Origin of the sequence: Rhodanobacter sp. K2T2 (assembly GCF_013408815.1) — a bacterium.
Classification (GTDB): domain Bacteria; phylum Pseudomonadota; class Gammaproteobacteria; order Xanthomonadales; family Rhodanobacteraceae; genus Rhodanobacter.
Genome location: NZ_JACCCA010000016.1, coordinates 1 through 56,917 on the forward strand (window position 1 = coordinate 1; position 56,917 = coordinate 56,917).

Consider the following 56,917-nt stretch of genomic DNA (forward strand, 5'->3'; position numbering starts at 1 on the left):
CCAATGACCGTACATTCCCCTGAGATCAATTAAATCTTTTTGACCGTCCGTTTCTGGCCGCGCAATTGGATCAGCCGACCGGCCGTTGTTGGCCGGACAGAGACAGTTCCTCGTGTCGCTATTCGACTCATTTGAGCCGGTCGCGAGCGGCAGCATTCAGGAAGGTACAAGCGCCCTTCGACAACCAAGTTTGCGATTTTGCTTCGATGCTCTTCAGCCAACCTCAGCAATTGAGTTTCGGTAATATCCGCGAAGGCTAGCCGCGACTGGTAAACGTCCTATCAAGTTCGCTTAATGCTGCCATCAGTTCGCTTCGCACGAAGGGCTTGGTGAGGCGCGGTAGGGCAGGGTCAAGCCCTTCGGCCTCGGCGAACCCAGACACGATCAGAACCTTGGTCGCTGGCAGCCGGATTCGCACTGCGTGCGCCAGCTCGACCCCGGTCATGCCGGGCATCAGATGGTCTGTAATGAGAAGATCAGGTTTCCAACCTTCATCTAGCGTGCGCAGAGCCGCCGTCGCCGAATCGACTTCACGCACGACGAAGCCGAGTTCAGTCAGCATATCCGCCGCAATGACGCGGATATGCTCCTCGTCATCCACGAGCAACACGTTGCCGCTCTGGCGTGAGGGTGTTTGTTCAACGGGCGATACTTCGCCGCACTCAGCGGGATAGCTGCTTTCGGGTAGCCAGATCGTAATCGTGGTGCCGGCTCCGGGCACGCTGTCGATGGTTAGACCACCACCGAGTTGCACAGCAAGTCCATGGGCCATCGATAGACCTAGGCCCGTGCCTTGGCCAATCCCTTTGGTCGAGAAAAAAGGTTCGATGGCGTGCCGCTTTGTCTCTTCATCCATGCCTTGACCGGTATCGGAGATACTAAGTCGCACGTAGACACCGGGCTGTAAGCTCTCTATCTCGCCGGGTCCTACTACGGCGCAGTCTGCCATTACTGTGATCTGCCCGATACCGTCCATTGCATCGCGCGCATTCACGCCGAGGTTCAGAATCGCCATTTCCAACTGATGCGGATCAGCTTTGGCGCAAGGCAGGTCGGCGGCGACCTCCACCACAACGGTGACCCGCGGACCCACGGTGCTGCTTATCAGATCCGCCACACCTTCCAGCAACTTGCCGGCATCAATCGTTGATGCCTGTAGCGGTTGCCGACGGGCAAAGGCGAGTAGTCGGTGAACCAGCGTTTTCGCCCGTTCGGCTGATTGAATGGCCCCGCCAATGAGCTTCTGCTCGCGGGGCCCGCCGACATCGCGTCGCTGGAGCAAGTCCAGCGTCCCTAGGATGGGCGTAAGCAGATTGTTGAAATCGTGCGCCACCCCGCCGGTCAACTTGCCCATGGCTTCCAGTTTCTGCGATTGCACCAGCGCCTCTTGCGCCTGCGCTAGCAGGGCTTGTTGATGCAGGCGCTGTGTTACATCCGTCGCAACGTGGAAAGCGCCGATGGTCTCGCCCGCCGCGTTAAACAACCGTCGGAATTTAATTTCGTACTGACCACTGACGAGTTCTGGGGTGCCATGCGTCTCGATAAAGGCATCTTCCTCGCCGGCAAAAGCACGACTCCAAGAAGCCGCGATGGCGGCTTGCTGTGCGGGCTGCCCAGCGAACAGATCGAGTAGATTGTCACCCACGCGTCCGATAACACCGTTGATGCGTTGCATCTCGTCAACGGTCGCCCGGTTGATCGCGAGGATGTTGAAATTCAGGTCGATCGCCATGATTAACATGTCGGTGGTTTCGACGAGGGTTGCCAACATGTTGCGCTCGCCTGTTCTAGTGGCGATCTCGGCCTCAAGCTCATTCTGGGACTTTTGCAGAATTCGCCTAGCCTGAAATATCTCCTCGATATCCGTGCAGGCGCCGTACCATTTGCTCACAGCACCACTGGCATCGCGATCCGGATTGACCCGTGTCATATGCCAGCGATAAGTGCCATCACGCCGCCGCAGTCGGCATTCAAACTGGAACGGCGAGCCGGATGCGAGAGCGGCAAGCCAGGCAGCGGTGATGTGATTTAACTCATCAGGGTGTATTGCGGCAGCGGTCATACTGCTGTCGACTGATCCGATGGGTATGCCGGTGTACTCGTACCAGCGCGCGTTGAAATAATCCTGTGTGCCGTCTGCTGTGGCAGACCAAACAATCTGCGGCATCGTATCGGACAGAACGCGGAATTTGGCTTCGCTTTTCGCGAATGCAGCCTCCGCATCGATCTGGCGCGAAATGTCCGTATTGACGCCGTACCAGTTCGCCAGTGCTCCATTTTGGTCAAAGGCTGGCGTGATTCTCGTTAAAAACGGTCGAAAATTCCCGTCCCTACCCTTGATTGGGAAAACCATTTCAAAAGGCTCCGCTGACGATATGGCCTCTTTCCAGCGGTCGAGCAGTTCGGGAAGGGTTTTGGGATCTTGCACGTTCTGCCATCCCCAGCCCTGCATGTCCTCTGGGGTAGTGCCGGTGTATTCATACCACTGAGGGTTGTACCAGAAGATGTATCCCTCAGCGTCAGCCATCCAGCATAGGGTAGGGATATGCTCCGCGAGCTTGCGAAATTCGTGATCCTCTAGCGCTGAGCGAAGAGGATTTCGATTGGCTCTGACCTCCGCTTCCATATTTCCCCTCTCTCAAAGCGCGAACGCTGCGGGATGACAATTCTCGTGGATCGCGGGCGTGCGGCCACGTGCGGCCCTGCAAAAAAGTGCCCCGATGTTACCCGCCTTTACGATAACGGGAAATTATCACGCAAGTACGTGTGGGCTCTTGCCCCGGCATGTCCTGTTTCAGTTCAACGCCTGAGAAAGTCATCCCCAGAACAATTTGCTTGTCATCTAGAACCATTCCGATCGACCTTCAACAGCGGTACCTTCGTGGGGGGCTGTGCCGCATTCGGCGTCAGGCATGCATTATTAGTGCGACTCAGAGCCGGTCCACGTGCGAAATGGGCGGGCCCGGTAACCGATCGAAAATGCAATAGCGCTTGACTATTCCTGCAAATCCCCTAGTTTCCAGGTCCTCACGTGCTTGCAAATCCGGCGCGTGGACGCCTGGTCGACACGTCCATTTAAGCCACAGTTTTACTTTTTTTTACGATCGAATTCACATGCTTTTTTGCACCCCGCCCGTAACGTTTTAGTAGAGGCATTTTTGTCAACCATATCGGTCTGGACCCCTTATGTGTGACGGGCAGGAAAGTGGGGACCTATATTTGATCGCCCAAAAGTTGCGAGCCTGGATCAGGGCGGAATATGCTCGAGCGGAGTCCACAGAGCGCAGAGAGCAACTGCTAGACGTGCGCATTGGGCTTAGTCGACATCTGGAAAATCAAGCTCGCACTTTCGAAGAGCTCCGTCGGCTGAAAATTCTTCACGAGACCCAGTTCAGATGCCTCCTCGTAAGCGAAGCATCAACCTTGTCTGGACAAGTTAATAAACTTGCGATTCGGGAAATCGCCGAGCGAGAAGTGCGCAAAGGCCGTATGAAGCCGACTGACGAACTCTACGTACGCGCGAAGGCAATGCTGGATGTCCTATGCTTGGTGCAGCCCATCTCGCCACATGAAGTGGAGGAAGCTATTTCGAAGGGGGCCGAAGAGCTGCCGCCTTCAGGATACTTACCGCAAATTTCCATCGGCTGATCTAGCATCACCGCTGCCGTTCCTGGCGAAACCAGTTACAGCCTTTCGCGGTGAGTGTTCGGTGCGCTCATCAGAACGCAGGCCCGCGCCGCAGCCGGACAGGGCCTCGATATGCCTCATGGGGATCAATGTGCTGATCGCCTTGCGTGATGACGATGCGGCCTGAGCGAGCCAAGGCGGCTGCCGCCTCGCGCACGGCTGGCATCTTTGCCCGCCATGCCATTTCATCATCAATCAGGGCGCTCGCAACATCTGACGGGCAGATTGAAGCTTCTGGCCCACGTTTCGAAAGCAGGTCGATAATTTTGGCGGCAGTATGCATAGGCTAAAAATATTTACGACGCGGTGATGATCTCGTCGTCTCCAATGGATCCGCTGGTGCTTAACTCGATCGTCGCACCTCCATTCTCAGCCAGTGGCGTAGTCAGGGCCGAGAGATTAGCCGCTGTTATCGGGGGTAGGGCGAAGGCAGCTCCCGACTCTGCGAATTCCGGTGAAGCTGATCGTTGATTTCGGTTGTCCCTGATTGGCGCGCTGGTACTGGTCAAGATGTCGTTCGGCCGCTGGCTTTTGTATCTACGGATCCTCCTTCAGTACGAACGCTGCAAGCACACTCCGGATTCGAGCACGCTAGGTAAACTCGGCCAAGTACTGAATGTGCCAATCGCCTACTTCTATGCGGAAGATGAAGAACTCGCTCTTCTCATCAAGGCTTTTTATCGATCATCATCAGGGACTCGGCCACGCCTTATGACGGCCTTATCGCACTTATGTCGTCTCACCCAGCTTAATCGCGAGCTCGAGATCGTTGAATCTCGTCGAAAGATATTTTCGGCTGTTATGGATATGTCTTAGATAGTCGGGACTTCCATCTGCATTATCGGCAATTACCAACGCTCCCGCCCGAAGATAGGGTTCAGTAAGCGATAGCACTGGCAGATAGAGAGGCTTGGCGCCGTCTAGAAACAAGAGATCGATTTGCGAAGGGAGGTCGCGCGCAAAAGTGTGCAGCGCATCCCCCACCCTTAGATCAACGAGATCGAGGAGCCCCGCACAGGACAGATTTTCGCGCGCATGTGCCACCTTTGAGGGCTCGAACTCGGAGCTGATCAGTCGGCCACCGCCAAGGTCCCGAAGCGCAGCAGCCAGATGCAAGGTCGAAACGCCAAAGGAGGCGCCAAACTCGACAATCGCTCGTGCACCACTGCTACGTGCCAGGATGTAGAGCAAATTTGCGGTTTCACGAGAAACAGCGAGGTGAACGTCCTTGGCTCTAGCGTAGAGTTCCAGCGGATCGGTGTTGGCCATCAACGCCGCGCGATCTTCCGGCGACAGGTTTCCCATTCGCTCTTTGAACTCTCGCTTCGTTCGTTCGGAGTCGGCGAAAAGCTGCTCTAGGAGAGGGACAAACGGAGCGGACGTGATCGTATTCATACGACTAACCTTCAGGCGGGATAATGGCGCCGGAGAATCTCGGCGATTCGGCCTCATCCAGCATGGACGCAGCCATCGTTCACGCAGTTATGCGCTTGCAAATCACTTGGGGCCCGGGGAGCATGACATTGCTTTTATGGGAGTCGACGAGCCATCGAGAACATCGTTCTCGCGTGGCGTTCCATACCTTCGGTGGGCTCGCTCAAAACTCCATTTACCGGTCCAGCGGTACTGCAATTTGGCCCACGAACGTCGGTGACTCGGCTTCATCCAGCATCGCTGCGGCGACCGTCGCTCGGCTGACCGGGGCAGGGAAGAAGCGATGCGGTGCATTCGTGAGACCGACGGTTCGCCGGTGAGGTGACCGTGGCCGATTCGACAACGGCCCCGCGTGGAAGACCGTGCCGCCGGCCTGCAGAACCACCGTGTCAGCGGCTATCTTATCGGCGAGCTTCTCACCCATGAAGGACAGTAGTGTTCGCGTTGCCCATCCCGCGGCGCGAGCCGACGCACCGCTGCCATAAGCGCCGAGCGTCACAAGTCGCTGCGGGCGCGCCGCGAGCAATGCACGCACACCGGCCTCAAGCAGGCCGTACTTGTCGTGACCCACCGTACCGAGCGCGGACAGCACTGTCGCACCGTGACCCAATGCCTGAGCGACCGATGCCGGATCGCGCACATTGGCCGCGGCGCGTTGAAGATTCGGGTGATCGCCCAGCTCGATGCGTGCCGGGTCGCGCGCAACAGCGACAACCTCGTGGCCGCGCGCAAGCGCCTGCCGTACCAATTCGCGTCCGGTGGCGCCCGAGGCGGCAAAAATCACTAGTTTCATTTCTGCGTGCTCCAGCTCAATGCGTGGTTCGCAGCGCGTCGACCGCCGCTGAGTGCAACGCTGGCGCAGCGACCAGGACATCGCGCTTGCCGGGGTACCAGGGTGAGCCATCGATACATGTCACCGTGCCGCCTGCCTCTTCCACCAGCAAAATGCCGGCGGCGATACCCGACAACACCGTCTCGACCTGCCAGAACACATCGTTTTGCCCCGCCGCGATGAGCAACATCGGAAAGGTCGACGGCACCGTAGTACGCACGAGTAGTGCATGTTGAAGCATGTGCTCAACCGAGTTGGCAATGCGGCGGTTCGCTTCTTGCTGACCGGCCTCCGCCTGACCCGTGACGACGATGGCGGCATCGAGCATGGTTTTGTCCGAGACCTTTAGCCGGCGACCATTGATGTCGGCGCCAGCGCCACGCACCGCTGTCCATGTGAAGTTGCCCATCGGCTGGTGGAACACGGCCAGCGCGGGCATACCATCTCGCATCAGCGTCACGCTGACACCCCAATCAGACATGCCATGGACGTGGTTGACGTTGCCTTCGACGGCGTCGACTACCCACCACTCGCCTGGAGGCAGTGGCGCCGTCTCTTGTTCCTCTTCGACCCAGCCGATCCCCGGTCGCAGGGTTTCCAGCGCCTCGCGTAGGCCGACCAGCGAAGCCTGTTCGTTGCGTCGAATGGCATCGAGCATCTCGGCGCGATCATGCGGCCGTGCATGCGGCGAGAAAAGGGTAAGCAGGCGGGCGCCCGCCGCTTGGGCCGCATCGGTGACGCCAGGCAGGAGTTCTATGTCGTGCGGAGGGGCGCTTTCGGTCACGCGTTGCATCGTGGTGGTGTTCATGGCGAGTCTTTCTGAATGTGCATGGGAAACGACGATATCCGTATCAAGTCATGATTTCCAGTGCAATTTAGGCAATCGATAAGTTACCCTGATGCAATGGATCTAAACCTGCTCATCGCGCTGGACACCCTGCTGGAGACGAACAGCGTGATCGCCGCAGCCGAACGTTTGCACCTCACGCCACCGGCCGTTAGTCGCACGCTCTCGCGCATCCGCCATGTCACGGGCGACGACATCCTCGTACGCAGCGGCCGCACCATGACACCTACGCCCTATGCGCTTGCGATCCGCGACGAAGTACATGCGTTGGTGGACCAAGCTCAGACATTGCTGAAGCCGAGACGCCGGCTCGACCTAGCCACACTTGATCGCGTTTTTACGATCCGTGGTCACGACGTGCTCGTCGGCGCACTCGCGCCAGCGCTCACGGCGACGCTCGCGCACACCACGCCGAATCTCCGCGTGCGCTGGCTCGCCGAGGCTCCCGGTGGTGACCAGGATCTCATTCGGGGCCAGGTCGATCTCGAGATCGGTGCTACCGAACCCAGCGTCCCTGAGATCGTGTTTGAAAAGCTCGCCACGGATCGTCTCGTTGCCGTTTTTCGCCATGGGCATCCGCTTGCGCGTGATGCTCTCACGACCAAGCGCTTGGCACGTGTCGACCACGTGACCATATCGCGCCGCGGCCGTTTTCACGATGCGGTTGACGACGCACTGGCCGCGCAAGGACTGGAACGCAGGGTCTTGGCGTCGCTGCCAACAGCATCGTTGGCATTGGCAGTCGTTGCACAGACGGATGTCATCGCTATCGTCGCCGAGACCTTATGTAAACCGCTTTGCGATGCACTCGGCCTGGAAACACGACGTGTGCCCATCGAGTTGATGGCAACGCCGGTAATTTTGGCTTGGCATCGCAGGCATGACAGCGACCCCGCTCATGCGTGGCTACGCACACAAGTGGTGAAAGCTCTCAGTGAAGCTATGACGCAAACCAAGGCGATACGCTGATTACAGCCGGGGCGTGGGCGTACGTCCAACAATAAGTAGACCAGCCTCCTCTTCAGCTGTTAGCGACAACACGCCTGTTATTCGATCTATTAAGGCGATTTCGTAACGCTCTGCAGCGCGCCTGCATACCATCTTGATCATATCCGCATGTGGCGATTAGCTCCTCGATTCGCATTCATATCTCCTCACGATATCGGCTCGATTTGTTCGACAAGAACATTTCGTCAAACGGCGTGAGCGTCTACGTCTAGGTTAGGGATATCGCCTGAGCATGAACGCACTAGCCGCTGTTTCAGGCCGGCCACCACGAGTTGGCTATCCAGCGCCATAGCAGTTCCCGTATTAAATCGGCTCTGAAGCGCCGCGCCACGTGATCCACGATGAATTCGGCGGGATCCGAAACCAGCAATGTGATGGGCGTGGCGATGAGACGCGTGGTCGCTTCCGCAGCAGCAAGTACGGGCGCAACCTCTATGACCTTCGTCCCGCGCATACCAAGTGCCGCTCTGGACTGGCGCTGGATCGTAAGCACTTCTCGCCTATGATTGAATTGATTTATGCAGGCGTTGCAGGATCAGTTCGGCCAGGCGAGTCACGGTTGCTGACGGTTCCGCTTCACTGCGATACAGCGCGAGGCCAAGGGTTGGCAACGAGGGGAGACGTGCGTCACGCGCATCTAGCGCACGCAGCTCCGATGGCAAACCTAGTGGCGTGCGCACGCTGATTCCCAGGCCAGCTTTCACCGCAGCCCAGGTTCCCGCCAGACTCGCGCTGGTGAACGCGATACGCCAGGAAATACCCGCGCGATCCAGCGCATCAATCGCTGTTGTTCGCATCAGGCAAGGTGCATCGAGTACTACCAGCGGCAACGGTTCGCCACTTTCGCGCAGTGTGGTAATTTGTTCGCTATCACCGATGATCCATCGCATCGGCAACGTGCATATGTGCTCGGCATGCGCCGTGCCCGGCTCGGTTTCCCAAGCCAGAGCTAAGTCGAGCTGGTCCGCGCCCAGCGACTGCAGCAATACCGCATTGCGCGCTATGTGCACTTCCACGCGCAATTTCGGATGCACACGCCTGAAGTGACCCAGTATTTCCGGCAGCACGTTCTCGCCGAAATCCTCCTGCATGCCGAGGCGCACGGCGCCATCGAGTTGAGTGCCACGCATAGCGCTAACCGCTTCATCGTTGAGTTCCAGCAGACGTCGCGCATAAGCCAGCATGGTTTCGCCGGCTTCGGTCAGCGCCATACCACGGCCTGCTTTGCGCAACAGTGGCGTGCCGGCCTGATCTTCCAGCTTTTTCAGCTGCGCACTTACGGCGGAGGTTGACCGGGCCAGCCGCTCCGCAGCCCTGGCAAAGCTGCCCAGTTCGATGCCGGCAACGAAGCTGCGCATGACGTCCAGATCAAAGGTGATGCGTTGCATATAACCATCCTATTTTACGGGATTATTAGTTCATTAATTCCCGATTTTCAGCATCATGTTGGATCGCTAAGGTAGGTCCCGTCAAACCACTCGGAGCCACCCATGTCCCTCGATCCTCACTATGGCCAACAATCCTTGGGCGATCTCGCTCCCAAGCTGGCCGAACTCACCGACCAGACGCTGTTCGGCGACATCTGGCTGCGCCCCGGCTTGACGCCACGCGAGCGCAGCCTCGCCACGGTGTCGGCGCTGATCGCCCTCAACCGGGTCGAACAACTCCCGTTTCATTTGCGGCGCGCTCAGGACAATGGCATCGGTCGCGACGCGCTGGTCGAGTTGATCACCCATCTCGCCTTCTACGCGGGATGGCCTAACGCGGCGTCGGCAGTATCGGCACTGCGCACCGTGATGAATGAAGCGAAGACGCCATGATCACGATGCAGTACCGCATAGTTCTGCCCGCCGACTACAACATGGACATCATTCGGCGGCGCATCGCAGAGCGGGGGCATCTCACGGACGATTTTCCGCAGTTGTCGTTCAAGGCTTATCTCTACGCTGATCGCAGCGCGGGCCATCGAGAAAACCTGTATGCACCCTTTTATCTGTGGGATGACATGCAAGGAATGAATACATTTCTCGGTGGCACGGGGTTCGCCGGTGTTATCGAATCGTTTGGTCGTCCCATCGTGCATACCTGGTCGGTGTGGTGTGCGGAAACGGCTCCCGATCTGTCCATCGCAACCCATGCGACGCGTGAAATACTGCCCATCGCCGCGCATGCCTCATTAGGCGAGCTACGCGATTCAGAAAGCATCGGTGCGCAGATGGATCTTGAACGTGGCGCCATCGCAACGATTCGTGCTTATGACCCCACTACTTGGACGTTGCTGCGTTTTCGACTGTGGCAGAGCACCATTCATCCACCTATGGAAGATGGCGTTGATGTTTACGTGGTCGGTCATCTTTCCCAGCCTTCAGCGAAGCACTAACCATCAGGAGATTGCTCATGCCCCTCGTTCGCATCGCCATGCGCCGCGGCAAATCCTCGGCTTACATCGTCGCTGTGCGTGACAGCATCTATGCCGCCATGCGTGAAAGTTTCGATGTGCCAGAAAACGATCGTTTCATCCTGGTTAGCCAGCATGATGCCGATGAATTCGACTGCGATCCTCATTACCTGGATATCGTACGAAGCGATGATCTGGTCGTCGTTCAGATAGCTTGCCGCGACTCTCGCTCGGCAATGCAGAAACAAGCATTCTTTCGATGCGTAGCAGAGAAACTAGCCATCGCTCCGGGACTTCGCCCCGAGGATGTGTTTATCAATCTACTTGAGACGGCCAAGGAAAATTGGTCGTTTGGCAACGGCATCGCACAATACGCATGATCCGTTTGGACGAACGGAACGAGAAGTGCGCGCACGCCGTATGAAGCCCACTGACGAGCTTTACCTGCGTGCAAAGGCAAAGCTAGATGTCCTATGCCTTGTTCAGTCCATCTCGCCGCATGAGGTCGAGGAAGCTTTAGCGCAGGGGGCTGAAGAGCCGCCGTCCTCAGAATATTTACCGTAAATTTCCATCGGCTGATTCGTAGCGTCACGAACGGCAGCTTCTGGCCGTACTGCGACAACCGTAGATAGTAGTTGGCCCCGCTAAGTCTCTCGGCCACGCTCGTATGCGTTGATAAGGGGTAGGAGTTCAGACATGTGCCTGAAGCTAGCCGCGGAAGGGTGAGAGTCGGGCTCGATATCGCCCAGATATTGGAAGCACTTCATGTTTGCAGCGCGAGCGGCAACCACTCCCGCATCACTGTCTTCAACCACGATGCACTGGCGCTGCGAGAAGCCGAGTGCATCGGCCGCATGCAGGAAAAGTTCTGGCTCAGGTTTCCAGCTTCCAACCTCGTAGGAGCTAAACAAACGATCGTCAAAAAAGGAGGCTAGCCCGCTTACCAGCAGTGCCTGCCTGATTTTCGCGGGCGGTCCGCTAGATGCGACACAACACATCCGATTCAAGCCCGACAGCATGTCATGTACACCGGGAATTGCTCTAAGTTCACTAGCAAAGAGTGCGGCGACGTGTTCGCGGTAGGTTGCCTCAAAACTGGATGGCAATGTCGTTTCGATCCGCCTTGCAAGATCAGCCAAAATAGAAGCGAGCTTCCAGCCACGATATCTCGCTACCAGCGAATGAACAGGCTCGCTGAGCTCTGGAAGCAAATCAATAAATGCCTTGTTGCAGAGGGATTCGCTGTCAACCAAGGTGCCGTCCAGATCAAAGATCACACATAGCTGAGACATCAACCACCCTTCTTGAGCGACCCTTAGCCTTAATATTACAGGGTGCGTGGGAGACACTTCGAGCGGCAGCTCCTGGCCGATGGTCGCCCTTGTGGCGCAGGTGACCACCCGACAACCTGCGATTTTTAGATTTCGACCCAAAGCTGACGTAAGGTAATTCAGTCGTTCAGCGAGAGCGGGCACTGCGACTGCTGATTGATGCCAGCCAGCGCACATGGATGCGAACAGGCCTACTTCGCCGACATATCACCGAAAGCGCACTGAAAGCCATCTCGGCGGAAGCTCGGAGCACGGTCCGATGCCCGATCGACCTCGGCTCTAGCGAATACAAACAAGGAAGGCTTATGTCCCGCTGGTTATGGCTGTGCATGTTGCTGTTTGGCTCAAGTGTATGTGCGCAAGGACAATTGCAATTCAGTGCACCCTGGGGTCCGCATGCCATCGGCTTCAAGGTGGTGCATCTAGTCGATAGCAGCCGCAGCTGGAACGACGGTCACGACCCACTCACTGGCGCAGCCGTTACCGCCATGCCCGAACGCCCCTTGCAGGTACTGTTGTGGTACCCCGCCAGTGCTGCCGGCAAGCCGATGGTTTACAGCGATTACTTGGCACTGCTCGCAAGCGAAGACGGTGCGGTGAATGATCGAGACCTGATCCAGCGTGTTGTCGTTGGCCAGATTCAGGCGTGGGCCGGCGCCGATCCGCTAAGCGGCTATCAGGCCATCGCAGCTCAGCCCGTCCACGCCACCACCGCGGCAACGCCAGCCGCGGGACCCCTCCCGCTGGTCATCTATGCCCCCAGCGACAGCAACGCCTCCTTCGAGGATGACGTGCTTTGCGAGTATCTCGCAAGCCATGGCTATATCGTGATTTCTACCAGCTCGCGCGGCGCGCATCTGCCGTACATGACCAATGCGCAAATGCCGGTGGATTTGGCCAATACGCGTGCGCAAGCCGCCGATATCGGTGTATTGATCGGGCAAGCCGCAATGCTGGCTGCGGTTGATACAAATAAAATCGCCGTGCTTGGCTACAGCTGGGGTGGCATGGCGAGCACCTTCGCAGCGACCACGGATGACCGAATCAAATTACTGGTGGAACTCGACGGGTCGGTGCGTTACTACCCGAAGCTGTTGGTGATGGCGCCCGACATTACGCCAGATCGTATCCAGGTACCGCTGCTGTTTTTTGCCGACCAGGAAGATCCGCTGACCCCGAACAAAAACAATAAGCCGGGCAGTTTCATCGATCGCATCCAGCATGCCGATGTCACCACCATCTGGCTGCGTGACATGCAACACGATGACCTCACCAGCGACAGCCTGCGCTTCGGCAACGATCACCCCCACGGGCCCGCGACGGCGCAGCAGCGCAGCGAAAGCTATTCCTGGATAGCGCGCTATACGCTTGCCTTTCTCGACGCGCATTTCAAAGATGACCCGTCGGCAAAAACATTTCTTGGCACGACACCCGAAACGCAGGGCGTTCCGGCGGGCATGTTCGTCAAGATGCATCGCGCTTCGCGCGGTCCTGCCCCATCACTGCAGGATTTCGCGCAACATCTAGGCAAGGCCGGCTTCGATCACAGCACCACGGTATATGCCGATTACCACCACGCGCATCCGGATTTCAGCCTCACGCAAGACCAGCTTGAGCCATGGATTTCCGCGCTGGTTCATCTGCATGATTTCCAGCGTGCACTTGGGCTTGCAAAGCTAGGAATCTTCATTGCGCCGAAGCGCAGCAATGCATGGATGGATCTTGCATATGTCGACGATATGCTGCACCAGCCTGCTCAGGCACTGCACGCGTTTCAACAAGCGCTGCGTTTTGATCCCGGCAACGCTTATGCGCGTGCCCAAGTACGACGCCTGGGGAGAACTGATTGAATCACCACGAACATCACCGCGCAGAAATTTCCGAAGTGGAACATCATTCTGCCGATTTACGGAGATTACCGATGCATTTATATCGGCCCATCATTTTATGCCTGCTGCTTCTCGGGCCGATGCATCTGTTTGCGCAAACTGCAACGCCTAGCACTCTCATTGATTCGACGGATCGGAAAGCCGTCATCAAGTCGCTCGGCGAACAATTGAAAGCCAACTACGTCTTTCCCGATATCGCAGAAAAAGTAGCAAAAACATTATCCGCGAATGCTTCGAGCGGAGCTTACGATGGAACCAAGACCACAGAAGCCTTCGCCGCTGCATTGACCAAGGATCTCCAAAGCGCCAGCAAGGATCTGCATTTTCGTGTGGACTATGACCCAACGTTCAAGCCAGAGCCCGACGATAACAAGCCAACCACAAAAGAGGAGCTGGATGAAGAAAGACAAGTTGCGGAGCACATGGGCTTTGGGATCGCGAAGGTAGAGCGTTTGCCGGGCAACGTCGGCTACCTGGATGTTCGAGGCTTTTTACCAGCGGACTTTGTGACCGTTGCATATGGCGCCGCAATGAATCTTCTCTCGGGCACCGACGCCATGATTCTTGATCTTCGGCAAAATGATGGCGGTGATCCGTCTGCGTGCGCTTTCTTGTCTTCCGCCGACATGTTCCTGATCCGCGCTTGTCCCAAGTGTTTCTCGGCTTGTCGCTGGACGCCTTGCTCGCTGAGCGTTCGGTGATCGACGCGTACCATGTGGCCGTATTTCGCTAGCGTGGCATTTTGCAGGGCGGCGCACCGCCTCCGCTTTTCAATCATTTCATCGCGAAGCGCGAGTCGACTTTTGCCGCCGCTGTCTTTCCTCCACCCACCCTTCTCGGGTTGCTTGGCGTTGTATCGCGTGAAGACTTTCTCGGGTTCACGCGGAATGCCATCGGGTACTCGGTCCGTTACCATTAAGTGCAGGTGAGGGTTTGGTTCGCCTGCGAGCGATGACAAGGGTGCATGCACAGCGTACTGGTACGGTTTGTCACCGGCAAACTCGTGCACCAACGCCATGACCAGTTCGTGCTGCTGCCAAAGTGTCAGTTCGCATGGCAATGGGATGACGTATTCGCGATACGCTGCACCATTGGCACGTTCGAATCTGTCGGCCATTCGCCAAAGCGTGCGCGCCGTCGCTGCCCATGACGGTAGGTTGCCGTGGCCTTGTTCCACCAGGTCTTCGCGGGAGAGATATTTGCCGGCGCGTCCAATGTAATCGGACTGGCTCGCCGCGGCCCCCTTCTTGCCGCTTTTTACTTCGAAGCGATAACTTGCCATATGACTACCCTTTCCCTTGATGCCAATAAAAAAGCCAACGAAGTGGCCTTCGTTGGCTTGTCGTGGGTTGGTTTTGGACGAATGGGAGGCTGTCTCAGAGGGAAACGGTAACTGCGCGTACCCCAACCCCCTTACGGAAGTGTCCCACTACCCAACACAGAAGTACCGTGATCAGGGTGTGACTGCGTGTGCCACAGTGCCCGCTGCTACTTACCTTCATCCGACGATGACGTCGTGTTCTCATAGACATTCAGTTGTCCATAGATTTATCGCCACGACAGTAAGAAATTACTTGCGTTGTGTACCGTCTCGATGCAATTAGGTTTCACGTGCGACCCACCGAGACGCTCTTTCCATGACGGTAAGTTCGTGAGAGGTGGCCTTGACTTTGCTGGTGGGGACCATCCCCAGACAGTCCCTCTGGTAGCGCAGGACTGCTTTGGTGATGACGTCAATGTCGTTGGACCGCAAGCATTCGGCATACTTCTGAATGCGCGCAGCCTGAAAGGCCATCCAGGCATCGTGATAGACGCTTGTGCCGAGGAGCGCATTACCCATGGCACACCACCGGTTATAAATAAGCTGGTTGATCTCATGCGGAACGTAATCGTCCTTCAAGAGATCTTCGATGGGTCGCGTGGTTTTCAGTTGCCCAAGAAGGGTGCCACCGGGTTGCTTCTGGCCATGCCAGTAGGGCACGCACACGGTCTTGGTGACCTGCTCGTGTCGGATTGTGCAGAGAGCGGCGACGCAGTCTAAGGGCGACAGCACTGCCGTGTCGGAAATCCTTTCGCCCAGGTTTAGAAAGCAATACATATGGAGCACGCGTGTGGCTCTGTCGACGAGGCTCAGAAGCTGACGCGAACTTGTGGGCTTCCCAGTAGCTTTCACCACCAGCCCCTTGAGCTGAGGCGCCCACGTCCGGACGAAACTAGGAAATTCTGCGATCGTTGTTACCCCGGAGTCCAGGAAAAGGCGCCTTTCGATGCGCTCACCAACCTCCGAGTAAAATGCTCGAACTTCGCGCTTGATCGGTGTAATCCCGGCCTTGATCGATGCCTTTGTGACGATCTCCTGGTAACCGTTCGCGAAATGTGCGAACCGAAGTGTGTGAAGGTACGTATAGATTGCCTCAGGCAACGAGTTGGCTGCGGGTGGTATATGCGGTGTGTAGGCATTAATCGCGTCAGCCAGCTTGCGGTAAGCAAGTGCCTTGGCTTCGGCATTGCGTTTGAATATCTTGCCCAACTGCCGACTGATGAATAGGTTTTGCGTCTCAAGTGTCACGAGCGTTTCTGGGAGGCTTGTGAGAATGCCTTTGATGCTAGCCAACCGGTCGCTCGAGATTTCCGTCTCAAGTGCCTCCAGAATGGACATGATCGTGTGCGTGTGGCTTTTTGTACGAGGTATAGGAAGGTCGATCCTAAATTCTAGATTGGCTTTGACGTTTTCTGCGGGCGGGGCAATCAGGTCAAACAAATGCACATTGCCAAGAATATTCTCGCGATAAAGCAGTTTCACCACTTTGAGATCCGCTAGCGGCAACGGTGCGACTGTGCTGCGGCTGATGTCTCTGCCGATTATCTTTCGGATTCCTTCCAGTACAGGCGACAATGTTTGAATGGTTATCTGCTTGGCGCTGGCGGATGTCTGCTCCTGGTTGATCTCGGCAAGTAGTTCTTTGAGGGTGCCAATTTCACCGCTTGCAGTCGTGGTGTCGCCAAAATCGAAGCGTGGAGTAAGAGTAGCGCTAGCTTTTGAGGTTCTCATGGCTGTACCACTGTCTCGAACAAGGAAGCGGCCGCTTCAAGCGTGAGTCCGACGTGCCTCCGCTTTGAGGAGCGGAGCGTTTTAGAGTCCACGACCACTTTAACTGTTTCGCATAGGCGGCAGGTGTCAGCCCGCCCAACGCCCTCTTCGGTCGTACCTCGTTGTATTCCCGCCGCCAGCTTTCGATCTCGGCGCGTGCGTGCAAGAGGCTGGGAAAGCAGTGCTCGTTGAGGCATTCATCGCGCAGGCGGCCATTGAACGATTCGATTTAGGCATTCTGGTTTGGCTTGCCTGGTTCGATCAGGCGCAGCTGCACGCCACGCGCGTGGCCCCAACCTCGTCGAGCGTCAGAATTTCCCCGTCAAAACTTGTCACGTTGCTGCCTTCGCCCCTGCTGGCCGCCGCTGGCCAATCCTGGCATATCTCAACTTTGATTCAGCCAAATAAATGGCGGTTGCGACGTGAGGCATCCCGAACTATTTGCTCAGGCAACCGGGCCAAGCGGTAGCGCCTCTTTAGCGGGGCGTCGTGACCTCATGCTCATCCGTGGCAAAGCAACGTGTTAGCAACACCCTTGCGCATCGTTCTCAGTGCATACTCGTTTTCATCCGGCCTGGGTCAACAGCAGTTCCCTAGATGCGCCTCTTGTTCCACCGAAAGCCGGGTCCGCTGTTCTGCGCCACCGAAGACGCGCTAACATCTGTCATAGAAAAAAAAGAGTAAAGGCGCGATGTCAAGCGTTCCATCCGCAAGTATCAGCCGCAAAATGCATGGCCAGTACTATACGAAGCAATCTATCGGTGCGCTGCTGGTTGATCGCCTCAAAAATCAGGAAGTACAGACTGCTATCGAGTTCGGGGTGGGGCGGGGCGCATTGCTTGACGCGGTGAGTTCACGGTGGCCGAATGCGAAGTGCGTTTCGGTCGATATCGACCCCAAACATCGGCGAGCCGATCTAGATCGTTTTCGCTCGCATTACTGCGAGGACGCGCTTGAGCCGGATATCTCCATGCGAATTGGCTTGGCCCCGGAGTCGGCGGACGTGGCTGTGTGCAATCCACCGTTCATTACCTGCGCCTGGCGCCCCGGTTTTGAGCGCATTCTTGCTAGGGCCGGCATGCTGCCTAAACATACGGTCTCAGGATTTAGTGCCGACATTCTGTTCCTCGCCCAGAACCTGTGGATGCTAAGGTCGAAAGGGCAACTTGGCATCATTGTCCCGTCCGGCATAATTAGTGGCGAACGGTCCAGACATGTCCGGGACTGGCTACTAGAGCGTCACTCTATTTCAGAGGTCATTGAGCTTCCGCCCGGCACATTTGCAGGCACTGAAGTCAAGGCCTTCGTTCTTTGCCTGACCAAGGACAACTCAACACGCGCGCGCATCGTGCTGAGGAGGATCAACTCAGAAGGTGTTGCCTCACAGGGGCTGCGGATCACCCAACAAGAAGCCAGCTTCCGGCTAGACTATTCCCACTATAAGGCCGGCTATCGCAATCTAGCCGAAGAGATGCCGATATCTAAGCGGAGTCTTGAGGTGGGACGGGGAAGCATTGGAGCCAATGTGGCCAAAGCGACAGGCATAGACTTCCTCCACACCACGGATATTGCCTCCTCTTCCTTTCGGGCTCTCCGTCTCGGCCAAACTAGTACGAAGAGCCACGGTGAACACCTTACCGCCAAGGCCGGCGATGTGATCATCGCCAGGGTCGGCAGAGATTTCTACAAAAAGATAGCGCTAGTGGAGCGGGGTGAATCCGTCATCAGCGACTGTCTGTTTGCGCTTCGTTCAAATCAGTACTCTGCTGCACAGATTTACAAGGCACTGACGAGTGATGCAGGGCAGCACTGGCTCGACGCGAATTCCCGGGGTGCGTGCGCACGATTCATCACGAAAAGCGATTTAGAACGCTTTCCTTTGAAGGAGATCCTTGAGCGATGATCGCTGCAAATCAGGGGGAAATCGCTTTTTTGGAGCGCGCGGACGAATTAGATAACGAAACGCTGCTTGCGCGGACCGTGGATAATGAGTTCTTCTTAGGGATTCGGCGTCGACTGTCAGCCCAAGGCGCTAAATTGCTCGTGGGACCTCGCGGCACCGGCAAGACTCACCAGATGCGTTATGTCTACCAAGAGTGCGTAAGCGATGCGTCGAAGCCCGCCGCAATCTACTCCAGCTTCACCCGGTATGTAAGGCTAGAGCCACTTCTCAAGACATCCACCACTGCCTTGGTTGTTTTCCAGTGCTGGGTAATTGCCAAGATTGTACTGTCCGGTTGCGACTTCCTCAGAGAGACTGAGACCCCTGATTTGGCTATTCGTGACGAGCTCCAACACTCGTTCGGAATGTCTGAATCCGACTTGGCGAATTTTGTCTCTCAAGTCGAAGGGCGCGGCGCGGGTGCGGCCGAGATGTATGAATCGCTCACCGTGGGCGCGCTTCACACGTGGTTCGACTGCATCCTGGCGTTCTCAAATCGGTCGCGACTAGTCATCCTGCTGGATGACGCGGCGCTTTCAATGACACCGGAATACTTGGTCGAATTCTTCAATCTCTTCCAAGATCTGAAGTCACCCACTGTTTCTCCCAAGGCATCCGTCTATCCGGGCACTTCTCAGTACGGCCCACGCCTGCACATCAGACATGATGTTCAGCCGATAAACGCCTGGCTCAGTATCGAAGACAAAGCCTACAGCGAAACAATGGATCAACTACTGGGTGCGTGGAAATCGCAACTCGCTGCATTCCCTGATGGCGTGGTGGATCTCTTCAAGTATGCGGCGTTTGGCGTGCCGCGAGTCCTCATGAGCCTAGTTCGCAGCTACAACGAGGGCAACTGGTCTACTCCACAGCAGGGCGTCAACACGGTGATCGAGCAGCAGGTCGATCTTATGCAAGCCGAGTACATCTCACTTGCGCAAAAGGTTCCTCAGTTTGCCACAGTGATTGCGGCGGGCGACCAGTTTTTTCAGAAGCTGGCTGACCAGGTTGCCGATGCTAACAGGGCGGATCCGGACACCAGGCAGCTAGTCATTGGTATTCCGACGAAGGAGGTCTCTACCCTCCAAAGCCGCATGCTACGATTTTTAGTGGAAGTGGGGTTTCTCTATCCCATGACATCCGTAAAGCACGGAGAAGATCGCACCTATCTTCGCTTCATTCCACATATTGCTCCTCTGATTCATCGAAGGGCCTTTCAGCCATCCGCAGGCTTTTCTGCTAGAGGGCAGGTAAATTTTCTTGCGCGCGAGCAAAAGCGTCAACCAATCCGCCTCGGCTTTTCCAAGCTCATTCCGGACGTCAAGTTGCACCTTGACTTGGCGGAGTGTGGGCGCTGCGGAACGGCTAGACTGTCTGAGTCTCAACGGTTCTGCCACAACTGCGGCGCAGAGCTCATCAACCAGTCGGCGTACCGAGCTTGTCTGGCACTTCCCATCAGTGTTCTTCCCATCACAACGCGCCAAAAGGAAGCTTTGGCGGAGCGGTTTCAGACAATTGGCGACATCATCGCAGCACAGGATCCCGCCAACGAACTGCGTACGCATGGCCTGATTGCCAACAGGCGCGCCGCGACAATCGTTGAAAAAGCTCAGAAGTACGTCGACGAGTACTTCTCGTGAGTCGGGTGCCTTCTGCAGCGTTACAAATCACGACCTCCACTCCGATCAATCGGCTTAACACCCCGTCCCTTATTGATGGAAGCGTGAGCGTTGATGTGCGCTCGGCGGTTGACCAATTCCTGGCCGTTTTCAGCACACTCAACGTCCTCGTTTCTCGTCGTGGAGTCGAACTTTCGGGCGTTGCGCCTCAAGTGACGCAAGACGAGAATGCGGCCGCCGATCTGGATTCGGTTGAATCCCTGTTCGCTGTCGAGAATGAGGAGACGGACGCAGAGAGTCTGCCTGCGCTCGCTGATTGCCCGGACGAGGTGATGGCAGGTATTGGCGGAGAGTCAGTGGCGCCGACAACAGTTAGCGCATTGCAGGTTCCTCAGGCAGCACTCTCTCAAGGCGTAGTTCCGTCGACGACGGAGCTCAACTATCAGCTCAACAATCTAGTGTTCCTTGGCTATATTTCTGCTGTCGAAAGTTGTCTCCGCTGTCTAACCCGACAGTTGGTCCTGGCTGACGAATTTACCGCCGATCATGTCTCAGACCAGAAGATTTCGTTTGGTGCGGCTCTGCACAGTCATCGGGATCTTCTCCCCGAGGCTTTTCTTGAGGAGATGACTTTCATTTCCAAGGACTCGGTCGAGAAACTGTTGACGCACGTTATCGGTATTAAGGCGCAAAACCTGAGCGACGTACTGGAGGAGTACAACAGGATTTGCCAGCTAAGGCACTGTATCGTGCATCGTTTTGGGAAACTGGGCACCAATAATGCGATCAAGCTCGGATTGCGTGCGCACAAAACGCTGCTTGAGAAGCCCATCCAGATATCCACCGAAGATCTAAACAAGATCGGTTACACGCTAGTGAACCTCGTGAAGGCGATCAACAACAACGTCTACGAGCAGGTCCTTGAACGGAGCGCCAAACAGTCCGAAGCCTGGAGCTGGGAATTTGCGCGAGATGAAGAGGTATTCAGAAAAATCTATATGGTTTTTGCCTCAAGTTTAGATCCAGCGCCCTCACCATCATGTGCGGACGCATATGACGCGTTCAAAGCAAAATGCAAAGCGAGCAGTGCATCAGAAAAAGTGCGGAGAAGCGCACTTCGAGGTCCTAATCCAGGAAATAACGAGCCTGCCGCATAGCCTCGCATCGACATTTGATACGGCGGCTTCAAGGTGTTTACGCGAGGGCGACATCAGTCGTGTACGGCATGCCCTTTCCTTGGTCGCGGTCGATGGTATCTCTCTATCCAAGTTGACACATCTGCACGTTGATCGCATGGGCTGACCCGCACCCTGGCCTAGCAGCTATCGATTCGCGTGTGGCGAGTGATTCGATCCTCTTACGGGTCGCAGCACGGCACATGCCCGTTAGGCTCTGCTCTGGCGGACCGGCGCCTCGCCCCGGCGATGGCGATCAACGAACTTCATGACGCTGTTGGTCGAGAAACACCGCTTTGATCGAAAGGTGTGGATACGTGCAAAAATATTGCGTCTAGCAGGTTCTAGGCCATCTGCTCCCCCGTACCAACAAAATTTGCGGGTATTCTTGCGGGTATTCAGCCGGCGTTCTTAGGTAAATATCTATTTCAATCAACTGGATACGTCTAAAATGCTGCTGATGATCGACAACTACGACAGCTTTACCTTCAACCTCGTGCAGTATCTCGGTGAGCTGGGGCAGCAGGTGAAGGTGGTGCGCAACGATGCGCTGGATGTGGCCGGCATTCGCGCGCTGACCCCTTCGCACATCATGATTTCACCGGGGCCGGGTACGCCGGACGATGCGGGCGTGTCGTTGGATGTATTGCGCGAGCTGTCGGGCGAGATCCCGGTCTTCGGCGTGTGCCTCGGTCATCAGGCGATCGGGCAGGCGTTTGGCGGCAAGGTGATTCGGGCCAAGCAGATCATGCACGGCAAGACGTCGCCGGTACGCCACCGCGGGCAGGGCGTATTTGCCGGCTTGCCCGATCCGTTCGAGGCGACGCGCTACCACTCGCTTGTGGTGGAACAGCACTCGCTGCCCGATTGCCTCGAAGTCACCGCGTGGACCGAGCATCCGGACGGTTCGATCGACGAGATCATGGGCCTGCGTCACAAGACGATGCCGGTGGAAGGCGTGCAGTTTCATCCCGAGTCCATCCTGACTCAGCACGGCCACGACCTGCTGCGCAATTTTCTCGGTCAGCCGCTGAAGCTCGCCGCATGAGCGCGGCGCATCGCGAGGTGCCGCATCGGGAAATCACGATCACGCCGCAGGAGGCCCTGCAGCGTACGATCGAGCATCGCGAAATTTTCCACGACGAGATGATTTCGCTGATGCGCCAGATCATGGGTGGCCAGGTCAGTCCGCTGATGACGGCGGCGATCATGACCGGCCTGCGCGTCAAGAAGGAAACCATCGGCGAGATCACCGGCGCGGCGCGGGTAATGCGCGAGCTGTCGGCCAAGGTGCCGATCGGCGGTGAGACGCGTCACCTGCTGGATATCGTGGGCACCGGCGGCGACGGCGCGTCGAGTTTCAACATCTCCACGGCATCGATGTTCGTGGCCGCCGCGGCCGGCGCCCGCGTGGCCAAGCACGGTGGGCGCAGCGTGTCGTCAAGGTCCGGCAGTGCCGACGTGCTGGAGTCGCTGGGCGCGTCGATCGACCTTATGCCGGAACAGGTCGCGCAGTGCATGGAAGAAACCGCGATCGGCTTCATGTTCGCGCCGAATCATCATCCAGCGATGAAAGTCGTTGCGCCGGTGCGGCGCGAGATGGGCGTGCGCACGCTGTTCAATATTCTCGGCCCGCTGACCAATCCGGCGGATGCGCCCAATATCCTGATGGGCGTGTTCCATCCCGATCTCGTCGGTATTCAGGTGCGCGTGCTGCAGGCGCTGGGTGCGCTTAACGCCCTGGTGGTCTGGGGCCGCGATGGCATGGACGAAATTTCGCTGGGCGCGACCACCCTGGTGGGTGAATTGCGCGACGGCGTGGTGCGCGAGTACGAAATCGAGCCCGAAGACTTCGGCTTCGCTATGGCCTCCAGCCGCAATCTGCGGGTGGAAAATGTGGAGGAATCGAAAGCGATGCTGCTCGAGGCCTTGCAGGGCCGTCGCGGCGTGCCGCATGACATCGTCTGCCTGAACAGCGGCGCGGCGCTGTACGCCGCCAGCGTGGTCGACTCGATCGACGACGGCATCGAGCTGGCGCGTGCGACCATTGCCAGCGGCGCGGCGCATGACAAAATGAACGCGTTCGTCGAGGCCACGCGCCGGCTTGCCGCATCCGCGTAAAGTGGGCTCGCGTAGCCGCTAGCATGGCCGCGTGCTTGCACAAGCCGAAGCGGCGATACTGCAGCCTGCGCCGCTTGCACGATTCACATACCCACGTTGTTCCAATCAGAGACATGCCATGACCGACATTCTCAATCGCATTCTTGCGCGCAAGGCCGAAGAAGTCGCCGAGCGTAAAGCAAAAATGCCGATGGACGAGCTGATCGCCCGCGTCAAAGACATGCCCGACACGCGCGGATTTGCCGCCGCGATCGAGGCAAAGATCGCCGCCGGCCTTCCAGCGGTGATCGCTGAAGTGAAAAAGGCCAGCCCCAGCAAGGGCGTGATCCGCGCCGAGTTCGATCCGGCGGCGATCGCGCGAAGCTACGAGGAGGCCGGAGCTGCCTGCCTTTCGGTGCTGACCGATGCGGATTTTTTCCAGGGCAGCGAAGCGTTTCTGCAGCAGGCGCTGGGCGCGTGCGCGCTGCCGGTGCTGCGCAAGGATTTCATCATCGACCCGTATCAGGTGTACGAGGCCCGCGCGATCGGCGCGGACTGCGTGCTGCTGATCGTTTCCGCGCTGGACGACGACGTGCTGCTGCAGCTGTCGCTGCTGGCCGCCGAGCTGGATCTGGACGTGCTGTGTGAGGTGCACGATGAAGAGGAACTCGAACGCGCGATGGCCGTGCCGGTACCGCTGATCGGCGTCAACAACCGCAACCTGCGCAGCTTCGAGACCTCGCTGGAAACCTCGCTGGCGCTGCAGGATCTGATCGAATACGACCGCGTGCTGGTCGCCGAATCCGGCATACATACGCCGGAAGACGTTGCGCGCCTGCGCGAAGGCGGTATCCAGGCGTTTCTGGTTGGCGAGGCGTTCATGCGTGCCGAAAATCCGGGCAGCGAACTGCGGCGATTGTTCGGTACGCCGTGACCGAACCATTACCGCATGAAGCGATGCCGGATGAAGCGGCGTTCGCTGCCCAACCGATCGAGCTCGATCCAGCTGCGACGACCGCTGCGATGCCCGGCGAACCCACCATCATCGACGCCAAGGTGTCACGCGTGGTGCTGTTCGACTTTGACGGGGTGCTGATTCACGCCGATTCGTTCGGGCTTTTCATACGCGATCGCTACAAGCGTTCGCTGCTGCGCAAGCTGCTGGTGCTGCCTACCGTGCCGTGGCTGCTTCTTGGCCTAATGGTGTCGTGGCGTTGGCCGGTGCGCACGCTAGTGCACATCGGTCTGCTCGGCGTCAGCGAGCCGCGCTACGCCGCGGCGGCCAAAGCATTCGCCGCCCAGCTGGTGCGTCGGCCCAAGCTGTTCTGTCGCGATGGCCTGCTGGCGCTGCGCCGGCATCAGGCCGCGGGCGACCGGGTGGTTGTGGTGACCGGCTGCGAGTACACCCTGGTCAGCGCTATGCTGCAGGAGCTCGGTCTGACCGATATCGAAGTGCTCGCCTCGCAGCTGCGGCCAAGCTGGCTGGGCATGCGGGTGAAGTCGCACAACGTAGGCAAGCGCAAACTGCAGGAGTTGGCGTCGCATGGCCTGCAGGCCTGGCGCGTGGCCTATAGCGATTCATCGCACGACATTCCGATGCTCAAGCCCGCAGCTGAGGCGGTGCTGGTAAATGGCACGCCCAAGCTGTGCAAGAAAATCGAGAGGGCGCTGGGCCGCAGCGTGAAACGCGTCGAGTGGTTCTGAGCGCCATGTCTTCTTCGCACAGCCACGAACGCCAGGGCGAGACGGCTTCGCTGCAGATCGTGCCTTTCGAGCCGGCGCTGCGGGAGCATTTCTATCGGCTCAACGCGCAGTGGCTGGAGCGGCATTTCCACATCGAGGATCTCGATCGCCGGGTGCTCACCGAACCGGAAACGCAGGTGCTGCAATCCGGCGGCGCGATCTTTTTCGCACGGCTCGGTGACAGCATCATCGGCACTTGTGCGCTGCTGCATGAGTCGCCCGGCGTGTACGAACTCACCAAGATGGGCGTGGACGAGAGCTTTCGCGGACACGGCGCGGGGCGGCGCTTGCTCGATGCGGCGATTGCCGAGTTCCATCGGCGCGAGGGCCGACGGCTGTTTCTCGAATCCAGCAGCCGGTTGACCACCGCCTTGCGCATGTACGAAAAAGCCGGCTTCGTGATGCAGCCGTCCACCCGTGCCGATTCGCATTACCGGCGCGCGGACGTGTACATGATTTATCAGTCGCCGGAGCCGGCGGCTATCGACGACTGAACGCAGCTCAGCGGGTGCCGCGCACCACGATGGTCTTGCCGGACACGTCGATCATGCGCTGCTCTTCGAGCTGCTTCAGCACCCGACCGACCATCTCGCGCGAACAGCCGACGATGCGGCTGACTTCCTGACGCGAAATGCGGATCTGCGTGCCGTCCGGGTGGGTCATGGAATCTGGCTCCTGGCATAGGTCCAGCAGCGTGCGCGAAATCCGGTTGGTCACATCCATGAAGGCCATGCGGCTGACTTGGCGCGAGGTGCGCAGCACTCGGGTGGTGAGCTGCGCGCCGATGGCGAAGAGGATTTTCGGGCATTCCTCGCGCAGCGAGGTTTCCATCAGCTGAAACAGGCGCTCGTAGCTGATCTCGGCCATCTCGCACGGTGTGCGCGTGCGCACTATCGACTCGCGCTGCGCCTGCTCCACAAACAGGCCCATTTCGCCGATGAACTGGCCACGACTGATGTATGCCAGGATCAGTTCGCGGCCCTGTTCGTCCTCGGTGCATACGACGAGCGAGCCGTCGATGACGTAATAAAGGGTGTTGGCCGGGTCGCCCGGCCGGATGATCGCGGTCTTGCCCGGATAGCGGCGGCGATGGCAAAGCGCAAGAAATCGCTCCATCGAGGCCGGATCGGGCGCAAGGCTGAGCGGCGCCTGGGAGCTTTCAAAAGCTTGCTGCAGCTGGTATTTGAGTTGCGCCACTATCATTCCCGCCGATGGTTTCATGCCGGCGGCAGCCAAGGCTTACCGCCCAATCAGTAGCCGTTGCCGTCCCCTGTTGGCCTGCATTATGGCAAACCTGAGCGACTTGCCGAAGGTTCAGTTTTTCGGCGTTTTACCGCATACTTCGCGGTCTTTCGGCGAAGGCAATGTTGCGTTGTCGCACGCCGGTCACAATGATCGCGGAAGGTTGCGGCCTGCGCGTCACACCATTCAGCGGGGACCCTTGTCGCTAACCCGCCTCTACTGCTGGCCTCATACCGCCATGGAGCGCCGTCTTGGTTAAACCACTTCCCCGTCTTCGCCTGCAGGGTTTCAACAACCTGACCAAGGCGTTGAGCTTCAACATCTACGACATCTGCTACGCGGTGTCCGAAGAGCAGCGCAGCAACTACATCGAGTACATCGACGATCAGTACGACGCCGACCGGCTGACCCAGATCCTCACCGATGTGGCCGAGATCATCGGCGCCAACATCCTCAACATCGCCCGCCAGGACTACGACCCGCAGGGCGCGTCGGTGACGATGCTGATTTCCGAGGAGCCGGTGCTGGAGAAGCTCGGTCGCGACACCATCACCGGTGCCGTGGTCGCGCACATGGACAAGAGCCACATTACTGTCCATACCTATCCGGAAACGCATCCGCACAACGGCATCGCCACCTTCCGCGCCGATATCGACGTGGCCACCTGCGGTGTGATCTCGCCGCTGAAGGCACTGAACTACCTGATCGACAGCTTCGAGTCGGACATCGTGGTGTGCGACTACCGCGTGCGCGGCTTCACCCGTGACGTGAAGGGCAAGAAGCACTTCATCGACCACAAGATCAACTCGGTGCAGGACTACCTGGCCAAGCACATTCGCCAGAAGTACGAGATGTTCGACGTCAACGTGTATCAGGAAAACATGTTCCACACGAAGATGCACATCAAGGACTTCGATCTGGACACGTACCTGTTCGACTCGCACGCCGACGATCTCTCGTTCAAGGAGCGCCAGCGCATCGAGTCGCTGCTGCGGCGCGAGATCGAGGAGCTGTTTCACGGCCGCAACCTGATGTAACGAAAAACCCGCCGAAAGGCGGCTTTTTTATAGCCGCACCCGCAAAGCCTGCGGGTCAGAGGCGATACGCGACCGCCTTCATCACCATCGAACTGAGAGACATCAGCTTAGGCAGCGGGAAGGGCAGGTCGATACCGCCGCGCTGCTGGGCCTCCTGCGCGTGGCGCACTTCGTCCGCCTGCATCTGCGTCAGCACCGCGCGCGAGCGTTCGTCCGCCGCGGGCAGTTTTTCCAGATGTTCCTGCAGATGCGCCTCGACCTGGCGCTCGGTTTCCACCACAAAGCCCAGGCTCAACGGGTCGCCGGCCAGCGCCGCAGCGGCGCCGATCGCATAGCTGCCGGCGTACCACAACGGATTGAGCAGGCTCGGGCGGCTGTCCAGCTCCTTCAGGCGGGCGGCGCACCAGGCCAGGTGATCGGTTTCCTCGTCGGCTGCATGCAGCAGGTGCTCGCGCGTATCGGCATGGCGTGCCAGCGCGGCCTGACCCAGGTACAGCGCCTGCGCGCAGACTTCGCCGGTGTGGTTGATCCGCATCAGGCCGGCGGCGTGGCGGCGCTCGGCGTCGTCCAGATCCGCTTCCATCACCGCGCTGCCGGGTGAAGGGCGCTGCGCGGCGGGCGATCCGGCCACCGCTTCCAGCGCGCGCTCGCACTGAGCGAGCAGCCGGTCGATCAGCGTCAGGGTACGGACAGTCATGGCGGCTCCTGATTTCATTGGAAAATTGCTTACGAGGTGTTCATTGGCCGGGTCCTGCCCGGCATGGCAGCAAATGCTGCCAGCGGCGAAAGACCCGATGGGAATGCCATTGGACAACAGTAACCGTGGCAGCAACAGCATGGCAGCTTGCCGCAGACCGCTCGCGGCCGGGGATCAACGGTTTCCCAACGCGCCGCGCAGCATGTCACGCAGAGCTCCGACAGGTGCCGGTAACCTGCCCATCCCGGACACAACCGTTGCCATTGCGTCCGCCGGACCGGGCTTGCCATGCCGTACACGGTTGTCGTCTCTGGGGGGACTTTTCAAGCGGCGGGTGCATCATGCTATGATTACCAGCTCACAGCCGGACCAACGTCGGGCTTGCACCGTAGATGACGGCTCCGCTATCATCTCGCGCCTCTGATCGACCGATGATATGCACCGCCTCACGGCGGCAGAACAGGTATTCTGAAATGAAAACGTTTAGCGCCAATGCAGACAACGTCAAGCGCGACTGGTTCGTGGTCGATGCCACGGACAAGACGCTCGGTCGCCTGTCGACCGAAATTGCACATCGCCTGCGCGGCAAGCACAAGCCGGAGTACACCCCGCATTGCGATACCGGCGATTATATCGTCGTGATCAATGCGCAGAAGGTGCACGTCACCGGCCGCAAGCTGGACGACAAGAAGTACCACCGCTTTACCGGTTACATCGGCAACCTGAAGACCACCAGCCTCAAGGATCTGCTCGCTACCTACCCGGAGCGTGTGATTGAGACCGCCGTCAAGGGCATGCTGCCGAAAAATTCCCTGGGCCGCGAGATGTATCGCAAGCTCAAGGTCTACGGCGGTGCCGAGCATCCGCATACCGCACAGCAGCCGCAGGCGCTGGAACTCTAAGGAATCATCATGTCGATCCAGCAGAATTACGGCACCGGCCGCCGCAAAACCTCCGCCGCCCGCGTGTTCCTTCGCAAGGGCAATGGCCAGATCGTGGTCAACGGCAAGTCGCTCGAGCAGTTCTTCGGTCGCGAGACCTCCTGCATGATCGTGCGTCAGCCGCTTGAGCTGACCGATAACACCAGCAAGTTCGACATCCTGGTGACGGTCGCTGGTGGCGGCATCACCGGCCAGGCCGGCGCGATCCGTCTGGGCATCGCTCGCGCTCTGATCGAGTACGACGAAACCCTGAAGTCGCCACTGCGCAAGGCTGGCTTTGTGACCCGCGACGCTCGCGAAGTCGAGCGTAAAAAGGTCGGTCTGCACAAAGCACGTCGCGCCACCCAGTTCTCCAAGCGCTAATTCCCTACCGAATTGCGTTTGTCGGTTCGATGCACCAAAGTCAGAGCGCATCGATCCAGCAGTTTTTGGGAGATCGTCTAACGGTAGGACGACAGCCTCTGACGCTGTCTATCTAGGTTCGAATCCTAGTCTCCCAGCCAGCCCTGAAAAGCCCTTGATCCTCAAGGGCTTTTTTTATGCCTTGACGAAAGCGCCCGGACATCTCGGTCGGTACATGTATGCGTCTGGCACATCATCTACTGCGCGAAAAAACGGGCATCTGGTATTTCCGTCTGGTCGTTCCCAAACGACTGCGTGAGCCCCTGGGGCAAACCATCATCAAGCGATCGCTGGCCACACGGGATCCGGCACTGGCCCGGGCGTGGGCCTATGTGCTCGGCGCGAAATATGCTCAACTCTTCTCCACGGTAGCTCAGGGAGATCAGAGGATGGCCGAGAAGCAGCGTTGGGACGATGACGTGGTGCGCCGTCTGATGGGGGACATCCAGACAAACGCGCCGGGCGGGGTGAGCAAGTGGAAAGTCCAAGGCCCCGGTGGGTGGAGCGTCGAGACCAACGGAAGCCCCGAAGATAACGCCGGCGGCATGTTGGCTCTGCGCGCGATGCTGGAAGACAACGGCAGCATCATCGAACGAAACCTCGCGCGTCTAGCGCCTCACAGAAGCAGCGCGCCCACGCTTGATGAGGCCATCCGCGATTACGCGGAAGTCGAAGGCAAAGCCTTAAAGCCCAACACATGGATCCAGCGGTCCCGGTCGCTGACCAGTTTTTCGCAAACGATCGGCGGTCACCTGCGGGTGGATGCGATCACTCGGGCGATGGCTTCGACGTGGAGCGATGGCTTGATCCGGTCGGGCAAGAGCAACGTTTACGCAGCCAACACCGTTTCGCATGTGGCCCAATTGTTCGACGCCCTCTTGAAGAAAGACCGCATCACAACCAACCCGGTGAAAGGGCTGATCGTGGTCAAAAAGAAGGAGAAGGCGGCGCGTCGCTCAGAAGGTCACGAGTGGGAGCCGTTCGACGTCGCCGTGCTCAAACGGATTTTCGATCCAGCCAATCTCGCCAAAACCAAAATGGAACACGTCCGATGGGGCACACTCATTGGTCTCTACACGGGCGCGCGTGTGGGCGAGATCGCACAGATTTTTCTCCGCGACTTCGTCGTGCTCGGTGACGTCAAATGCTTGAAGATTTGTGCGGACAGCGATGGGCAGGGGATCAAAACCGGGGAAGGCGGCGAGCGGTTGGTGCCGATCCATCCGGACCTTTTGACGCTCGGGTTGTGGGAGCGCGTCGAAGCCTTGCGGGCCGCGGGAGCGGAGCGGTTGTTTCCTGCAATGCGCATCGACAGCGCGGCCGGTCGGGGCAACTCCATCTCAAAAGGCTTCTCCTATTACTTAGCCAGCTTAGGCGTGAAACCACGGAGGGAGCACGGCATCGTCGGAGTGCACTCACTCCGAAAGACCGTCATTCAAACCTTGCAGGGGTGTTCGCTTTCTGCTGAACGCCGCCGGGCCATCGTGGGCCACGAGAACGGCGACCCTCCGCCCGACACGCACGCGACGGCTTACATGCGACCCTGGACGGGGAAAGAGCTGGCAGCATTCTTCCCCGGGTTGCCTTGGGGCGAATGGCTGGCGTTTGAAGGGCTACGCCCGCTGTTGCGGTTGGTGGCGACGAGACCCAATCCGCTACCGAAGCGGAAAAAGACGCAAATTGCATGAAAGCTTCTCACGGTTTTGCTTAACATTTGCCCTATTTGACTGATTTTTCAAAGATTTGGCAGGCGTTGTGCGTAAAACTTGGGGGCGGCTGGTAGCGCCAGAGTTGCGGCGTGCACTGATCGGCACACGCACAATCCCCATTGCGACGTTCCAAATTCCCCTTTAAGGTGTGAGGAAGGCCCACATGTTGAGATTGAGCTGAAAGTTTGTACGTCGCTGCGTGCAAATGTGGATTGAAGGTTGAGGAGTAGTTTATGGTTCATCGCCCCAGAAAAAATGAAACCATTTCGAGCCCTGTTGCAGCATGGATGCAGGGATGGTTCGGCATCACTCCATCGGAAGCTCGCGAGCAAGCAAACACCGGCCCCGTCGCGGAGCTTGTTAGGGAATATCTAAAGGAGCGTAACCATCTGATCCACTCCGGTGAATCCGTAGCTACGCATCCGATAGTCAATACAAAGCTTTAGGAATATGCCACTGCAATGGTGGTCAAGGAAAAAGAGCGGCTCGAATAAAAACTCATCCGTAGGGAAGATCACTAATAAACTATTGCGGGAGGCAATACGTGCGGGAATAGGCGCTCAAGTTCTCTCGCAAACGGTGCAATCGTTCTACGATCAAAGCAAAATTATTTACGATCCAGCGCGCCGCGCCAAGGCTGAACAGGATGCCCATAACATCCTCAATCACTCGGTCACCGGACCGGTGCTCCAGCAGCGTATTGAAGACCAGACCGACCAATACACCGACTGGATAAAACTGAATCGTTGCGAAAAAGAAGGATTTGCGACCAAAGTAGCCGTTCATATGTGCGCGACATTGGCATTGGTAGGCATCGGATTCGCAATTCTGTTCTTCGTTGGAATTTTTTCTAGAGTTCGACCGGCCAGTGAGCTGTCAAGAACTGCCGACGCAATGGCGAGGGCGTTTGTGAACACCATTGCTCCTGAAACTGGGTCCGAAAATTCCTCGTCAGCGCCAGCAAATTCCTCGTCAGCGCCAGCTCCGCCCAAGAAGGGCCTCGGGAATTAAATAATAGTGCGCAGAGCGCGTCTTAGTGTTGTCCCAACACGACGCTTAGAGCCGACCCAACGCTAAGGCGTCAGGCAATCCCAGATCCATGGCTTTGTCAGTGGCATTTCTGACAATGCCGGCGGACTTCCTTACACTCGGGCCAGCGGTTAGCCGCAGGTTCCGATTTGGAAGGGTTGTCCTCCGGGGTGGCCCATGAGCACAGGGGAAAGGAAGCATGGCCGTAACAGCGCAGCAAGTCTCTGCAACAGTTGCAGATACGGGTTTCGACCCAAAGAACCTTTGTATAGACGATTTGATCATCCATCGCGTCTACGTTCGGGATGCCGATAAGGTCATCAAAGACCCCAGTCTGTCCGACCACGTTGAAGCGCTGCCCAAGGAGGGCTTAGATGCGATCCAACAACGGCTGACGTCAGCTCTTGGGCATCGCTCCCATGGCATTGAAATGTCCATTGAGAAGATCGAGGCTGACAACTTTTTCCAATCCGCGGCCCACGCCATATGCGGTGATCAAGCATCATTCATTGCTGCGTCGAGAGCGATGGCGCAGAAGCTGACCCAAGCCCAGGCAAGCACCAATGGTTCGGCCGGCATGTTGATTGTTCTGCGCGGCCGAGCCGGCGCCCAGCCCCGGCGGTTTCTCGCAGTCATCAAGGCAGAGGTGCATGACGGTTTTGGCGCTAGTGACCCGTCCCAAGCCGTTGCCATCCAATACCTCAGCTCGCTCACCCTCACTCCAACCCAGCGACTTTTCAAGGTGGGACTTCTCTTGGAATTGCAGGCTGGCCCTCCGGAGTTGGCTGGCGCTTACAAGGCATCGGGTTATCGGGCATTTCTTTTCGATCACCTCATCACTGCAACCGAAACCCGTTCGGCCGCTGCCTATTTCTACAACGCGTTTCTTGGGATGGGGATACAAAAGTCATCTAAAAAGCTGACGCAGGATTTTTATGAGCACACCATCTCTTTCATACAGACCGCATCGCTTACGGACGACGCTAAGCAGTCATTGCGTGAAGCGCTGCGTGTTGATTTGCGAAGTTCATCAACGATCCTGAGTGTGAGTGATTTTGCGGACGCTCACATCGAAGAAATCGCCGTGAAAAAGAGCTATTGCGATCAAATGGCGGCCAAAGGTTTTCCCAAGAATGCGGTTGCGAAAGACGTGGCATACGTGAAAGCACGCCTTCGCCGGCCGCGCAACTTAGCGTTCAGCACGGGCGTGAAGGTGTCCATTCCTGCCGATGCCGATCCGGCCGTGTTTGAAGTCGTAGAGCGCACGCCAACCGAGGCGACATTTAAGGTCAAAGGCAGCTTCACGGAAACCGACTGATGGAAGAGATTGGCGCCTACATCGAAGCAAACCGAGCCGAACTTGAAGCTTGGGGCCTCAGGGTCTGTGATGGAATAACCGAGGCTCATGGCGCCCTTCTGAAAGTGCCCGCCTCTGTGCGTGTGAAAGATCCTCAATCTGCGAGGGGCAAGCAGATCCGCAAGGCCTATGAGGATCCCGTTCGGAACATGACCGACCTGGTCGGGGTCCGTTTTGTTGTGCTGACTTCCACAGACCTGTTGCCGATCCGAAATGCCATTGAACAATCTTCGAGCTGGTCAGCAGTGCAGGCTCGTGACCCGGACGAGGAGATTGAAAAGGACCCGGATACTTTTAGCTACCAATCCCATCATTACGAGGTTCGTTCTTTGCCTGTTGGGGCAGATAGCATTTGCTGTGAGGTTCAGGTCCGAACCCTGCTGCAACATGCCATCGCTGAGCTGTCCCATGATGCGATGTACAAGACGACCCGAGCCGTCCCGTCGCAGGCCAAGAGATTGGTGGCCCGTAGCATGGCGCTCATGGAAACCACGGATGAATTGCTATGCAGAGCAATGGAGGCCGTCCGAGAATCCGATGCCCCCGGGTTGGCCGTTCAGCGCGTGGCGTCAGAACTGACGCGCTCTTTGCATGGGGGAGATGGCCGTAGTTTGGTAGAAGAGTTGCTTTCCGCCTACGCCACCGAGATTGATGGTCACACTGCCGACGCACTGAGAACGTTTGTGCGGGACAACGGTTTCGTATTGGATAAATTGCGCGGCAGGCTCGATCAGGGGTTGTTCGCCTATCCCCCGGCGGCGTTGCTAAGTTATTGGCTGGTAGAACGCCTCGAACGCGCCGCTATTTCCCAGTGGCCCTTTCCAGGGTCGAGAGCGGAGCTGACGAAAATATTTTCCGATATGGGAATAGCCGAATAGGGCTGATCGCCCGACAAATCGCACTGGGCTCAGGTTTGTCAAGTCAACTTGACATCTTCGCCATCTCTGCTTTGATGGTGTGGTGGGGGCGGGCTGGTGCTTAGCTTGGGTCGGCAGCCGTCAATTGTTTGGTCAGGATGACCGCATGTTGCTTCTCGGCCAGGAGAGGTGACCTCATCAAGGATGATGAAAATGTCTCAGCACGCTCGCCCCCACCTCGAAACCCATAACCGCGGCGCCGGCCACTCGGCGATCGCGGGAGTGGCTTACCGCCTAGGCCTGCGCCTTCTGGACCGACGCACGGGCCAGTGGCATGACTACCGCCGCAGGAAGTTAGGCGAAGAGATCGTCCTGGCGCTTACGGTGGCTCCCGAGGGCGCCCCAGCTTGGGCCACGGACCCGGCGGAGCTCTGGGCGCGAGCGGAGGCCGCCGAGAAGCGCAAAGACGCTCAGGTGGCCCGCGACTATCGCATTCCGGTCCCTTTCGGACTGACCGACAAGCAGGCCGGCGACCTGGCCGAAGAAATGGCACGATACATCGCTGAGCAGTTGACCACGGCTGTCTCTCTGGGCCTTCATCGGGATGGCGAGCTCGATGCTCTGGGTGCGCTCAAACCGCCGGAGAAGCAGGGCTATCACGCGCACCTGTATTTCCCGACCCGACGATTGGAAGAGATGAAACAGGAGGACGGGACGTCAGCTTGGGGGTTGGGAGCCAAGCTGGTGCTGCTTTCGAACAAGAACAGTTCGGGTGCCTTCGTCGAACGGCTCAACGAAAAGTGGGCGGAGTTGGCCAATCGGTTTACCGCCGCCAACGACCTGCCTGCGGATTACGACCACCGTAGCTATGTGCGCCAGGAAGTGCCGATTGAGCCGCAGCCGACCCTTGGCGCTGCGGTGACAGCGATGGAGCGCCGAGGGTTCTTCACCCGTCGTGGCGATGCGCTACGGGGCGAAATCATGGTGCCTTCTTTGGCCTACGAAGCGGCCCATGCCGTGGTGCTGGACGTGCAACGTAAGCAGGCCGTCGAAGATGCTATTCGAGAGCGAACCGACCCCACGGCGCGGGCGGCGCGTTTGGCAGTCGAGGCCTCGTCTGCGCCGTCGATTCTGCCCCAATCTGACGTCCCGGCGGTTGCGCCGCTTGTGCAGGCACCTTTGGCAAAACCGCCATTGAATGCGCCGGCAGGTTCATTGGTCGCGCGGTTCCATGCCGCGGCTCCGGCGCCGAACACACTTGAAGAACGGCAGATATTCATCCGTGTCCTGAAAATCGTGGCCGCTGTCGAACGCGTGCTGGCCGCATTGATCGACTTGGCAAATCGATTTCGGCACAACACCGAAGGCCGAGATCGGCGCATGGCCGCCAAGCTGGCTACCGACTACGAACTGGATACATGCCGCGCTCAGCGAATAGCTGCAAAAGAAAAGCTCGAACGGTGGGAAGCAAACCATCGTTGGCAGGTTGTCACTGCACGCGCTTTTGGCGGTGGTGAGGGTGCAAGGGCGAAGACATGGCAATCATTGCTTGGAGCGTTCGAAGCCTGCCAGCGCCGGGTTCAAACTTTGAAAGCCACACTGCGTTCGCATCAGGTGCACCTTGATGCTTTCACTGTGGAAGAGGCTGAGTTGAAGGCGGAGCAGGCCAATGCGACTGACCGGTTGCGGGTGGCGTTGGGAACGCTTGCCGTGGTCAATCAAGCGGCGGTTGAGCCGTTGATTTCCGTGGCCCAAGGGGATGAATGCGAGTGGATGAAAGATTGCTTACCAGAAGCGGCGACGGGTTCCGAAGCAATTCCCCAGGCGGCAGATATCGGCGAGGCAGTCGCCCGGTTGCGCCCGGCGTCACGTCGGCTGATGGGATCGCCCTAGTAATCATGAAACCTGCATCGCCAAGTGATCCATCTCGAAGGATGAGACCGATCCGTGGTTTCAATACAGTATCTTTGCCGGATCGGCATCAACGGCGTGCTTGGAATGGCGCTACCGTCCCGCTGCATTGAGAAGGAGTTCTCCCGTGGCAGTTCAGCATTACCCGGTTGAAGTTCAGTCGGACTATCTTGAAAAGATCACCCGTGCCAAACCTGTGCAAGCTCTGTCCGAACTTATTTGGAACAGTTTCGATGCCGACGCGACACAGGTTTCTGTCACTTTCGAAGAAAATGACCTGGGGACCTTGAACCGGATCGTCGTTCGGGACGACGGGCTTGGAATGCCCCTCGCTGACGCTCCTGGGTATTTTCGAAAGCTCGGAGGGTCATGGAAAAAGAATGGAGGGACGACGCCCAAAGGCCGTGCACTTCATGGGCAGGAGGGGCGGGGACGCTTCAAAGCTTTCGCGCTCGGTGTATTTGCAGACTGGAAGGTGGTCTACGAACGCGACGGTCACCTCTGGTCTTACACCATCGAAATGTCTTCCAACAACATCAAGAGCGTCGAGATTTCCGATGAAGAAAGAGCCGAGGCCGGAGCAACCACCGGCGTCACGCTCAGCATCAGTGAGATGGTCAAGGGTTTTCGTGGATTGGAAACCAGACGAGGGCTGGAAGAGCTGACCGAGATATTTGCACTCTACCTCTCTGACTATCAGGGGCTAAGCGCACGCGTCGGCGGTTACCTGATTGATCCGAACAAGGCGATCAAAGAACGGAAGGCTTTCAACCTCACAGACATCATCTCAGATGGAAAAATTCACTCGGCCAGACTTGAAATTGTCGAGTGGAATGGTATCAACCAACGGGCGTTGTATTTGTGCAACGACAAACGGTTTCCGCTCTTGCAAGCGACGCGACGGTTTCACGTCGGGGATTATCAATTCAGTGCCTATCTGTCGAGTTCCTTTCTGACAGCAGCGCAAAAGGCTGGCACGGTTGATCTGGCTGAGATGCAAAAGCCGATCATTGCGGCCATGGACGAAGCCCAAAGCGTGATCAAGGCGCATTTTCGTGAGAAGGCAGCTCAGCAAGCCACCACTTTCGTGGAGGAGTGGAAGGCGGAGAAGATTTATCCGTATGTGGGCGAGCCTTCCAGCCAGGTTGAACAAGTCGAAAGGCAGGTGTTCGACATCGTTGCGCTGAACGTGGCGCGCAACATACCGGAGTTCGCTGAGGCTCCCACCAAAAACAAACAATTTCAGTTGCGCATGCTCAGGCAGGCGATTGAGCGAAGCCCCGACGACCTTCAACTCATCTTGAACGAGGTGCTCAATTTGCCGCAACGCAAGCGGGATGAGCTTGCGGGACTGCTTCAAAACGTGACTTTATCCTCCATCATCAGTTCGGCCAAGGTAGTGGCTGACCGGTTGAAATTTTTGCTTGGTTTGGAAGCCATCCTTTTTGACGAAGAGCCGAAGAAACGTCTGAAAGAGAGAACTCAGCTTCATCGCATCATCGCTGAAAACTGTTGGCTTTTCGGGGAAGAGTTTTCGCTATCTGTGGATGATCGGTCGCTGACAGAGGTGTTGCGAGCACATCGAAAATTTTTGGACGATGAAATCGTGATTGATGAGCCCGTCAAACATGTTTCCAAGACGCGGGGCATTGTCGATCTTATGTTGTCCAAGTTAACGCGCCGGCACCGGGCCAACGAGGTTACACATTTGGTAGTCGAGTTGAAGCGACCGAGCGTGACAATAGATTTTGACGAGATTGGGCAAATCGAACGATATGCCTTCTCTGTCGCCAATGATGATAGGTTCAAAGCCGTTGGGGTCAACTGGATATTCTGGGTGATCAGCGACAGCTACGGATCTTTTGCAGAACAGCGCATCACGGACAAGATGACAGGCCAGATCCACCGCAACGGTAACATCTCGATTTTCGTGAAGACCTGGGCTCAGGTGTTAGATGAAAACAAAGCACGCATGCAGTTTTTTCAAGAACATTTGGAGTTTCAGGCCGACAAAGGGGATGCGCTCAAATATTTGCAGGAACGCCATGCGCAATACCTCGACGGGGTCTTTGATGGTGCCGATGCCGACATTGCTGATACGTCGGAAGCATCCACCGAAGAGGCTTGACCAGTTGCTGGCTATGCCACAAAAGCGCGCCCAGTTTCTTCGCTCGAAGTAAAACTTCACCATAGTGGATTAGGCTCGCTTCAAAGTCGGCGGCAGGTCCAGTCACTTGCAACGTTCGCCAGCCTGAAAAAAAGCTGAGTAGCGTGCGCCAAGTGGCCAATTGACCATTATGGTGGCCAGGCTGTTCCAGACTGGCGGCCAACAGGTGTCAGATTATCCAGGTGGATATTCTGGTTCATCTGGCCGCCAAGTCTGGAACAGGCTGGCCACTTTTAAGCAAACCGCTTAAAAACAGTGGTTTCTAGGATGGGGAAATTCCGGGTCACCCTTGTCTTATAGATGGTAACGCTGGGGACGCTGGCCATCAGTCTGGAACAGCCTGGCCACCATAATTGTCAGCTGGCCAGGGCAGTCACAGCCGTTTTTCCACGGGAAAACGTGGCGTCATCGCAACCAGCGCTCACGCGCCGAGTTTGGCCATTACGAACCAGACCCAGAGGCCAACAGGGTCAGAATTGATGAAGTGATGTCCGCCCAGTCAGGCAACCCATGGGGCGACGTCTCTGCCGATCAGCGGCGCGGAGCTTTTGGGGTCGGCATGCGCTTCAAGACGATCGGCTTGGATCGTTCAAGCAGCCGGCCAAAGATGGCTTCGGCAGCGGTGACATCTTCAAAGTATCCGTCCCAATCTTCGACCGCATTGGGTGAGGCCACCATCACCGCCAGGCCATGGCGTTCTCGTCCGTCGAGCAGTTGACGCAACCAATGGCTCTCGTCGGCTGTTGCGCGCTCGGCAGCGAAGTCATCCAGCACCAGCAGTTTGATCCGGCTCAACCGTTTGAGAAAAGCGGTGAACGTGCCCTGTTGTTTCTCGAACGCGCACGCCGTCAGCAACTCGGGCACGCGCCAAAACGCGACGGTCAAGCGAGCCAGCGCCGCTTCTTTTGCCAGAGCGGCAGCCAGATACGTTTTCCCGGTTCGCGTGGCGCCGGTGATGACCACGGTGTGGCCGAGCCGGATCCAGTCGCACGATTTCAGATTGCCCAACAGCTGCGCGGGTAGTCCACGTGCAGCACTCGCCCACACGTCGGCTACGGCAATGTTGGGCGGAAGATCAGCCCGTGCCGAAAAGCAGCGCGACCGTTTCGCGGCGGCCGCCTGGGCTTGGGCGAGCGCCAGGGCGTGCACGCATTCGGCGTGGGACTTCCCGCGGTTGTTGGGATCGTCTACCCATTGCTTCAAGCGCTCCGCCATCGGCCCGAGCCTCAAAGCCTGCAACTCTTCCACGGTTTCGGTCAGCATTGCACCACCTCCGCGTGATACCGCGCGCCGCGCGCGTTGGAATTGCGAGGTGCGGGTGGCTTCTTGACCGAGGCCACGGCGTTGTCGAGCAAGCGTTTGAGCGTCGTGATCTTCGGAGAGTGCAGATCGAGCGCGCGGCCCGCCACCTCATCGAGCTTTTCGGTGCCGTGCGCATGGGCCAGTGTTCGGAGTGCGTCACAGGCAGGCATGCCGAGAAAAGGTTGAGGACGATCGAGCTGGTGTTTGACGAAACGCAGCAGCTGGGGTCCGGCACTTTTTGCCCAGGCCAACATGCCTTCGGGTGATCGTTGGGCTTGGGCGCGGTGGGCCTCCGGCTGATGAGCTGACGTGGTGGTGTGACCACCAAGCACCGCACTGCGAGCGTGATACGCCACGCGTTTGCGGTCGCGCAAAATCTCCACGGTCGTGTCTGTAATCCGTGCGTCCAGGCGCTGGCCGATGAGGTCATGGGGCACAGAGTAGAAATGACCTTCCACAGCGACGTGATAATCCTTGGGCACTTTGGGGATGGCCACCCACTCAGCGTAAACGTAAGGGACTGGCGGCAATGGTTTGAGCGCCGACCGTTCCAGCGCTTCAAACCGTGCCCTACGGCTCAATCCGTCTTTGACCATCGGCCGATCGTTCGCCTCTTCCAAAAGTGTTGAGATGGCGGCGTTGAGTTCGTCAATCGAGTAGAAGTGTCGATGGCGCAAGCGGGCGAGGATGCGTTGTTGGGCGTATTTCACACCGGCTTCGACCGACCCTTTGTCTCGTGGTTTGTAAGGGCGAGCGGGAAGGATCGCCACGCCATAGTGTCGGGCGAGATCAGCATAGGTCCGCTGGATGGTCGGGATTCGGCTGGCGAGGGTGACGGCTGATTTGAGGTTGTCGGGCACGATGACTTCGGGCACGCCGCCGAAGTAGTCGAGCATGGCCACATGGGCACGGATGAAGTCCGGCACTTTTTGCGAAGGGGTGCAGGTGGCGAACATCAACGAACTGGCACCCAGCACGGCCACGAACAATTCCACCGGCACCTTCTGTTGGGTAGCCGGGTCAATGTAATGCGGTCGCAATCCCGAGTAGTCCACAAACACGCGCTCGCCGGGTGTGTGATGCTGACGCATCACCGTCGGCAGGGTTTCCCGATGGCGTTGAAGCTTGGCAGCCAGATGAGAATACGAGAGCGTGTTGTGCGGGTCCTCGCGCCGGTAGTCCTCCCAGAGCAGTTGCAACGTCATGCCCTTGTTTTGCAGCTGCTCGTGGAGCACCGACAGGTCGGGCGAGCGTTTGGGCTTGCCACCCTGGGCCGGCCGATTGAAAAGACGATGGACGGCATCGGGATCCAGCGCACCGACCTTTTCCCAAGACAATTTCTTGATCATGGCAATGCGCCGATAGCGGCCCACAGTTGTTTTGGACATGCCTGCCGCTAGGCCAATGTCGCGATCAGTAAGGGTGGTGGTGAGGATCAGACGGACGGCATCAAACTGTTTCATCGGCGGCCACGGTTGCTCTGGAAAGGGGGCCGTTTTGTAGTGGAGTTTGGAACCCTGTCAAGCCGAAACAAATTCAGAGAAACGAATCGAGAACCCGCCGAGGTTTGCTGAGCATCAGGCGTAAAAACACGCCGTCAAAACTGTGACGCATATCACTTTTGCGATACTTGTGCCCTCGTCAGTTTGTGAGAGGTTTGATCCATTTTTTGGACAAACTCGCGGCCTGCTGCCGTGAAAAAGGCCGCTCGAAAGCGGCCTTGAAAATCACGTTGATGGATGCGTTTGTGCTTTCTTATTGGAAGCCAGACAGCCGACGCATAGCCTCCGTGCGCGCAGCATGGGCCAACGCCGAACTTAGGCCGCCGGCAACCACCGAAGCTTTGCCGTTGTGTTCGAGTTCGAGCACATAGCTCTTCTCGATCATGCCCTGGGCCATGATCTGGCCTGCGATTGCGTAGTGATTGGCGGCAATAAAAACTTGCCCATTGCGCGCGTTTCGCACTGTCCAGGCATACACGTCGGCATGGGCGACCTCTTTACCATTGGGCAATCGCACGCCTGCGGCCGACACGGCAAACGGTGCCCGCTGAATTCTTCGGTGCCGATTGATCAGAGCCAGGTAGCCCTTCGCAATCACACAGGTGAGCACCACAAAGATGATGAGAAAAACCATCGGGACGTTGCCCCCGGTCATCATATGGATGAACGACGCAACGGCGGCCCCCGCGATGCCCCCAAACATGGCGCCCAAAATCCAGGCAAACATGGCATAGCCACCGATGCTCACCGGCTTCGCATCAATCACCGTCCACTCGCCGTCTTGGGTGATCGTCAGCGGGTCGTCGTTTTTCGATGATCCTGCCTTGCCGGTTCCAGTGTGGCTGGATCCCACGGAAGCCGGCAGCACGTAAAAAGCGATCGCCGAAAAGATGAGCCAGAACAGTAGCCCGTGGTAATACAGCCCATACGAATAAAACAGATTTCGCGCGAGCACCATCAGGACAAACCAGCTCACGGCTCCCACGACGGCAGACGCGGCGACGCGCTTGATGGAAAAGGTCATGGGGCGGCTCCGGCGTCGGCGTTGCCGGCTTGATCAAAGCCAACGACCCATAGCGATTTCCCTGCCATGGTGTTGATGCCCTTGCTCGTCGGATCCTCGTAGCCGCACGCATACATCGCGCGCAAAAGGATTTCGTGATACTGCGGGAGCAGGGCTTGATGGGTGCCCCAATTCAACGAGAAAAGGTTGTGCGGCGGGTTGGGGCCAGTGTCCCGCGTGTTCGATGAGTCGGCATGGGAAATGCCCTGAATGTTTTGAGCCGAATCGAGCTTGTAGCTCGTCTGCGATGGGTCGAAACCGCCGGTCGCTCCCAGTGTCTGCGTGCCGCCCATATCATCCTTAATCACCAAGGGTGCATTGCACACTTGGAAGGTTTCGTCATGGTGGCTGGTAGGCGAACGCCAGACCGTGGCGCGTGCTGTCCAGCACGGAAGCGAGCTTCCCCATTTGGTGAAATAGATCGCCGCCCGTGGCCATGCGTCACCTTGCTTCCAGTGGTCAAACAGCCCCTGGAACTGCCCGCCGTCCGCAGGCGAGATCGGACGGAAATACGCGCCCGTGGTGGCCGTTGTGCCGGCGGGTGATGCAGTGCCTTTCTTGCCTAGGACGGCGGATGCCGATTGAGAGACGGCGGAACCTGCGCGCTGCAAAAACCCTTGGAAGCCGCTGCTTTGCGCCTGAACAGTGCTGATGCTGGCGAATGCTGCCAGCGCCGCCAACCAGCCGCTGATGAGAAAACGTCCGTTATTCATTTGCTACCCCTGTTTGATGCGGGATGCGTTCCAACATTCCAGGGGTCCCGCGGCCTTCCCTGGCGTGGCCAGAGTAGCGTCGTCTTCCGTCGTCTAGTTGAACAGCGACTAAGTGCTTAGTCGCTACAGGCTTAACGCCTTGCCCGGTATAGCTTTATGACCTGCCCACTCAGGGGAACAGGTCATGGCCTTTGCGAAAAAGACGGCCCCACAGCCACCCAAATCGTTGTATCGCCCTGAAAACCAGCTGGTCTTGGGCGTGTTGCGTGCACTGCGCGAGCGCACGGGCCTAAATCAGACCGACTTCGCGGCAAGGCTCGGCCGTTCCCAGACTTACGTGAGCGCTGCCGAGCGCGGCTCACGGCTGGATACGTTGCAGATCCGAGACTGGTGCATGGCTTGCGGAACCGACTTGGTCGGTTGGGCCACAGAGATTGAGAAGGTCTTGGGCGCGCGGTCAACGACCAAACGCAAAAGCACAAAGTAAATGAGCGTGGACTATCAGGGATAGTCCACCAGCAACTTGGCACGCTCCAACAGCTCATCAAAGGTGACGATCTCAGGGCCTTGAAGATGACGGCGGAAGAGCTCAAAGCTGTAATAGCGGTCTTCATTGACCACGCCATCTTTCACGAACTGATCCAGGTGGCCACAGACCACCACTGACCTAGGACGAATGAGATAGGCATCGGGTCCGCTCACTTCGCCGGTTTTCTCATCCCGTGGCCGTAAAAGTCGTTTGACGTTGTCTTCGGCAAGCTGCACGGTGCGGTGGATTTGAGAGATCGCCCCCACCAAATCAGTGGACGCCGACCACACCCCCGAGCGGTAGGGCTTGTCCCTTTGCAACGGCGTGGTGTGGGTTTTCAACTCAACGAAACAGAGCGCCCCGATGCGCCCGCGCGTCCGGAGCAACGCGTCAACCCGCTTACCTGTTGTCGCCACGGAGCTGCCGGAAACCACCCGTTCCAGCTTGCCGCTATCAATGCCGCCGGTGGCGCTGACAAAAAGCGTGCCGCCAAAGATCCAGTGGTTCTCCTCAAAGAAGTTCTGCCAAACGGCTTCCGGCCCGGCACCGGAAATCTGGGCAAGCTCCTCTTCAAAAGCTGTGCTGTCTTCCAACAGAGCCTCGAAACGCTTGATCTGCTTTTTTCGATAAGCGGTGGCAACCACATCGCTTGCGGTCAAGTCTTCATCGAGAATGGTTTGCAGGAGACTGGCGTTTCCTTGCAACAGCTCACGAATGGCTTTTGGATCCACATCGAGCTGTTCGAGCGCTTGGGCATCCAGTCGAAACTTGCCGTTGGTCTGAAACTCACCCTCCTTGGCAAGATTGATCATGTCTATCAACGCGTCTATTTGTTCGCCATGCAGTGAGAAGCTGGCGGTCCGGCTGGGGACTGCACCGTCTTCATGGATTTTGAAAGATTGAAGAATAAGCGAGCGGACTTTTCGTGGATCTTCGATGACGAAAAGCTTGGTTTGCGCTTTGCCCGACGGTGTCGTGTGGATGACCATCTCGCCTTTGATCTGGGCAAAGGCTTCGCCCTCCTGCTCGGGAAAAACACGGTCGAAATACCGCGCACTTCGAGCAACAGAGTTGATAGCTCCTGATGTATCGACTGCCGGCACTGCAACAGGGAAAGTTTTCGAGGCATAGATCCGCCCAGGCACCTTCTTTTCGATGTAGATCTCATCGTCTGACATGTCGGGATCCCTCGCATCTGTTCCCAGAGATTTTGCGCCATTGATGTGCTGCAAAGTAGATCGGCTAAAACCAGGGCTGGGACAACTTCCGAAGCCAAGATCAAGAGCGGCCCTGCGGTCGGCTTCCCCGGTCAAGGGCCGATCGAAGCCCGTGTCCTCGCCGTTGGCTGCGGGCCGCACCAGCTTCTCCCTGTCCGCTGCGCGAACCCTCCTTGACCGCGCCTTCCTTCGGACCACAGCGGCTGCCATCGGCAGCAGGCGAACGCCTGCTGCCTTTCGGTGAAAGGCCAGCAACCACGAACAGGAAGCAAAGCCATGGCCCGCACACGCACCAACGATCAGAGCCCATCCCTTGAACAACTGCGCCAATGGCTGCCGAAGGGCACACGGGTGTTCACCATCCTGCGTTCGGTTTCCCGTTCAGGCATGCGTCGCGAAATTTCCGTGGTGGTGTTTCTGCCCGGTGATGACCGCCCGATCCATCCCAATCATCACGTGTGCAAGGTGCTTGGCTTGCGTCGTGGCAAAAGTGACGGCGTGGTGTTGAACGGGTGCGGCATGGACATGGGTTTCCATCTGGTTTACGAACTGGCTCATGCGCTTTACGGTGACACCGACGCGCTGACACAGGAGTGGTTGTGAGGCAATCAGAGGGCCGTGATAGGCTTCCTGGAACACGGTCAACTTGGAGGGTCAACCTTTCGAGAATGTCTGGTGGCTAAAGGGTTTGAGGGACAGTGGGTTAGGACAGGACGAAATGAATCCTAGTCTCCCAGCCAAAATAAAAAACCCGCCCCAGTGGCGGGTTTTTTATTTTCGTTGGGAGGCAAAGGAGACGAACCACGTTACTCGGCACATCCTGTGCCTCGCCCTTCGGGCCATCGGCTGCGCCGATGTTCGCTTCGGCATCCTGCCTTCGCAGTCGACAATTTTGTCTGGATTGTAGACAGCCGAAGGCTGGTCCCGCGAAGCGGAGTTGGTCTCAAGGATGGGACCAACAATCCAGGCCGTTCGGCCAAGGGGAGCGAACCAGTCCGGCTTCTTGCATATGGAAAATTCAAAGCATCACACCGAAATCGCGCCCCGTTCTTTCAATCTGGATTGATCTGATTGCAACCTATCGCTAGACAGACCGTACCTGGTTACATATTCCTAGCGAGACATGCGCGGACACCCCGTCGCCCCTCGTCCTTACAAGCAATTGCCTAACCTGGGAGCAATATTGCAGTTACGATAGGATGAGGGTGCATCTCACAAGGAATCTTCATCGTGAACACTGCACCAAGGATTGCGAGGTTGTTGTTTGGATGCTTTGGCCTTCTCGCAGTCGCTGCTTGCTCACCATCCACGCCGCCTCCAGCCTCAGGACATCACGCATTGCCCGTGACTGTTCCTTTCCCGATGGACAAAGCAGGGCAAACCGCTCGAATCGAGTTCTCAGTGGTTGAAGGTCAAGCCAACCTCAAGCGCCGCTTCATGGTGGGTCTGGATTTTCCACAGACGCAAGATGGAAGCATCGAGAACGTGATTCAGCAAAAAGATGTGCCTGTTCAGGTTCAGGTCTTTTCGGTTGACCAGGGCAAGATGGTTCCCATCCCAACGGAAGATGAGCAAACCATCTTGGCGGTCTCCAATGGAGCTACACCGAAAGCAGACAGCGACATCGCGAACTTGCATCTTCATGCATACCAAGGAGGAGCATCCACTTGCCTCGTTGCCGGGTTTTATCTATCGCACTACGGTCACTATGTTGCGGTGGTCAAAACCGTAAAGGATCTGCCGATGTTTAAAAACATCCAGACCGAATTGAAGGTTGACGAGTTTTACAACACAGGCGAATGAGGACTCATCATGGATGATAAATACACCGTTACCGTTTACCTCGCTGCACCCGGCACGCCTTTGGTCAACGAGCCGCCTGGCACAACATCGGGACCGGGGCACATGTTTTATACGACAAGCAATGGTCACGACACGCCCAAGAGTTTTGGCTTTGCTCCCATCCAACATGGAAGCATGGATGGGCCGGGCGGCATCACTATTGACGACAACATCAATTACAAAGACCCCATCTATTCAAGGACGATGGAAGTCAGCAAAGCCCAATACGACAAGCTCAACGAATTTGGTGCGCATCCCGAAAAGTTTGGCTTCGATAAGTACTACAAAGATGTCCGGCACAACTGTGTGGACTTCACCTGGGCTGGCCTAAATCATGCCGGTATTGAGCGCCAAAACCATGCAGACATTACTCTGCCCGGCGCGCCCCTCGGGCCCAGCGTTCGACTTCCTTTACCGGGACACGGTGAAGGCAAGAGTGCGCTTCGACCCGCTGAGAATGTGGATGATGTCAAAAGCATCAAGGACCCGGTTCCAGGCAGCCCCCTCAACAGCTCTCACTCCAATCCGATGCCCGCTCACCGAAGTGTGTTGCAGCATCTTTTGAGTGAGCAGCAATTGAATGACCCCAAGCATCCCGACTACGCCATGTATCAACAGGCAAGGGCGGGGGTAGGCAAAATTGATGCCGAACATGGTCGGACGCCAACAATTCACAGTGACAACTTGGCTGCGTCCTTGGTGGTTTCGGCTCGGGCCGGTGGTCTGAATCAAATTGACCACGTCATGGTTGGCTCGGACGGCTCGCGCATCTTTGCCATGGAGGGCCAAATCAAGGCGGGGCATGGGCTCGACGGGAAGATGGTTTATGTGGAAACCATGCAAGGACTCAATACCCCGGTGAATCAAAGCAGTGCAAATTGGCCACAAGCCATGCAGCAGGGTCAACAGGTGCAGGCTCAAGCTCAGCAGCAACAGGTGGCACAGGTTCAACAGCAAGCGCCAACCCAACAACCCGGCGCCGTAATGGGCTAGGTTGGGTTGAGCCCATGATGGCTTACCTTGACGTGACTATTTGTCAGGCACTTTTGAAGCGCAAAATTTTGCCCAAGAAAAAAGCCCACTCGATTTCTTATGTGGGGCTTGGACTTTCAGGACTTACCGCAGAACCTAGGCTTTTGCCGTCCTCTTAGCGGCGGTCTTTTTGACTGCTTTCTTAGCGGCCTTCTTCACGGCTTTCTTTGCAGCTTTGGCGGGAGCCTTTGTGGCCACCCCATCAATCAGAAGGCTCTCAGCGGTCACCCCCCGTTTCTTGATGGCCTGAGTAAACCAAAGAGGCCGTTTGCCACGACCAGACCAGGTCTTCGTCGGGTCAACAAGGTCACGGTACTTGGGGGTTACAGCACCTTTCTTGCTCGTCGCTTTCCTGCCGCCACGGGTTGGATAGATCTCAGCCAACGTCAGACCACTATTACTGAGCAGATGATCAATTTTCTTTCTGATGTCCTCAATCAAATTACTGTGTGCATTTTTCATTTTGGCGTTGGCGTCGGCGATGACCGCTTGAAGTTCTTTAGGGGAAAGGTTTTCGAGGTTGATGGGCATGGGGCTTCTCAATGTGGGGGAGTCGACAGTTGTACAGCTTTATCTATTTTCTCACCAACCCCCGCGCCAACCCCCGCAAATGCGCATCCGTCGTACCCCCGCGCAACTCAAACGCCGTCAGCCTCTTAAAGTAATGACTGACATCAAGCTCGTCCGTCATGCCCATGCCACCGTGGATCTGCACGGCTTGCTGGCCGACGAAGCGTGCGGCCTGGCCGATGGAAACCTTGGCGGCCGATAGCGCGGCGCGTCGCACGTTGGCGTCGGCATCGGTGCAGCGCGAGGTGGCGAGGTAGGACATCGAGCGCGCCTGTTCGGCGTACATCAGCATGTCGGCCATCCGGTGCTGCAGGGCCTGGAAGCTGCCGATGGGTACGCCGAACTGGTTGCGCGAGCGGCTGTAGTCGATGGTGGCGGCGAGGATGCGGTCGAGCGCGCCGACGGCTTCGGCGCAGAGCGCGGCCAGGCCAAAATCGATGACGAGCTGCAGGCCGGTCGTGGCATCGCCGCCGAGCCGCGTGTCGGCACCGGCAGAAACATGCTTGAGTTCGAGATGGGCCGCGCGCTGATCGTCGACGGTGCGGTAGCCGTGGCGTGTGAGGCCTTGCGTGTCGGCGGGCAGCGCGAACAGCGCGACTTCGTCGCTGCCCTTGATGCGCGCGGAGACTAGCAACAGGTCGGCGATGTCGGCGTGGTACACGGCCGGCTTGTGCCCGCTCAGCGTCCAGCCGTCGCCTTCCGGTGTGGCTTCGACGCCGAGGCCTTTGCTCGCGTCGTCATGCGCGAGCACGGCGATGGTTTCGCCGCCGGCGAGCGCGGGCAGCCAGCGCTCGCGCTGCTGCGCACTGGCGAGCTGCACGATAGCCTGGGTGGCGACGATGGCGCTGGCGTGAAACGGTTCGAGCAGCAGGCCTTCGCCGACCGCGTTGGAGACCAGCATCGCGCCGATCGCGCCGGCACCGATGCCGCCGTCGTCTTCCGGGATGGTCAGCGCCAACAGGCCCAGATCGGCCAGCTGCGACCAGGTATCGCGCGACCAGCCGTCGGCGCCCTCGCGAATCTTCATGCGGTGCGCGAAGCTGTAGTCCTTCGCGATCAGGCGGCGGGTGGTTTCCAGCAGCATCTGCTGCTCGTCGTTGAATGAAAAATCCATGCTGGTTATCCCCGTAGCCTGAGAATCATCTGGGCGATGATGTTGCGCTGGATCTCGTTGGATCCGCCGTAGATCGAGAGCTTGCGCAGGTTGAGGTAGTCGGCCATCGCGCGCGGCACGTCGTCGCTGTCGCCGTGACCGTCGAAGGCCAGCGCGTCGGCGCCGAGCACGTCGACCTGCAGCTCGGCGATGCGCTGGCGAATTTCGGTGCCGCGAATTTTCAACATCGAGGCCTGCGGGCCGGGCGCCTTTTTCTGTTCGGCGTCGAAGATCACGCGCAGGTTGGTGATTTCCAGCGCGGTGAGATCGATCTCCACCTGGGCGATGCGCGCGGCGATCATCGCATCCTCGAGCAGCGGTTTGCCGTCGAGCTGTCGCGCGGCGGCCATCTCTTTGAGCCGCTTCAGCTCGCGCTTGGAGCCGCCGATGCCGGCGATATTGGTGCGCTCGTGGCCGAGCAGAAACTTGGCGTAGGTCCAGCCGTCGTTCTCTTCGCCGATGCGGTTGGCGACGGGCACGCGCACGTTGTCGAACCAGATCTCGTTGACCTCGTGCGTGCCGTCGAGCAGCCGCGTCGGCTGCACTTTCATGCCGGGCGACTTCATGTCGATCAGCAGAAACGAAATGCCCTGCTGCGCCTTGGCGCCGGCATCGGTGCGCACCAGGCAGAAGATCCAGTCCGCGTACTGGCCCAGCGTGTTCCACACTTTCTGGCCGTTGACGACGTATTCCTCGCCATCGCGCACGGCGCGGGTTTTCAACGACGCCAGATCGGAGCCGGAGCCGGGCTCGGAATAGCCCTGGCACCACCAGTCCTCGCCGGACAGAATGCGCGGCAGAAAGCGCGCCTGCTGCTCGGCATTGCCGTAGCGCATCATCACCGGCGCGACCATTTTCAGGCCGAACGGCAGCTGGATCGGCGCATCGGCCAGCGCGCATTCGGTCTCGAAAATGTATTGCTGGGTGGTGCTCCAGCCGGTGCCACCGAAGGCCTTCGGCCACGCCGGCGCGCCCCAGCCGTGCTGGTGCAGAATCGACTGCCAGCGCGGAATGTCCTGCGCAATCTGGCTGTCGTCGCCGCGGCCGATGCGCGTGCTGATCTCGCTCGGCAGATGCGCTTTCAGAAACGCGCGCACCTCGTCGCGAAAGGCGTTTTCTTCAGCGTTGAAATCGAGGTCCATGAAGGCTCCGTGGCAACTGTGTTGGATCGTGTTGAAAAAAGGCGCGTCAGAACCAGCTGTCGCGCATGTCCAGCGTGCTGCGGTCGAGTGAGGCGAGCAGATCGAGTTGCGCGCTGACCTTGGGCAACTCCCACGCAAAGAAATACTGCGCGGCCTGCCGCTTGCCGTGATGGAAATCGCTGTCCTTGCCGTGCGCGGCCGCAGCCTGCTGCAGCCAGATCCAGGCGATCACGATATGGCCGAAAGCTTCCAGATACACGCTGGCGTTGGCCAGCGTCAGCAGCGGATCGCCGGCGGACCACAGCGTGCGCGTGACCTGCTGCAGCCGCTGCAGCTGGGCGTGCAGGGCGTCGGCATGCGGCGCCAACCCGGCGAGCTTTCGCGCCGCGTCGATCGTGGCGGCGACGCGGGCGCTGAATTGTGCCAGCGCGGCGCCGTCGTTCATCGTGACCTTGCGCCCGAGCAGGTCCAGCGCCTGGATGCCGTGGGTACCTTCGTGGATCGGGTTGAGGCGGTTGTCGCGATAGAACTGCTCGACCTTGTACTCGCGCGTGTAGCCGTAGCCGCCGTGGATCTGGATGGCTAAATCGTTGCCCGCCAGGCACCACTGCGACGGCCAGCTCTTGGCGATCGGCGTGAGCAGCTCGAGCAGCTGTTCCAGCGCGGCGCGTTCGCTTTGGTCGGCGGTGACGCGCGCCTGATCGACCAGCAGCGCGCAATACAGGTTCAGGCCGAGCGCGCCTTCGGCGTACGATTTCTGCGCCAGCAGCATGCGGCGCACGTCGGCGTGTTCGATGATCGGCTGCTGCTTGCTGCTGCGTGAGCCGAGCGTGCGGCCCTGCGGACGATGGCGCGCGTAGTCGAGCGAATGCAGATATGCGGTGTAGCCCAGCGCGGTGGCGCCCAGGCCGATGCCGATGCGCGCCTCGTTCATCATGTGGAACATGCAGGCCAGGCCGCCGTGCAGCGGGCCCACCAGGTAACCGACCGCGCCGGCCTTGCCGCCCGGTTTATACGTGGTGCCTTCGCCGAAATTCAGTAGCGTGTTGACGATGCCGCGATAGCCCATCTTGTGGTTGATGCCGGCCAGGCGCACGTCGTTGCGCTCGCCGAGCGAACCGTCTTCGTTGACCAGATATTTGGGCACCAGCAGCAGCGACAGCCCTTTGACGCCGGGAATGCTCTGGCCGTCCGTATCGACCGTGCGCGCCAGCACCAGATGCACGATATTGCCGCCGAGCTCGTGATCGCCGCCGGAGATCCACATCTTGTTGCCGCTGACGCGATACTGCGGGCCGAACGGCGATTCGCCCTCGTACTGCGCGCGCGTGGCAACGTCGGCCAGCGATGAGCCGGCCTGCGGCTCGGACAGGCACATGGTGCCGAACCACTCGCCGCGCAGCTGCGGCTCGGCGAACGCGGCGATCTGCGCCGCGTTGCCGTGATGCAGCAGCAGGCGGGCGTTGGCCAGCGACAGTAGCGGATACGCGGTGGTCGAGATATTGGCCGCGCACAGATACGACCAGGCGGCTTTCTCGATCACCGTGGGCAGCTGCATGCCGCCGCGCTCGTAGTCCTGCGTGGCCGCAGGCAAACCCGCTTCGGCAAACGCCTGCAGCGCCGGGCCGATCTCGTCGATGAGGGTGACGCGCTCGCCGTCGAACTGCGGCTCAATGCGGTCGGCCTTCTGATAGTGCGGCGCAAACTTTTCATTGGCCAGACGTTCGCAGGCGTCGAGCACGGCGTCGTAGGTTTCACGGCCGTGATCGGCGTAGCGGCTCGCCTTTGTCAGCGTAACGACGTCGAGCCATTCGTACAGCTGGAACTCCAGATCGCGCCGCGACATCAGCAGCTCGTTGCTCACGCCGGCAACACCTCGAACAGGCCGGCAGCGCCCTGGCCGCCGCCGATGCACATGGTGGCGACCACGTATTTCGCGCCGCGCCGGCGGCCTTCGATCAGCGCGTGGCCGACCAGTCGCGCGCCGCTGACGCCGTACGGATGGCCAACCGCGATGGCGCCGCCGTTGACGTTGAGCTTTTCCGGATCGATGCCGAGCTTGTCCATGCAGTACAGCACCTGCACGGCGAAGGCTTCGTTGAGCTCCCACAGATCGATGTCGTCGACGGTGAGGCCGGCGCGCTTGAGCAGCTTGGGCACGGCGAACACCGGCCCGATGCCCATTTCGTCGGGCTCGCAGCCGGCTACCGCAAAGCCGCGGAAAATGCCCAGCGGCTTCATTCCGTGCTTGGCCGCGTAATCCGCGTCGGCAATCACCGCGGCCGATGCGCCGTCGGAAAACTGGCTGGCGTTGCCGGCGGAAATCACGCCGCCGGGAATGGCCGGTCGAATCGTCGATACGCCTTCATACGTGGTGTCTGGACGAATGCCTTCGTCGGCGAGCAGGGTGACCTCGCGCGTGAACAGCCGGCCGGTGGCCTTGTCGGCCACGCCGGCCAATACGGTGATCGGCACGATCTCTTCGTTGAAGCGTCCGGCGGCCTGCGAGGCGGCGGCGCGCTGCTGGCTCTGCGCGCCGTAGCGGTCCTGGCGCTCGCGCGAGATGTCGTAGCGCTTGGCTACGGTCTCGGCGGTGCGCAGCATCGGCCAGTAGATTTCCGGCTTGTTTTCGCGCAGCCAGCCTTCGGTAAACATGTGCGTGTTGGCGACGTTCTGCACGCAGGAAATGCTTTCCACACCGCCGGCCACAAACACGTCGCCTTCGCCGGCGATGACGCGCTGCGCGGCCATCGCGATGGACTGCAGGCCGGACGAGCAGAAGCGGTTGATGGTGGCACCGGGCACGCTCACCGGCAGGCCGGCACGCAGCGCGATCTGCCGCGCGATATTGCCGCCGTCGGCGCCTTCGGGGTACGCGCAGCCGATAAGCACATCTTCGATGGCGCCGGGCTCCACGTCGGCGCGTTCGACCGCGTGCGCGACCACGTGGCCACCCATGGTCGCACCGTGGGTCATGTTGAGTGCGCCCTTCCAGCTTTTGGCCAGCGCGGTGCGTGCGGTGGAAACGATGAGTGCTTCTTTCATGCGGGCTTCGCCGATGTGTTGAAGGACTGGCCGGCGTCGGCCAGTTGCTGGAGGAGGGGCGCGGGCTTCCACGCGTCGCCCTGATAGCCTTTGGCGTAGCGGTTCATCGCCGCCACGACATTTTTCAGGCCGACGGTATCGGCATAAAACATCGGGCCGCCGCGCCACACCGGAAAGCCGTAGCCGGCCAGGTACACGACGTCGATGTCCGAGGCCTTGGCGGCGATGCCTTCTTCGAGAATGTGCGCGCCCTCGTTGACCAGCGAATAGATCAGCCGCTCGACGATTTCCTTGTCCTCGATCTTGCGCCGCGTGACGCCGATGTCGGCCGAGTGCTTGACGATCAGCGCGTCGACCTCGGCCGACGGATGCGCGGTGCGGTCGCCTGCCTTGTAGTCGTACCAGCCGGCGCCGGTTTTCTGGCCGAAGCGGCCCAGCTCGCACAGCAGGTCGGCGGTTTTCGAATAGGTCATGTCCGGCTTTTCCTGATAGCGCCGCTTGCGGATCGCCCAGCCGATGTCGTTGCCGGCCAGATCGCCCATGCGGAACGGGCCCATCGCGAAACCGATTTTTTCGATCGCCTTGTCGACCTGCTGCGGCGTCGCGCCTTCGTCCAGCAGAAAGCCGGCCTGGCGGCTGTACTGCTCGATCATGCGGTTGCCGATAAAGCCGTCGCAGACGCCCGAGACCACGGCGGTCTTTTTGATTTTTTTGGCCAGCGCCATCACCGTGGCCAGCACGTCTTTGGCGGTGTCCTTGCCGCGTACGACCTCGAGCAGCTTCATCACGTTGGCGGGGCTGAAGAAGTGCGTGCCCAGCACGTCCTGCGGCCGTGAAGTGAAGTGGGCGATGCGGTCGACGTCGAGGGTGGAGGTATTGCTGGCGAGAATCGCGCCGGGCTTGGCCACCTTGTCGAGCTGCTCGAACACCGCCTTCTTGGCGTCGTACTCCTCGAACACCGCCTCGATGATCATGTCGGCCTCGCCGAGGTCGGCATACTGCAGCGTCGGCGTCAGCAGGCCCATGCGCTGCTCCACCTGCTCGGCGGTCATACGGCCCTTCTTGGCGCTGTTGTCGTAATTCTTGCGGATGGTGGCCAGACCGCGGTCGAGGAACTCCTGCTTCACCTCAAGAATCGTCACCGGGATGCCGGCGTTGAGGAAATTCATCGCGATGCCGCCGCCCATGGTGCCGGCACCGATGATGCCGACGCGCTTGATCTCGCGCGGCTTCACGTCGCTGCCGACGTCGGCGATCTTGCTGGCGGCGCGCTCGGCGAAAAACGCGTGGCGCAGCGCCTTGGATTCGGTGGTTTCCATCAGCGCCATAAAGCCCGCGCGCTCGACCTTCATGCCTTCATCGAACGGCTTGAGCACCGCCGCCTCGATCGCTTCGAGGCAGCGCAGCGGCGCGGGGTAGGGGCCGGACGCCGCGGCAATGGCGGTGCGCGAAAAGCCGAGAAATCCCTCGGCGTTGGGATGATCGATGTCCCAGTCGCGCACGTGCGGCAGCGGCTTGCCCGCGGCCACCACTTCGCGCGCCAGCGCGATGGCGGCGTCCTGCGCGTCGCCGTCGGTGATGCGATCGAACAGGCGCGTATCGGCCAGCTTCTTCGCCGGCACCGGCGTACCGGACACGATCATGTTGAGCGCGTTTTCCAGACCCGCCGCCCGCGGCAGGCGCTGCGTGCCGCCCGCGCCCGGCAGCAGGCCGATTTTCACTTCCGGCAAGCCGACCAGCGCATCGGCCGAGGCCACGCGATAGTTCACGCCCAGCGACAGCTCCAGGCCACCGCCCAGCGCGGTGCCGTTGATCGCGACGATGACCGGCTTGGGGCTGGCCTCGTAGGCGTCGATCACGCTGTGCAGCGAGGGCTCCATCATCATCTGCGGCGTGTTGAACTCGCGGATGTCGGCGCCGCCGGAAAAATAGCTAGGGCCGCCGGTGAGGACGATGGCCTTGACTGCTTCGTTGTCCAGCGCCGCGTCGAGCGCATCGATCAGGCCGCGGCGAATGGTCAGGCCGAGGCCGTTGACCGGCGGGTTGCTGAAGGTGATGACCGCGACGGTATCGTGGATCGCTGTGGTGACGGACATACGGGAATTCCTGAGCTGTCGACGATGGGGTGAGATTCCGCCCGCGCGTTGAGTGGATCAACGCGCACGTACGTAGGTATGTGGGCTTCGAATAGCGAATAGCCGGCCCACTCGCCGGGCCGAAACAACAGCGAACGGTGCTGTAAGTTCTGCTATATGAAACAATATTTTGGTTACGCGGACCGATGCTATCGGCGCTAGAAAGCGAACGCAAGCGCGTCACGGAATCTTAATTTGTCGCGCTGCAGCAGGAATTTTCTTCACCTTCCAAGACTTGCGCCGGCAAGCCGGCGCGGCCTACGCTACGGCTCGATCAGGCTGTTTAAGTTTCATCATACGAAAGTAAATTTTGCAGTCTCTGAGTGTCAACGCTGTGGTGGGCGATGGATCAGATGCTGCCGGGTCGAGCTTTCGCGGAGTCATGGATGGGCAATCCCAAACGCAATATCGACGCCTTTCGCTCGGTCGATGCCAGCCACCCCCAGTTCGTCAGCGCGGTGTCGCGGGCGTTTGCGATCCTGCGCTGCTTCGAGCGCGGGGAGCGTTATCTCGGCAATCGGGACATCGCCCAGCGCACCGGCCTGCCCAAGCCGACGGTGTCGCGGCTCACGTTCACCCTTTCGGCGCTGGGCTATCTCAGCTATTCGGCGCGCGAAGAGAAGTACGCGCTCGGCACCGGCGTGCTGGCGCTGGGCCACGCCTTCGTCAAGGGCAACGACGTGCTAAGCGTGGCGCGTCCGCTGCTGCGCGAGTTGGCCGACTACACCCAGTCGGCGGTCATGCTGGGCGCGGCAGACGGATTGCGCATGCTGGTACTCGAGGTATGCCAGGGCGATCGCACGTTCGAAATGAAATTGGAAACCGGCTCGCACGTGCCGCACGGAACGACCGCGCTGGGCCGTGCCGATCTGGCCGCGCGGCCGTTGGAGGTCTTCGAGAAAAAACTGCTGGAGCTGGAGCGCGAATGCGATCCGGCGGCCTGGCCGAACATTCGCGCCGGGCTGGTGCGCGCACGCCACGATGTCGAAAACTTCGGCTTCTGCTTTTCGCTGGGCGACTGGAACCCCGACGTGTTCGCCATCGGCGTGCCGATGGTATCGGCCGATCGCACGCGCGTGCTGGCGTTCAACTGCAGCGGCCGGCTGTCCACGATGACGCGCGAAAAACTCATCCACGATTTCGGACCGCGCCTGCTGGCGCTGCGCAATACCGTTTACGAAGCGACCGAAGGCCACTTTTAAGCACGCTCACCACCCGCTGCTGTAC

Annotated in this window: 50 protein-coding genes, 1 tRNA gene and 1 pseudogene; 30 read left to right on the forward strand and 22 right to left on the reverse strand. The window is 58.7% G+C overall.

The features are described from left to right. Positions 1 to 256 precede the first annotated feature (256 nt). On the reverse strand, positions 257 to 2,626 hold the full coding sequence (locus HDE78_RS19090) for a PAS domain-containing protein (protein ID WP_179482477.1): 2,370 nt from the start codon (positions 2,624 to 2,626) through the stop codon (positions 257 to 259). Positions 2,627 to 3,219: 593 nt separating this feature from the next. Between HDE78_RS19090 and HDE78_RS19095 the strand changes: the two genes are divergently transcribed. Next, a complete protein-coding gene (locus tag HDE78_RS19095) occupies positions 3,220 to 3,648 on the forward strand; it encodes a hypothetical protein (RefSeq protein ID WP_179482479.1) in 429 nt (142 codons plus the stop codon). Between the two features lie 70 nt (positions 3,649 to 3,718). On the opposite strand, the gene HDE78_RS19100 is transcribed toward HDE78_RS19095, so the two are convergent. The 4 genes from HDE78_RS19100 to HDE78_RS19115 form a co-directional block, all read right to left on the reverse strand. Further along, positions 3,719 to 3,970, reverse strand: a complete 252-nt coding sequence (locus HDE78_RS19100; RefSeq protein ID WP_179482481.1) for a DUF3253 domain-containing protein — start codon at positions 3,968 to 3,970, stop codon at positions 3,719 to 3,721. A 446-nt stretch (positions 3,971 to 4,416) separates the two neighbouring features. Then, positions 4,417 to 5,082: a class I SAM-dependent methyltransferase gene (locus tag HDE78_RS19105; RefSeq protein WP_179482484.1), complete on the reverse strand. Its 666-nt coding sequence runs from the start codon at positions 5,080 to 5,082 to the stop codon at positions 4,417 to 4,419. Positions 5,083 to 5,296: 214 nt separating this feature from the next. After that, positions 5,297 to 5,914 (reverse strand): NAD(P)-binding oxidoreductase, encoded by a 618-nt coding sequence (locus HDE78_RS19110; protein WP_179482486.1) that lies wholly within the window; start codon positions 5,912 to 5,914, stop codon positions 5,297 to 5,299. 16 nt (positions 5,915 to 5,930) lie between these two features. Next, the gene (locus HDE78_RS19115; protein ID WP_218862561.1) at positions 5,931 to 6,761 is read right to left on the reverse strand and encodes an inositol monophosphatase; all 831 of its coding nucleotides are present in this window, start codon (positions 6,759 to 6,761) and stop codon (positions 5,931 to 5,933) included. Between the two features lie 96 nt (positions 6,762 to 6,857). On the opposite strand from HDE78_RS19115, the gene HDE78_RS19120 reads away from it, so the two are divergent. After that, a complete protein-coding gene (locus tag HDE78_RS19120; protein WP_179482488.1) occupies positions 6,858 to 7,769 on the forward strand; it encodes a LysR family transcriptional regulator in 912 nt (303 codons plus the stop codon). A gap of 539 nt (positions 7,770 to 8,308) precedes the next feature. Here HDE78_RS19120 and HDE78_RS19125 read toward each other — a convergent pair. After that, positions 8,309 to 9,196 carry a LysR substrate-binding domain-containing protein gene (locus HDE78_RS19125; protein WP_179482490.1) on the reverse strand — a complete coding sequence of 296 codons (888 nt, stop codon included), beginning with the start codon at positions 9,194 to 9,196 and terminating at the stop codon, positions 8,309 to 8,311. Between the two features lie 102 nt (positions 9,197 to 9,298). Between HDE78_RS19125 and HDE78_RS19130 the strand changes: the two genes are divergently transcribed. Genes HDE78_RS19130 through HDE78_RS19140 form a run of 3 tightly spaced genes read left to right on the forward strand, consistent with a single transcriptional unit; the run spans position 9,299 to position 10,586 of the window. Beyond that, positions 9,299 to 9,628 carry a carboxymuconolactone decarboxylase family protein gene (locus HDE78_RS19130; protein WP_179482492.1) on the forward strand — a complete coding sequence of 110 codons (330 nt, stop codon included), beginning with the start codon at positions 9,299 to 9,301 and terminating at the stop codon, positions 9,626 to 9,628. Beyond that, on the forward strand, positions 9,625 to 10,188 hold the full coding sequence (locus HDE78_RS19135; RefSeq protein WP_179482494.1) for a DUF4865 family protein: 564 nt from the start codon (positions 9,625 to 9,627) through the stop codon (positions 10,186 to 10,188). Before HDE78_RS19130 ends, HDE78_RS19135 begins: the two co-directional genes overlap by 4 nt. A 17-nt stretch (positions 10,189 to 10,205) precedes the next feature. Continuing rightward, the gene (locus tag HDE78_RS19140; RefSeq protein WP_179482496.1) at positions 10,206 to 10,586 is read left to right on the forward strand and encodes a tautomerase family protein; all 381 of its coding nucleotides are present in this window, start codon (positions 10,206 to 10,208) and stop codon (positions 10,584 to 10,586) included. Positions 10,587 to 10,850: 264 nt separating this feature from the next. On the opposite strand, the gene HDE78_RS19145 is transcribed toward HDE78_RS19140, so the two are convergent. Beyond that, a complete protein-coding gene (locus HDE78_RS19145; protein WP_179482498.1) occupies positions 10,851 to 11,498 on the reverse strand; it encodes an HAD-IA family hydrolase in 648 nt (215 codons plus the stop codon). Between the two features lie 368 nt (positions 11,499 to 11,866). Between HDE78_RS19145 and HDE78_RS19150 the strand changes: the two genes are divergently transcribed. Then, positions 11,867 to 13,387, forward strand: a complete 1,521-nt coding sequence (locus tag HDE78_RS19150; protein ID WP_179482500.1) for a dienelactone hydrolase family protein — start codon at positions 11,867 to 11,869, stop codon at positions 13,385 to 13,387. Further along, on the forward strand, positions 13,384 to 14,127 hold the full coding sequence (locus HDE78_RS21155) for a hypothetical protein (protein ID WP_255457913.1): 744 nt from the start codon (positions 13,384 to 13,386) through the stop codon (positions 14,125 to 14,127). The genes HDE78_RS19150 and HDE78_RS21155 overlap by 4 nt, the downstream gene beginning before the upstream one ends. 899 nt (positions 14,128 to 15,026) lie before the next feature. Here the strand turns inward: HDE78_RS21155 and HDE78_RS19160 are convergent. Next, complete coding sequence (locus tag HDE78_RS19160; RefSeq protein WP_179482504.1) at positions 15,027 to 16,478, reverse strand: hypothetical protein; 1,452 nt, start codon at positions 16,476 to 16,478, stop codon at positions 15,027 to 15,029. 100 nt (positions 16,479 to 16,578) lie between these two features. Continuing rightward, a pseudogene (locus HDE78_RS19165) lies at positions 16,579 to 16,794 on the reverse strand (transposase); the annotation flags it as partial. A gap of 414 nt (positions 16,795 to 17,208) precedes the next feature. On the opposite strand from HDE78_RS19165, the gene HDE78_RS19170 reads away from it, so the two are divergent. From HDE78_RS19170 to HDE78_RS19210, 8 genes are all read left to right on the forward strand, one after another. Then, positions 17,209 to 18,420: an N-6 DNA methylase gene (locus HDE78_RS19170; protein ID WP_179482506.1), complete on the forward strand. Its 1,212-nt coding sequence runs from the start codon at positions 17,209 to 17,211 to the stop codon at positions 18,418 to 18,420. Beyond that, the gene (locus HDE78_RS21160; RefSeq protein ID WP_255457914.1) at positions 18,417 to 20,099 is read left to right on the forward strand and encodes a hypothetical protein; all 1,683 of its coding nucleotides are present in this window, start codon (positions 18,417 to 18,419) and stop codon (positions 20,097 to 20,099) included. The genes HDE78_RS19170 and HDE78_RS21160 overlap by 4 nt, the downstream gene beginning before the upstream one ends. Then, a complete protein-coding gene (locus HDE78_RS19185; RefSeq protein ID WP_218862563.1) occupies positions 20,096 to 21,235 on the forward strand; it encodes a hypothetical protein in 1,140 nt (379 codons plus the stop codon). The genes HDE78_RS21160 and HDE78_RS19185 overlap by 4 nt, the downstream gene beginning before the upstream one ends. A gap of 469 nt (positions 21,236 to 21,704) precedes the next feature. Further along, positions 21,705 to 22,301 carry an aminodeoxychorismate/anthranilate synthase component II gene (locus HDE78_RS19190; protein WP_179482514.1) on the forward strand — a complete coding sequence of 199 codons (597 nt, stop codon included), beginning with the start codon at positions 21,705 to 21,707 and terminating at the stop codon, positions 22,299 to 22,301. Further along, complete coding sequence (trpD, locus tag HDE78_RS19195; protein ID WP_179482516.1) at positions 22,298 to 23,374, forward strand: anthranilate phosphoribosyltransferase; 1,077 nt, start codon at positions 22,298 to 22,300, stop codon at positions 23,372 to 23,374. The genes HDE78_RS19190 and trpD overlap by 4 nt, the downstream gene beginning before the upstream one ends. Before the next feature lie 118 nt (positions 23,375 to 23,492). Continuing rightward, positions 23,493 to 24,287 (forward strand): indole-3-glycerol phosphate synthase TrpC, encoded by a 795-nt coding sequence (trpC, locus tag HDE78_RS19200; RefSeq protein WP_179482518.1) that lies wholly within the window; start codon positions 23,493 to 23,495, stop codon positions 24,285 to 24,287. Between the two features lie 89 nt (positions 24,288 to 24,376). Next, on the forward strand, positions 24,377 to 25,057 hold the full coding sequence (locus tag HDE78_RS19205) for a haloacid dehalogenase-like hydrolase (protein WP_179482643.1): 681 nt from the start codon (positions 24,377 to 24,379) through the stop codon (positions 25,055 to 25,057). Positions 25,058 to 25,062: 5 nt separating this feature from the next. Then, the gene (locus HDE78_RS19210) at positions 25,063 to 25,590 is read left to right on the forward strand and encodes a GNAT family N-acetyltransferase (RefSeq protein ID WP_179482520.1); all 528 of its coding nucleotides are present in this window, start codon (positions 25,063 to 25,065) and stop codon (positions 25,588 to 25,590) included. 7 nt (positions 25,591 to 25,597) lie between these two features. Here HDE78_RS19210 and crp read toward each other — a convergent pair whose 3' ends face one another. Continuing rightward, complete coding sequence (crp, locus tag HDE78_RS19215) at positions 25,598 to 26,212, reverse strand: cAMP-activated global transcriptional regulator CRP (RefSeq protein ID WP_255457917.1); 615 nt, start codon at positions 26,210 to 26,212, stop codon at positions 25,598 to 25,600. A gap of 377 nt (positions 26,213 to 26,589) precedes the next feature. Here crp and speD point away from each other — a divergent pair, with 377 nt between their 5' ends. Further along, positions 26,590 to 27,375, forward strand: coding sequence for an adenosylmethionine decarboxylase (gene speD, locus HDE78_RS19220; protein ID WP_179482522.1), 786 nt, complete (start codon positions 26,590 to 26,592; stop codon positions 27,373 to 27,375). 55 nt (positions 27,376 to 27,430) lie between these two features. On the opposite strand, the gene coq7 is transcribed toward speD, so the two are convergent. Next, positions 27,431 to 28,072, reverse strand: coding sequence for a 2-polyprenyl-3-methyl-6-methoxy-1,4-benzoquinone monooxygenase (gene coq7 / locus HDE78_RS19225; protein WP_179482524.1), 642 nt, complete (start codon positions 28,070 to 28,072; stop codon positions 27,431 to 27,433). A 473-nt stretch (positions 28,073 to 28,545) separates the two neighbouring features. Between coq7 and rplM the strand changes: the two genes are divergently transcribed. The 9 genes from rplM (at position 28,546) to HDE78_RS19270 (ending at position 38,406) form a co-directional block, all read left to right on the forward strand. Next, positions 28,546 to 28,974, forward strand: coding sequence for a 50S ribosomal protein L13 (gene rplM / locus HDE78_RS19230; protein WP_179482526.1), 429 nt, complete (start codon positions 28,546 to 28,548; stop codon positions 28,972 to 28,974). 9 nt (positions 28,975 to 28,983) lie between these two features. Continuing rightward, positions 28,984 to 29,376 (forward strand): 30S ribosomal protein S9, encoded by a 393-nt coding sequence (rpsI, locus tag HDE78_RS19235; RefSeq protein WP_179482528.1) that lies wholly within the window; start codon positions 28,984 to 28,986, stop codon positions 29,374 to 29,376. 66 nt (positions 29,377 to 29,442) lie between these two features. Continuing rightward, a tRNA-Gln gene (locus tag HDE78_RS19240) sits at positions 29,443 to 29,516 on the forward strand. A gap of 78 nt (positions 29,517 to 29,594) precedes the next feature. After that, positions 29,595 to 31,103, forward strand: a complete 1,509-nt coding sequence (locus HDE78_RS19245; RefSeq protein WP_179482530.1) for a site-specific integrase — start codon at positions 29,595 to 29,597, stop codon at positions 31,101 to 31,103. Positions 31,104 to 31,574: 471 nt separating this feature from the next. Beyond that, positions 31,575 to 32,135: a hypothetical protein gene (locus HDE78_RS19250; protein ID WP_179482532.1), complete on the forward strand. Its 561-nt coding sequence runs from the start codon at positions 31,575 to 31,577 to the stop codon at positions 32,133 to 32,135. 217 nt (positions 32,136 to 32,352) lie between these two features. After that, positions 32,353 to 33,471 (forward strand): nucleoid-associated protein, encoded by a 1,119-nt coding sequence (locus HDE78_RS19255; RefSeq protein WP_179482534.1) that lies wholly within the window; start codon positions 32,353 to 32,355, stop codon positions 33,469 to 33,471. Next, complete coding sequence (locus HDE78_RS19260; protein ID WP_179482536.1) at positions 33,471 to 34,388, forward strand: RelA/SpoT domain-containing protein; 918 nt, start codon at positions 33,471 to 33,473, stop codon at positions 34,386 to 34,388. Before HDE78_RS19255 ends, HDE78_RS19260 begins: the two co-directional genes overlap by 1 nt. A gap of 192 nt (positions 34,389 to 34,580) precedes the next feature. Continuing rightward, positions 34,581 to 36,260: a MobA/MobL family protein gene (locus HDE78_RS19265; RefSeq protein WP_179482538.1), complete on the forward strand. Its 1,680-nt coding sequence runs from the start codon at positions 34,581 to 34,583 to the stop codon at positions 36,258 to 36,260. Positions 36,261 to 36,405: 145 nt separating this feature from the next. After that, positions 36,406 to 38,406: an ATP-binding protein gene (locus tag HDE78_RS19270; protein WP_179482545.1), complete on the forward strand. Its 2,001-nt coding sequence runs from the start codon at positions 36,406 to 36,408 to the stop codon at positions 38,404 to 38,406. 570 nt (positions 38,407 to 38,976) lie between these two features. Here HDE78_RS19270 and HDE78_RS19275 read toward each other — a convergent pair. From HDE78_RS19275 to HDE78_RS19290, 4 genes are all read right to left on the reverse strand, one after another. Next, positions 38,977 to 39,708, reverse strand: coding sequence for an ATP-binding protein (locus tag HDE78_RS19275; protein ID WP_179482547.1), 732 nt, complete (start codon positions 39,706 to 39,708; stop codon positions 38,977 to 38,979). After that, complete coding sequence (gene istA, locus HDE78_RS19280) at positions 39,702 to 41,210, reverse strand: IS21 family transposase (RefSeq protein WP_179482549.1); 1,509 nt, start codon at positions 41,208 to 41,210, stop codon at positions 39,702 to 39,704. The genes HDE78_RS19275 and istA overlap by 7 nt, the downstream gene beginning before the upstream one ends. 292 nt (positions 41,211 to 41,502) lie before the next feature. Then, complete coding sequence (locus HDE78_RS19285) at positions 41,503 to 42,273, reverse strand: hypothetical protein (protein ID WP_179482551.1); 771 nt, start codon at positions 42,271 to 42,273, stop codon at positions 41,503 to 41,505. After that, positions 42,270 to 43,025 (reverse strand): hypothetical protein, encoded by a 756-nt coding sequence (locus tag HDE78_RS19290; protein WP_179482553.1) that lies wholly within the window; start codon positions 43,023 to 43,025, stop codon positions 42,270 to 42,272. Before HDE78_RS19290 ends, HDE78_RS19285 begins: the two co-directional genes overlap by 4 nt. 184 nt (positions 43,026 to 43,209) lie before the next feature. Between HDE78_RS19290 and HDE78_RS19295 the strand changes: the two genes are divergently transcribed. Next, a complete protein-coding gene (locus HDE78_RS19295) occupies positions 43,210 to 43,512 on the forward strand; it encodes a helix-turn-helix transcriptional regulator (RefSeq protein WP_179482555.1) in 303 nt (100 codons plus the stop codon). Positions 43,513 to 43,526: 14 nt separating this feature from the next. Here the strand turns inward: HDE78_RS19295 and HDE78_RS19300 are convergent, their stop codons facing one another. Further along, positions 43,527 to 44,732, reverse strand: coding sequence for a Shedu immune nuclease family protein (locus HDE78_RS19300; protein WP_179482557.1), 1,206 nt, complete (start codon positions 44,730 to 44,732; stop codon positions 43,527 to 43,529). A 315-nt stretch (positions 44,733 to 45,047) separates the two neighbouring features. Here HDE78_RS19300 and HDE78_RS19305 point away from each other — a divergent pair, with 315 nt between their 5' ends. From HDE78_RS19305 to HDE78_RS19315, 3 genes are all read left to right on the forward strand, one after another. Further along, positions 45,048 to 45,374, forward strand: coding sequence for a hypothetical protein (locus tag HDE78_RS19305; protein WP_179482559.1), 327 nt, complete (start codon positions 45,048 to 45,050; stop codon positions 45,372 to 45,374). Positions 45,375 to 46,001: 627 nt separating this feature from the next. Further along, a complete protein-coding gene (locus HDE78_RS19310) occupies positions 46,002 to 46,574 on the forward strand; it encodes a hypothetical protein (protein ID WP_179482561.1) in 573 nt (190 codons plus the stop codon). A gap of 9 nt (positions 46,575 to 46,583) precedes the next feature. Continuing rightward, entirely contained in the window at positions 46,584 to 47,606 is a 1,023-nt protein-coding gene (locus HDE78_RS19315; protein WP_179482563.1) for an XVIPCD domain-containing protein, read from the forward strand. 135 nt (positions 47,607 to 47,741) lie between these two features. On the opposite strand, the gene HDE78_RS19320 is transcribed toward HDE78_RS19315, so the two are convergent. Genes HDE78_RS19320 through HDE78_RS19345 form a run of 6 tightly spaced genes read right to left on the reverse strand, consistent with a single transcriptional unit; the run spans position 47,742 to position 55,651 of the window. Beyond that, positions 47,742 to 48,176 (reverse strand): H-NS histone family protein, encoded by a 435-nt coding sequence (locus tag HDE78_RS19320; RefSeq protein ID WP_179482565.1) that lies wholly within the window; start codon positions 48,174 to 48,176, stop codon positions 47,742 to 47,744. Positions 48,177 to 48,219: 43 nt separating this feature from the next. Then, positions 48,220 to 49,329: an acyl-CoA dehydrogenase family protein gene (locus HDE78_RS19325; protein WP_179482567.1), complete on the reverse strand. Its 1,110-nt coding sequence runs from the start codon at positions 49,327 to 49,329 to the stop codon at positions 48,220 to 48,222. A gap of 5 nt (positions 49,330 to 49,334) precedes the next feature. Next, entirely contained in the window at positions 49,335 to 50,510 is a 1,176-nt protein-coding gene (locus HDE78_RS19330) for an acyl-CoA dehydrogenase family protein (protein ID WP_179482569.1), read from the reverse strand. Positions 50,511 to 50,556: 46 nt separating this feature from the next. Then, the gene (locus tag HDE78_RS19335; protein WP_218862565.1) at positions 50,557 to 52,374 is read right to left on the reverse strand and encodes an acyl-CoA dehydrogenase; all 1,818 of its coding nucleotides are present in this window, start codon (positions 52,372 to 52,374) and stop codon (positions 50,557 to 50,559) included. After that, the gene (locus HDE78_RS19340; protein WP_179482571.1) at positions 52,371 to 53,555 is read right to left on the reverse strand and encodes an acetyl-CoA C-acyltransferase; all 1,185 of its coding nucleotides are present in this window, start codon (positions 53,553 to 53,555) and stop codon (positions 52,371 to 52,373) included. The genes HDE78_RS19335 and HDE78_RS19340 overlap by 4 nt, the downstream gene beginning before the upstream one ends. Continuing rightward, positions 53,552 to 55,651: a 3-hydroxyacyl-CoA dehydrogenase NAD-binding domain-containing protein gene (locus HDE78_RS19345; RefSeq protein WP_179482573.1), complete on the reverse strand. Its 2,100-nt coding sequence runs from the start codon at positions 55,649 to 55,651 to the stop codon at positions 53,552 to 53,554. Before HDE78_RS19345 ends, HDE78_RS19340 begins: the two co-directional genes overlap by 4 nt. Before the next feature lie 425 nt (positions 55,652 to 56,076). On the opposite strand from HDE78_RS19345, the gene HDE78_RS19350 reads away from it, so the two are divergent. After that, the gene (locus HDE78_RS19350) at positions 56,077 to 56,892 is read left to right on the forward strand and encodes an IclR family transcriptional regulator (RefSeq protein ID WP_179482574.1); all 816 of its coding nucleotides are present in this window, start codon (positions 56,077 to 56,079) and stop codon (positions 56,890 to 56,892) included. The last annotated feature ends 25 nt before the right edge of the window (positions 56,893 to 56,917 follow it).

What these genes read in the sequence shown, in the direction of transcription:
- HDE78_RS19090 (WP_179482477.1), bottom strand. Translation starts at nt 2,626, where the DNA reads ATGGAAGCGGAGGTCAGAGCCAATCGAAATCCTCTTCGCTCAGCGCTA.
- HDE78_RS19100 (WP_179482481.1), bottom strand. Translation starts at nt 3,970, where the DNA reads ATGCATACTGCCGCCAAAATTATCGACCTGCTTTCGAAACGTGGGCCA.
- HDE78_RS19105 (WP_179482484.1), bottom strand. Translation starts at nt 5,082, where the DNA reads ATGAATACGATCACGTCCGCTCCGTTTGTCCCTCTCCTAGAGCAGCTT.
- HDE78_RS19110 (WP_179482486.1), bottom strand. Translation starts at nt 5,914, where the DNA reads ATGAAACTAGTGATTTTTGCCGCCTCGGGCGCCACCGGACGCGAATTG.
- HDE78_RS19115 (WP_218862561.1), bottom strand. Translation starts at nt 6,761, where the DNA reads ATGAACACCACCACGATGCAACGCGTGACCGAAAGCGCCCCTCCGCAC.
- HDE78_RS19120 (WP_179482488.1), top strand. Translation starts at nt 6,858, where the DNA reads ATGGATCTAAACCTGCTCATCGCGCTGGACACCCTGCTGGAGACGAAC.
- HDE78_RS19125 (WP_179482490.1), bottom strand. Translation starts at nt 9,196, where the DNA reads ATGCAACGCATCACCTTTGATCTGGACGTCATGCGCAGCTTCGTTGCC.
- HDE78_RS19130 (WP_179482492.1), top strand. Translation starts at nt 9,299, where the DNA reads ATGTCCCTCGATCCTCACTATGGCCAACAATCCTTGGGCGATCTCGCT.
- HDE78_RS19135 (WP_179482494.1), top strand. Translation starts at nt 9,625, where the DNA reads ATGATCACGATGCAGTACCGCATAGTTCTGCCCGCCGACTACAACATG.
- HDE78_RS19140 (WP_179482496.1), top strand. Translation starts at nt 10,206, where the DNA reads ATGCCCCTCGTTCGCATCGCCATGCGCCGCGGCAAATCCTCGGCTTAC.
- HDE78_RS19145 (WP_179482498.1), bottom strand. Translation starts at nt 11,498, where the DNA reads ATGTCTCAGCTATGTGTGATCTTTGATCTGGACGGCACCTTGGTTGAC.
- HDE78_RS19150 (WP_179482500.1), top strand. Translation starts at nt 11,867, where the DNA reads ATGTTGCTGTTTGGCTCAAGTGTATGTGCGCAAGGACAATTGCAATTC.
- HDE78_RS19160 (WP_179482504.1), bottom strand. Translation starts at nt 16,478, where the DNA reads ATGAGAACCTCAAAAGCTAGCGCTACTCTTACTCCACGCTTCGATTTT.
- HDE78_RS19170 (WP_179482506.1), top strand. Translation starts at nt 17,209, where the DNA reads ATGTCAAGCGTTCCATCCGCAAGTATCAGCCGCAAAATGCATGGCCAG.
- HDE78_RS21160 (WP_255457914.1), top strand. Translation starts at nt 18,417, where the DNA reads ATGATCGCTGCAAATCAGGGGGAAATCGCTTTTTTGGAGCGCGCGGAC.
- HDE78_RS19190 (WP_179482514.1), top strand. Translation starts at nt 21,705, where the DNA reads ATGCTGCTGATGATCGACAACTACGACAGCTTTACCTTCAACCTCGTG.
- trpD (WP_179482516.1), top strand. Translation starts at nt 22,298, where the DNA reads ATGAGCGCGGCGCATCGCGAGGTGCCGCATCGGGAAATCACGATCACG.
- trpC (WP_179482518.1), top strand. Translation starts at nt 23,493, where the DNA reads ATGACCGACATTCTCAATCGCATTCTTGCGCGCAAGGCCGAAGAAGTC.
- HDE78_RS19205 (WP_179482643.1), top strand. Translation starts at nt 24,377, where the DNA reads ATGCCCGGCGAACCCACCATCATCGACGCCAAGGTGTCACGCGTGGTG.
- HDE78_RS19210 (WP_179482520.1), top strand. Translation starts at nt 25,063, where the DNA reads ATGTCTTCTTCGCACAGCCACGAACGCCAGGGCGAGACGGCTTCGCTG.
- crp (WP_255457917.1), bottom strand. Translation starts at nt 26,212, where the DNA reads ATGGAGCGATTTCTTGCGCTTTGCCATCGCCGCCGCTATCCGGGCAAG.
- coq7 (WP_179482524.1), bottom strand. Translation starts at nt 28,072, where the DNA reads ATGACTGTCCGTACCCTGACGCTGATCGACCGGCTGCTCGCTCAGTGC.
- rplM (WP_179482526.1), top strand. Translation starts at nt 28,546, where the DNA reads ATGAAAACGTTTAGCGCCAATGCAGACAACGTCAAGCGCGACTGGTTC.
- rpsI (WP_179482528.1), top strand. Translation starts at nt 28,984, where the DNA reads ATGTCGATCCAGCAGAATTACGGCACCGGCCGCCGCAAAACCTCCGCC.
- HDE78_RS19245 (WP_179482530.1), top strand. Translation starts at nt 29,595, where the DNA reads ATGCGTCTGGCACATCATCTACTGCGCGAAAAAACGGGCATCTGGTAT.
- HDE78_RS19250 (WP_179482532.1), top strand. Translation starts at nt 31,575, where the DNA reads ATGCCACTGCAATGGTGGTCAAGGAAAAAGAGCGGCTCGAATAAAAAC.
- HDE78_RS19255 (WP_179482534.1), top strand. Translation starts at nt 32,353, where the DNA reads ATGGCCGTAACAGCGCAGCAAGTCTCTGCAACAGTTGCAGATACGGGT.
- HDE78_RS19260 (WP_179482536.1), top strand. Translation starts at nt 33,471, where the DNA reads ATGGAAGAGATTGGCGCCTACATCGAAGCAAACCGAGCCGAACTTGAA.
- HDE78_RS19265 (WP_179482538.1), top strand. Translation starts at nt 34,581, where the DNA reads ATGTCTCAGCACGCTCGCCCCCACCTCGAAACCCATAACCGCGGCGCC.
- HDE78_RS19275 (WP_179482547.1), bottom strand. Translation starts at nt 39,708, where the DNA reads ATGCTGACCGAAACCGTGGAAGAGTTGCAGGCTTTGAGGCTCGGGCCG.
- istA (WP_179482549.1), bottom strand. Translation starts at nt 41,210, where the DNA reads ATGAAACAGTTTGATGCCGTCCGTCTGATCCTCACCACCACCCTTACT.
- HDE78_RS19285 (WP_179482551.1), bottom strand. Translation starts at nt 42,273, where the DNA reads ATGACCTTTTCCATCAAGCGCGTCGCCGCGTCTGCCGTCGTGGGAGCC.
- HDE78_RS19290 (WP_179482553.1), bottom strand. Translation starts at nt 43,025, where the DNA reads ATGAATAACGGACGTTTTCTCATCAGCGGCTGGTTGGCGGCGCTGGCA.
- HDE78_RS19295 (WP_179482555.1), top strand. Translation starts at nt 43,210, where the DNA reads ATGGCCTTTGCGAAAAAGACGGCCCCACAGCCACCCAAATCGTTGTAT.
- HDE78_RS19300 (WP_179482557.1), bottom strand. Translation starts at nt 44,732, where the DNA reads ATGTCAGACGATGAGATCTACATCGAAAAGAAGGTGCCTGGGCGGATC.
- HDE78_RS19305 (WP_179482559.1), top strand. Translation starts at nt 45,048, where the DNA reads ATGGCCCGCACACGCACCAACGATCAGAGCCCATCCCTTGAACAACTG.
- HDE78_RS19315 (WP_179482563.1), top strand. Translation starts at nt 46,584, where the DNA reads ATGGATGATAAATACACCGTTACCGTTTACCTCGCTGCACCCGGCACG.
- HDE78_RS19320 (WP_179482565.1), bottom strand. Translation starts at nt 48,176, where the DNA reads ATGCCCATCAACCTCGAAAACCTTTCCCCTAAAGAACTTCAAGCGGTC.
- HDE78_RS19325 (WP_179482567.1), bottom strand. Translation starts at nt 49,329, where the DNA reads ATGGATTTTTCATTCAACGACGAGCAGCAGATGCTGCTGGAAACCACC.
- HDE78_RS19330 (WP_179482569.1), bottom strand. Translation starts at nt 50,510, where the DNA reads ATGGACCTCGATTTCAACGCTGAAGAAAACGCCTTTCGCGACGAGGTG.
- HDE78_RS19340 (WP_179482571.1), bottom strand. Translation starts at nt 53,555, where the DNA reads ATGAAAGAAGCACTCATCGTTTCCACCGCACGCACCGCGCTGGCCAAA.
- HDE78_RS19345 (WP_179482573.1), bottom strand. Translation starts at nt 55,651, where the DNA reads ATGTCCGTCACCACAGCGATCCACGATACCGTCGCGGTCATCACCTTC.
- HDE78_RS19350 (WP_179482574.1), top strand. Translation starts at nt 56,077, where the DNA reads ATGGGCAATCCCAAACGCAATATCGACGCCTTTCGCTCGGTCGATGCC.